The following is a 55,991-nucleotide window of genomic DNA, read 5'->3' as shown; positions in this document are numbered from 1 at the left end:
CAAGAACCCGATGTCGACGCGATCGGCGTTGCGTCAGTCTTCGGTGGCGACGTCGCTGCGCGAGCGCCAGCCCCTGCGCTTGGTGCCACTCTTGCTGGACGGCCGGCGGTTGCGCAGAGACGCACCCTCCGCCTTGTCGTCCTCGGTGGCCTCTTCGGACTCTTCGGCCTCTTCGGAAGCTTCGCCTTCTTCAGCCTTTTCGGACTCAGGCTCGGCCTCGGTCTCTTCGGCGTCTGCGTCAGCGTCGGTCTCGGCAGGCTTCTCGGTCTCATCGACCGCGGTCTCTTCGGTCTCTTCCGCGTCGGCCTTCTTACGTCCGCGGCGCTCGGCCTTCTCGCGGGTCTTGACCGGCCTCGGCGGCGGGGGCGGCAATTCGGCGACAAAGGCCAGGTAGAAGGCGAAGATGCCGAGCAGCGCGATCGCGGCGGCGGCGCCGTAGATCCCGAACAGCCACGGACCGAAGCTGTCCAGCGACAACCAGATCTCGGAGACCGCGGTGACGACGATCAGCACCGCTGCCAGCACATGCAGGAAAATCGAGGCGGTCCGCAACCGCAGCGCCAGCTCCGGGGTGGCCAGCTCGGGCCGCTTGGTCCGCTGCAGGGTGAACACCACCGGCAGGGCCGCGAGACCGATCAGCACACCGGTGACGATGCGCAGGATCAGCCCGAGCGTCGGCGAGGTCTGGCCCATGAGTTCGGGCCATCGCGGAAGAACGAAAAAGAAGAAGAGGCCGGCGGCCACGATCGAAAACGACACGTGCCAGATCACCGCGACGGTGCGGCCCATACTCCTCCTCGGGTACTTAATTGGGCCGGGGTGCGACCTGCTGATCAGGGTTGATTCAGCAGGTCGCACCCCGGACCCGAGCGCGGAGGATAGGGGATTTGAACCCCTGAGGGCTGTTAACCCAACCCGCGTTCCAGGCGAGCGCCATAGGCCACTAGGCGAATCCTCCGTCGGCAATCGTAGCCGACGCTCGAACCAGTCCCGTAAACGCCGGGGAAGGGGCGGGTATTACACTCGCTGTGGACCCCGCGCGGCGTCCATCCTGTGAACTCCCCCAGGGCCGGAAGGCAGCAAGGGTCAACGGGCTCTGGCGGGTGCGCGGGGTCCCCTTATGTTCAGCTCATTCACCATCTGTGAAAGGCGCGCGGTGTCGTTCCAGTCTCTCGGCCGCGACGATCTGCTCGCGCAGCACGAAGTCCAACAGCGCAACTACGCAGAGCTGCAGGCCAAGAAGCTGAGCCTGGACCTGACCCGGGGTAAGCCGGCTTCCGAGCAGTTGGATCTCTCCAACGCGCTGCTGTCGCTCCCCGGCTCCGAAAAAGACTCCTTCCGCGACCGCGAAGGCACCGACACCCGCAACTACGGCGGCCTGCACGGGCTGCCCGAACTGCGGGAGATCTTCGGCGAGCTGCTCGGCATCCCGGTGCAGAACCTGATCGCGGGCAACAACGCGAGCCTGGAGATGATGCACGACGTCCTCGTGTTCTCGCTGCTGCACGGCGGTGTGGACTCGGTGCGGCCCTGGGGCCAAGAGGAGAAAGTGAAGTTCCTCTGCCCCGCGCCCGGATATGACCGGCACTTCGCCATCACCGAGTCCTTCGGAATCGAGATGATCGCGGTGCCGATGCGCGAGGACGGGCCGGACGTCGACCTGATCGAGGAACTCGTCGCGGCCGATCCGGCGATCAAGGGCATGTGGTGCATTCCGGTGTACGGCAACCCGACCGGCGTCACCTACTCCTGGGAAGTGGTCCGGCGTCTCGTCCAGATGCGCACGGCCGCAAACGATTTCCGGTTGATGTGGGACAACGCCTATGCGGTTCACACCCTGACCGACGAGTTCATCCGCCAGGTCGACGTGCTGGGTCTGGCCGAGGCCGCCGGTAACCCGAACCGTCCGCTGGTGTTCGCCTCGACGTCCAAGATCACCTTCGCCGGGGCGGGGGTGAGCTTCTTGGGCGGCTCGCTGGGAAACATCGCCTGGTACCTGCAGCACGCGGGCAAGAAGACGATCGGGCCGGACAAGATCAACCAGCTGCGCCACAGTCGCTATTTCCGCGACGCCGATGGCGTGCGGCTGCAGATGCAGCGCCACCGGCAGCTGATCGCCCCCAAGTTCGCCTTGGTCGCCGAGATCCTCGAGGACCGGCTGGGGGAGTCGAAGATCGCGTCGTGGACCGATCCCAAGGGCGGCTACTTCGTCAGCCTCGACGTGTGGCCCGGCACCGCCAAGCGCACCGTTTCCCTGGCCAAGGACGCCGGGATCGCGGTGACCGAGGCGGGTGCGTCGTTCCCGTACCGCAAGGACCCCGAGGACAAGAACATCCGCATCGCGCCGACGTTCCCGTCGCTGTCGGATGTGCGTGAGGCGGTCGACGGCCTGGCCACCTGCGCCCTGCTCGCGGCGACCGAGTCCCTGCTGGGCGAGTAATTGTCCGCTGGTGCTCGCGCCGTCGGACCGGATCGGTAGCCTTCTTCCGTGGCTCTCTACCGCAAATACCGGCCGGCAAGCTTCGCGGAAGTCGTTGGCCAGGAACATGTCACCGAGCCGCTATCTACTGCGCTGACCGCGGGTCGGATCAACCACGCCTACCTGTTCTCCGGGCCGCGCGGCTGCGGCAAGACGTCCTCGGCGCGCATCCTGGCCCGCTCGCTCAACTGCGAGCAGGGGCCGACGCCCACACCCTGCGGCGTCTGCGATTCGTGCGTCGCGCTGGCCCCCAACGGTCCGGGCAACCTCGACGTCACCGAACTCGACGCGGCCAGCCACGGTGGCGTCGACGACACCCGAGAACTGCGCGACCGCGCGTTCTTCACCCCGGCGCAATCCCGCTACCGCATCTTCATCATCGACGAAGCGCACATGGTCACCACCGCCGGTTTCAACGCGCTCCTCAAGATCGTCGAGGAGCCGCCCGAGCACCTGATCTTCGTGTTCGCCACCACCGAACCCGAGAAGGTGCTCCCGACCATCCGGTCGCGTACCCACCACTACCCGTTCCGGCTGCTGGCCCCGCGCACCATGCGTCCGCTGCTCGAGCGCATCTGTGCCGAAGAGAACGTCAACGTCGACGACGCGGTGTACCCGCTGGTCATCCGGGCCGGCGGCGGCTCCCCCCGCGACACGCTCTCGGTGCTCGATCAGCTGCTGGCCGGCTCCGAGCAGGGTGCGGATGGCAACCACATCACCTATCAGCGGGCGCTGGCCCTACTCGGTGCCACGGACATGGCGCTCATCGACGATGCGGTCGAGGCACTGGCCGCCGGCGATGCTGCCGCATTGTTCGGCGCCGTGGAGGCGGTGATCGACGCCGGACACGATCCGCGGCGCTTTGCCACCGATCTGCTGGAACGCTTTCGCGATCTGATCGTGCTGCAGGCCGTGCCCGACGCGGTCACCCGCGGTGTCGTGGACGCACCGGCCGACGTGCTGGAGCGGATGCGGGAGCAGGCCGACAAAGTGGTGCGGCGACGCTGGCCCGCTATGCCGAGGTGGTGCACGCGGGCCTCGGGGAGATGCGTGGTGCGACCGCGCCGCGGCTGCTGCTGGAGGTGGTGTGTGCCCGGCTGCTGCTGCCCTCGGCGCATGACACCGAGTCGGCGCTGCTGCAGCGCATCGAACGCATCGAGACCCGGTTGGACCTGTCGATCCCGGCAGGCGAGGCCGCGGCATCGGCCGCCCGTCCCGCCGCCGAGCCCGCCAAGACCTTCACCCGGCGCAGCCAGGCGGCCCCGGTCGAGGCTCCTGCCGAGGCTCCCGCCCCGACGCCGCCGCCCGCTCCCGAACCGGTCGCCACCCCCGAACCGGTCGCCACCCCCGAACCGGTCGCCGCTCCGGAACCGGTCGCCGCCCCCGAACCCGTCTCGGCGCCGCCGCCACCGCCACCCGCTCCGGAACCCGAGCCCGAGCCGCCGCTCCCGCCGGAGCCCGACTTCGAGCCCGAGCCTGCTCCGGAACCCGAGCCTGAACCCCTGCCTGCGCCGGCAGCAGTGACCCCCGGTGGCGAGCCCAACGCAGCCGCCGTGCGCTCGATGTGGACGACGGTGCGGGAGAAGGTGCGCGAACGCAGCCGCACCACCGAGGTCATGCTGTCGGGGGCGATCGTGCGGGCGGTCGAGGACAAAACCCTTGTGCTGTCTCATGAATCACCGCCGCTGGCGAAGCGGCTCACCGAGTCGCGCAATGCCGATGTGATCCGGGATGCGCTCAAGGACGCGCTCGGGGTGGACTGGCAGATCCGCTGCGAGGTCGGGACCGCGGAGGCAGCGCCGCCACCTCCGCCGAAGGCCGCCAAACCCCCGCCGCGGGTCCCGACCCGGCCGGGCCGGGTCATTCCCGAACCCGAACCGGTGCCGGATCCCGAACCGCCGCCGTCCCCGGAGCAGGAAGAGGCAGAGATGCTCGCCGAGGCTTCGCAGAGCGAGGCCGGGCCGCGCCGCGACCCCGAAGAGGTCGCGCTGGAACTGCTTCAGAACGAACTGGGTGCGCGAAAGATCGAGAGCTAGCGCAACCTCAATCGGCGGCGACGCTTGTCTAGGCGGTCCACCACGGCCGCAACGGCAGGCCGCCGTCGTTGCCGCGGTCATCGAGCTTGACGGCCAGAACCTGGTGCAGCTGGACGACATTCGTCTCGAAGCCGAGCCTGGAGCCCGCCATGTACAGGCCCCACACCTTGGCAGTGGGCAGCCCGACCTCGGCGACGGCCTCGTCCCAGTGCTCGACGAGGTTGGCGCACCAGTCGCGCAGCGTCATCGCGTAGTGGTTGCGAAGGTTCTCCTCGTGCATGACCTCCAGGCCGACGTCCTGCATCTCGGTGATGATGCGTCCCGAGCCGGTCAGCTCGCCGTCCGGGAACACGTAGCGGTCGATGAAACCTCCGGCGGCCGCTCCGCTCCGGTTGTCGTGGCGGGTGATGCAGTGGTTGAGCAACAGCGCACCGGTACGCATCTTCGACTTCAGGAAACCGAAGTACGACGGATAGTTGTGCACGCCGATGTGCTCGGTCAGGCCGATCGAGGAGACGGCGTCGAACCCGGTCTCGGCGATGTCGCGGTAGTCGCCGTGGCGCACCTCGGCCAGATCCCCAAGACCCTCCCTGACGATGGCCTCCTGCGCCCACCGGGCCTGTTCCTTGGACAGTGTCACCCCGATCGCCTTGACCCCGTGGCGTGCGGCGTAACGCACCATGCCGCCCCAACCGCAGCCGACGTCGAGCAAGCGGTCACCGGGCTGGAGCCGTAGCTTCTCGAACACCAGGCGGTACTTGTTGTCCTGCGCCTCCTCCAGGCCGGCATCGGCATCCGGGTAGCACGCGCAGGTGTAGGTCATCGACGGCCCGAGGACCCACTCGTAGAACGTGTTCGATACGTCGTAGTGGTGGTGGATCGCCTCGGCGTCGCGAGTCTTGCTGTGTCGCAACCCCTCTACCACCCGGCGCCACCGCGGCAGCGCCTCCTGCGGCGGCGGCGCGATGGGCTTGAGGTGCTCGATGCCGATGGACCGCACGATGTTGGCCAGCACCCGGGCGGGCGGGCGCTTGAACGCCATCTTCTCGGCCAGCGCGCACAGCAGGGGGTACGGGTCGCCGGGATGGACCCCGTACAGTTCCAGGTCGCCGGACACGTAGGCGCGGGCCAGGCCAAGATCCCCGGGAGCTGTCGCGAGATAGGTGGTGCCGCGCGGAGTCTTGAGGTCCAGACCGAGCGTGGCGTCCGTGGGCCCCGAGGTGCTTCCGTCGTACGCGGTGAACTTCAGTGGCTGCGTCCCGGCCGCGAAGATCTCCAAGATCTCTGCAAGGCTGAGCTTGTGGTCGGTTGCGTGCGTCGAGTGTTCTTTGAAGGTGGTCATCGCTGTTCTCCGTTCATCGGCGCAACACGGCTTTCGAATACAGGTCAAACAGACGTGAATCGGGGTCGTAGGACTTCTTGACGGCCTTGTAGGTCTCACCGCCGTAGAGCTCGTCGAAATCCTCACGCGGATAGTAGGAATCGGAATACAGGGACTTGTGCCCGTCGAGCTCGCTGACCTTGGTCTCGATCAGCTTGTTGGTGTGGCCTTCCACCGGGCCGACCGGTACCGAGGACCAGAACCCGACGTTGACGTAGGTGTGGTGGGCGCGCAGGGGATACAGCGGCCAGCCCGCCGCATGGCGGTCGTCATCGCGTAACCGCAGTGGGCACAGCCAGATCGGTTCGATCGGCACGTTCTCCAGGAACCACGAGAGGAACCGTTCACAGTTCTCTATTGGCACCTCGATGTCCTGCACCACCCGCTCGCGGGGCGGGCGCCCGTTGCGCTTCTCGATCCGGTCGGCGATGTTGAACCGCTGGTCGTAGCCGACGAGTTTCCAGTAGAAGCTGCTGCGCCGCAGCCGACGCGGCCAGAACCGCCGGATGGTGGGGTTCTGCGCGCCGAATGCCCGTGAGCACCAGAACCAGTCGGTGTCCCACCGCCACAGATAGTCGTGGATCGTCAGCCGGTCGTGTTTCTCGCCTTGCGCGTGCTGGATCGAGCGGTAGTAGATGTCCTGGCCGGTGTAGTCGCTGACCGGGCCGGGCGTCGTCGTCTTGAAACCGACGCACAGGTAGCTCTCGTCGGCACTGAACACCACGCCGTCGAGGTAATCGACCGGCTCGCCGTCCAGCCCACCGGTCTCGATGATCCGGTCCATCGCCGCGACGAGGTCGGTCAGCGAGTGAAACCGAAGGTGGCGCAACGCGACAAAGGAGGTGACGGGTTCGAGCTCGATTCGGAGCCGGGTCGAATATCCGAGCGTGCCATATGAATTGGGGAACGTTCGAAACAGGTCGGGATGCTGTTCGGGTGATGCGGTGACGATTTCGCCTGCCCCGGTGAGAATGTCCATCTCCAGCACCGATTCGTGCGGCAGACCGTTGCGGAATGACGTCGACTCGATGCCGAGGCCGGTGACGGCGCCGCCCAGCGTGATGGTCTTGAGCTGCGGCACCACCAGCGGCGCCAGGCCGTGCGGGAGCGTCGCGGCCACCAGATCCTCGTAGGTGCACATGCCGGCGACGTCGGCGGTACGGGCTTCGGCGTCGACCGCGATCACATTGGTCAGCCCCGATACGTCCAGACCCTTGACATCGCTGCGATCTCGCGCACGGAAGAGGTTCGACGTGGGCTTGGCAAGCCGCACCGTCGAATTGGGCGGTATGGCGCGGTAACTGTCCAGGAGGCGCTGCACGCCTAGGGCATGGGCAGCTTGTGCGTCAGTCGTAACAACAGACACACATATACGCTAGTCGGAGGTTGCCGACGATGCACCCGCAGACACGAGCAAAAGGAGTTTCAGTCATGGGACAGGTCAGTGCGGTCAGCACGGTTCTGATCAACGCCGAGCCGGCCGCGGTGTTCGCCGCGATCGCGGACTACCAGACCGTGCGCCCGAAGATCCTCTCCTCGCACTACCGCGACTACCAGGTGCTCGAGGGTGGTCAGGGTGCGGGCACGGTGGCCAGCTGGAAGCTGCAGGCGACCGAGTCCCGGGTGCGTGACATCAAGGCGTCGGTGGACGTTGCCGGCCACACGGTGATCGAGAAGGACGCGAACTCCAGCCTGGTGACCAACTGGACCGTTGCCCCGGCGGGCGCCGGATCGTCGGTCAACCTCAAGACCAGCTGGACCGGTGCAGGCGGGGTCAAGGGCTTCTTCGAGAAGACTTTCGCACCGCTGGGCCTGCGCAAGATCCAGGACGAGGTGCTGGCCAACTTGAAGAAGGAAGTCGAAAGCTAGCGCGCCTGCGAACCCAGATACGCGGCGACACCCCGGGCGATTGCCTCGGCATACTTCTGCTGGCCGTCCGGGGTTTTCATCAGTGCTGAGTCGACAGGGTTCTTCATGTTGCCGCACTCGACGAGGATCGACGGGAACTGCGCCAGGTTGAGCCCGGCGATGTCGGAGCGGGCGTCCAGACCACCGGAACCGATGTAGGTCGCGGGCGGGATGCCCGACGCGGACAGCTGATCGCGCATGGTCTGGGCGAATTGCACAGACGGCCCGGCCTGCACATTGTTCAACGGCGGCGACGAGTAGAGCACGTGGAAGCCGCGGCCGTTGGGCGGGCCGCCGTCGGCGTGGATGGACACGATGGCGTTCGGCCGCAGTGCATTGGCCATCGAGGCCCGTTCGTCGACGCACGGTCCCAGCGCGTTGTCGTTGCCGCGTGACATCGCGGTGCGCACACCCATCTGGTTCAGGATGGCGCGCACCCGCAGCGTGGTGTCCCAGGTGAAGGTGTGCTCGGGGTAGCCGTCCGTGGTGGAGGTGCCGCTGGCCTGGCAGTCCTTGGTGCCGCCGCGGCCGGTGGGTACCTGGCGGCTGATCGATGCGTCGTTCGCACCGTTGTGGCCGGGATCGAGGAAAACGATCATGCCGGCGATGTTCGAGGGAGCGGCGTTGGCGTGGGGAGCGTCGATGACCGCCGGGACGGCCGCGGCGACAATGACGCTGCTGACCATCGCGGTGCCGACACGCACGCAGGCTGGGACTCGCACGGGCGCCACGCTAGCCCGCACGCCGACTAGGCTGAAAGTCCGAATCGCCGCCGACAGGCGAGAGCAACCAAGTCGAGACCAAGACGCAATCAACACGGCAAGGGGACCACGCATGCAACCCGGAGGCACGCCCGACATGTCGGCCCTGCTGGCGCAGGCGCAGCAGGTACAGCAGCAGCTCATGGAGGCGCAGGAGGCGCTGGCCAACTCCGAGGTGCACGGCCAGGCCGGCGGCGGGCTGGTGCAGGTCACGGTCAAGGGCAGCGGTGAGGTGATCGCGGTGGCGATCGATCCCAAGGTCGTCGACCCCGAGGACGTCGAGACCCTTCAGGACCTCATCGTCGGTGCCCTCGCCGATGCCTCCAATCAGGTGACCGCCCTGGCGCAGAGCCGCCTGGGCCCGCTGGCCGGCGGGCTGGGCGGATTCGGACTTCCGGGGCTGTAAGTGTTCGAAGGCCCAGTACAGGATCTGATCGACGAGCTGGGCAAGTTGCCCGGCATCGGCCCCAAGAGCGCGCAGCGGATCGCGTTTCACCTGCTGAGCGTCGAGCCGCCGGACATCGATCGGCTGACCGCGGTGCTGGGCCGCATCCGTGACGGCGTGACTTTCTGCGCGGTGTGCGGCAACGTCTCCGACGAGGAACGCTGCCGGATCTGCAAGGACCCCCGCCGCGACGCCTCGCTGGTGTGCGTGGTCGAGGAACCCAAGGACGTGCAGGCCGTCGAACGCACCCGCGAATTCCGCGGCCGCTACCACGTGCTGGGCGGGGCGCTGGATCCCTTGTCGGGCGTCGGGCCCGACCAGCTGCGCATCCGTGAGCTGCTCAACCGGATCGGTGAACGCGTCGACGGCGTCGACGTGGCCGAGGTGATCATCGCGACCGACCCCAACACCGAGGGTGAGGCCACGGCCACCTATCTGGTCCGGATGCTGCGCGACATCCCCGGGCTGACGGTCACCCGCATCGCCTCGGGGCTGCCAATGGGCGGCGACCTGGAGTTCGCCGACGAGCTCACCCTGGGCCGGGCACTGGCCGGCCGCCGCGCGATGGCTTAGCGCGTTCTCGCCGATACCGAAACGGTGGGCCCTCTCCGCAGAAAGGGCCCACCGCTTTCAGGATCGGTGGCTACTCGTGGTGCTTGCCGCCACTCTTGCGATCGGACTTACCTGCAGCACTCTTGGCACCGTCGGTGCTGGTGCTGTCGGCACTCTTGCCGGTCTTCCCGGCGATTCGCTGCGTGGCTTTCCTGAGGTTGTCACGAACCTGCTTCGCAGAGCCGGTGACCTTGTTGCTCGCTTTCGACGTCGCTTTGGGAGTCGCTTTCGAAGTTGAAGCCGAGGTCGAGTCGTCGGCCTGTGTAGCGGGTGCCGTGGCATCGGTGGAATCGGCAGATGTCGCGACGGCTTCTGGCGCCGCGGCGGTTTCGCCGGCCGGAACGCTGAGCGTGACGCTACGCGCGGACGTCCCGCTGCTGAGCGTGCTGACGGCCGAAGTGCTCAGCTTGGCGGAGGTGACCGCCGCCGAGGTGGTGGCCGGTGCCAACGGATTCGGGTCGAGCAGTCCGGCGATGGTCTTGGGGATATCGAGCAGGGATGCGATGGGTCCGCTACCCAGGGCACCCAGCGGGGAAGACGGCGACAGCAGTCCTGCGACGGGGATGATCCCCAGAATCGTGCCCTTGCCGTTGAGGAATGCGTCGGTGAGGTTCGCCGGCGCGTTGATGAGGGCGTTGGCGACGCCTTCGGTATCGCCGGCGTTGGCGGCCGTCGCCACTTCCTGCGCGGTTGCGGCGACTCCGTTCAGCACGGACAGGAGCGGGAAGACGGCCGGCAGCACCGCCGCGGTCGCGATGGTCGGCACCGCGGCGATCACGTTCGCGAGATTCTGCGTCGTCGTGGTGACCGCGGTCCAGCTGTTGTTCGACAGGTCGAGCAGGCCCAGGATCGCCGGGAGCAGGCTCAGGGTCAGCCCGTCCACGGCATCGGTGATCTGGCCCTGAGAGATCAGGTCGGAAGCCGTCTGCAATGCGGCGGGCAGGCCTTGCAGCGTGGAGGTGAGGTTGTCGGCATACGTCTGGACGGCGTTGCCCACGACCGTAGCGTTGCCGATCTGATTGCTGATGACGGTCCGCAGAATCGGGGCGTCACTGGCCAACAGCTGCTCTCCGAGGGTCTGCAGGTTGGCGCTCGCGTTCGACAGGGTCTGTGCCCAGGCATCCAGGGGGTTGGTCAGGGCGGACAGTTCAACCGCTGCAGACGATGCGTGTACTGCGGGCAGCTGGATGTCAGTCGGGGTCGGCATGACCGGGCTGACGGCGATGACGCCCGCGCCGGCCAGGGCAACCCCGGCGGTGAGATATGAGCGAACAGCGGTTTCCATCATTCATTCCTTTGCTTGCTTCCGCGAGGGAAGCTGATACTTACTTGAGAGTAATAAGAGATTCAACACATAACGCCATGTCAAATCCATAGTTAGTCCAAATAATGAGACAGCCCCTAGGGGCGTGGGCTGCGTAAAAAGTTTGCTCAAAAGAGCGGTCACGGCCTGATCTTGAACGGTCTGGCAAATGTTCAGCCGGTCGGGTTCTGACCGGTGAAACGGTCCGCGGGCTGGGCTGCGGGCAACGCGGCAGTGTCTGCCAGTAGTTAGCCCAACTCGGTATAAATGGTCTAGATGCTGGTCCATACTGGCCGGTAGCTTTGGCCGATCGTGACGCGCGACAGTTTGCGGCGGATATGTGATCTGTGTGACCCGGGTTGGTCGATCGGATATACATCACGGTGTTGCGGCCCCGCGGGCCGGCAACCACAGGATTTACACAGATGGCGAAATTGTCCGATTCGCGGACACACCAAGAAGGTCTGAGCCACTAGCGTCGAGTTATGCCCGACCTACTCCAGATGGCTGATTCGTTGTACCGGCTGCGCATCCCCGGTGAGCGGGCGCACCTGCTCAACAGTTACCTGTGGCTGGACGGTGAAGGTGTCACGCTCATCGACACCGGCTGGCCGGACAGCTCCGGCCTGATCGCCGAGGCACTGGCCGCGCTCGGAATGCGACGCCTGCACGTCAAGCGCGTCGTGCTCACGCATTTCCACGAGGACCATTGCGGCGCGGCCGCCGAGATCGCGGACTGGTCCGATGTGGAGGTCGTCGCAGGCAAGGGTGACGCCGAGTTCATCCGCGGCGACGAATCCGGGCCACTGCCCGTGCTGACCGACTCGGAGCGGACGCTGCGCCCCGACTTCGACGCCTCACCGCACGGCCCGGCCTGCCGGGTGGACCGGGTGGTCGGCGACGGTGACGTCCTGGACTTCGCCGGCGGGGCCCGGGTGATCGGCGTGCCCGGCCACACCCCGGGCGGCATCGCCCTCTATCTGCCGGCTGCCGACGCCGTGTTGACCGGCGACGTGGTCGCCGAGTCCAACGGCCAGGTGATCGTGGGTATCTTCAACACCGACCGCGCCGAGCTCGCCGACTCTGTGGCCAAGCTCGCGGCCACGGGCGCGCAGCGCGCCGGATTCGGGCACGGTGAGCCGATTCTCACCGATGCCGCAGCGCAGATCGCGGCAGCAGTCGACGTTTTCGCATCCTGACGTGCGGAGCGGAACTACCCTGACAAGCGTGACCGACCCGGTGTCTGTCGTTGAGTCGTACTTGTATGCGGTGATGCGGGACAAGGACTTCGACGTCGTCCGATCGCTCCTCGCCGACGACGTGGTCTATGAAAATGTTGGCTATCCCTCCATGCGCGGAGTCGACCGTATCGTCTCGGTGTTTCGACGTCTGGACACCCCGAAGGTGCGCTTCGATGTCGTGATTCACCGGATTGCCCGGGACGGGACCACCGTTCTGACCGAGCGAACGGACTCAGTGCTCATCGGCACGTTCGAGGCGCACTTCTGGGTGTGTGGTGTTTTCGAAGTTCGCGATGGCCGGATCACTCTGTGGCGCGACTATTTCGACCTATCCGACTTGATTAAGGGAGTTGCGCGAGGGATGGCGGGCGTCGTCCTCCCGGCACTTCGCCGAAAGTGACGCGAAGGTCGTTGCCTGCGCGGGAGAACGACCATGGCGTCACTCTCGGCGCAAAAGCAACCCGAGCTACACCCGGCGAGGGGCAGCCAGGCGCTCGCGGCGCAGGAGCTCGACTTCCGGAAGCTCCAGCGGCGGTAGCTCACCCACCACCTGCGTCAGCAGATGGTCGGCCAGCTCCGGATTGCGGGCCAGGCACGGGCCGTGCAGATAGGTCGCCACCACACTGCCCTGAACCGCACCGTCATAGCCGTCGCCCAGGCGGTTGCCCGCACCTTTGGTCACCTTCGCCAAGGGGCGTGCCGAAGGGCCCAGAACCGTTCCGCCACGGTGGTTCTCGAAACCCGTCAGCGGCTGGGTGAGCCCGTCGAGCAGGGGAGTGGACGCCACCTCACCGATGGTGCGGGCCTCCTGCGGCGACGTGGTGACGTCGAGCAGCCCGACGCCGTCCACCCGCTCACCGGCCGAGGTCTCGTACCAGTGGCCGAGGACCTGGATCGCCGCGCAGATCGCGAGCACCGGTGCGCCCCGCGAAACCGCTTGTTGCAGACCGGGGTACCGGATCAGGTGCTTGGTGGCCAGCCGCTGCGCGTAGTCCTCGGCGCCACCGAGGGTGTACAGGTCCAGCGAGTCGGGCACCGGGTCGGCCAGGGTGATCTCGACGATCTCGGCGTCGATACCGCGCAGCCGCAAGCGCTGTTGCAGCACAACCGCATTGCCGCTGTCTCCGTAGGTCCCCATCACGTCGGGCAGCACGAGCCCGATCCGCACCGCGCTCACGAGATCCGCCGATTCAGTTGCAGGAAGGCCGTGTAGTTGGCGATCACCTCGACATGCCCGGGCGGGCAGGAGTCGATCGCGGCGACGGTGTCGTGCACCAGCGAATGCTCGACGCCGGCGTAGCCGAGCCGCACCGCGAGGTCGGTGCCACGTTCGCCGGCGGCCACGACGACGGTGTCGTCGAAGTGCTCGAACCGGACGTCCCACAGCCAGGACAGATCCTCGCCGTCGGGCACCTGCCCGTTGACCGAGATGACGACGCCTGCGCCGTGCTTGTCGACCATGGACAGGGCCTCCTGCCATCCGGCCGGGTTCTTGGCCAGCAGGATCCGCGCTGTGTGAGTGCCGATCTGCACCGTGCGGTACCGCCCGGCGACCTCGTCGACGCCGGAGACCGCGGCCACCGCGGCAGCAGGGTCGGCGCCCAGCGCCACGGCGGCCGCGACGGCCTGGGTGGCGTTACCGCGGTTGACGGCGCCGGGCAGGGCCAGGGTCATCGGCAGCACCAGGCCGTCCGGACCGTAGATGTGGGTGTCGTCGAACCACCACTGCGGGCTGGGACGTTTGAAGTCGCTGCCGGTCGAGTACCAGTCGCGCCCGTTGCGCTCGATGATCTCGCCGGATCGCGGGCAGCTCACCGAGTCACCCGCCCAGCTGCCGCCGGCGGCCACCCACACCACATTGGGGCTGTCGTAGGCGGCCGAGGTCATCAAGACGTCGTCGCAGTTGGCCACGATCACCGCGTCGGGATGCCGGGCCAGCCCGCCTCGCAGCGTGCGTTCGATGTGGTTGATCTCACCGACCCGGTCCAGCTGGTCACGGGACAGATTCAGCAGGACGATGACCGACGGCGACACCGCATCGCTGACGTGCGGGACATGCATCTCGTCGACTTCCAGGGCCGCCAGCGTGGCATCGCGGGCCCCGGCCAGCGCCGCCACCAGGCCGGCGTCCATGTTGGCGCCCTCGGAGTTACTGGCCACCGGGCCGAGTGTGGCCAGGGCGGCCGCGGTCATCCGGGTGGTGGTCGACTTGCCATTGGTGCCGGTCACGACGACGCTGCGGCGGCCCTGGCCCAGTTGGCCCAGGATGGAGCGGTCCAGCGTCATCGCCACCAGGCCGCCGATCATCGCACCGGCGCCGCGGCCGGTGACCCGCGAGGCCCAGCGCGCGGTTGATCCGGCGGCCAGGGCGGCGCGCCCGCGAAGGGTCAGCATTCCGGCGATTTTAGGGGCACGACACGCTGCCGTGCCGCCCGAGGTTGTCGGACTCGCGTGCCATCCTGGCGAATATGAGCAGCGCGTGGGGCAGACCGGCGGATGAGCCGGGCGCGGGCTGGGCCGTGGTCGACGTGGAGACCACGGGGTTCCGGCCGGGGCAGGCACGCATCGTCAGCGTGGCCGCCCTCGCGGTCGGGGATGACGGAAATGTCGAGCGCAGTGTCGCGACCCTGCTGAACCCGGGTGTGGATCCCGGGCCCACCCATGTCCACGGGCTGACGACCGAGATGCTGGAAGGCCAGCCGACCTTCGGGGACGTCGTCGACGAATTGAGTGACATCCTGCGAGGACGCACGCTGGTCGCCCACAACGTGGGCTTCGACTACAGCTTCCTCACCGCCGAGGCCGAGTTGGTCGGCGCCGAGCTGCCGATCGACAGCGTCATGTGCACCGTCGAGCTGGCCCGCCGGCTGGCGCTGGGCACCGAGAACCTGCGCCTGGAGACGCTGGCAGCGCACTGGGGCGTGAGCCAGATGAAGCCACACGATGCTCTCGACGACGCGTTGGTGCTGGCCCAGATCCTGAAGCCGACCCTGGCCCGGGCCCGCGACCGCAAGGTCTGGCTGCCGCTGCGGGAGGTGAGCCGACGGCGCTGGCCCAACGGCCACATCACCCATGAAGAGCTGCGGCCGCTGAAGGTGCTGGCCTCGCGCCTGCCGTGCGAGTACGCCAACCCGGGTCTCTTCATGCCGGGACGGCCGTTGGTGCAGGGCATGCGGGTGGCGCTGTCGGCCGAGGTGGCGCGCACTCACGAAGAGCTCGTCGAGCGCATCCTGCACGCCGGGCTGGCCTACACCGACCTGGTGGACCAGCAGACCTCGTTGGTGATCTGCAACGAACCGGCGCCCGACCAGGGCAAGGGCTACCAGGCCGTCGAGGTGGGGGTGCCGCTGCTCGATGACGACACCTTCATGGGCCTGCTCACCCATGTCGTCGGTGGTGCCGACATCGAGCAGTTCTGCGACATCCCTGCCGAAAGTGATCAGTACACGCTGTTCTGATTCGCGGCTCGCCGCGGTCTTTTAGCTGAGCGCCTTCGCCTTCAACCCGTCGAACTCGGCCTGGCTGATCGTGCCGGCATCCAGCAGTGCCTTGGCGTCGGCGATCTCCTGTGCCGGGGAGCGGCCGGCCGCCTCGCGGATGTAGGCGTCGGTGTCCTGCTTGGCGGCCAGCGCGGCTGCCTGCGCGCGCTCGGACATGCCCTTACCCCGGGCGATCAGGTACACGATCGCGGTGAGCCACGGGAACACGATCAGGAAGACCACCCACACGGCCTTGATCCAGCCGGAGGTCTTGTGGTCACGCCAGAACAGGTCCGTGAGGATCTGGAACAGGACCAGCAGGTATGCGATCCAGGCGAAGATGATCAGGAAATGCCAGAGGAAATCCCATGTCGAGCCCCAGTCCATGGACCGCTCCTTGCCGTTGGCCTTTGCGTAGTGATCTACGCCAGCGTCAGCTAAGCACGCGCCGCGCGGTTGACGGCAGATACGACTGCGCGAAGTGATGCAGTTGTGATCGAAGTCGCGATACCGACGCCCCAGACGGTCCTGCCGCCGATCGACGCCTCGACGTAGGCCGCGGCCTGCGCCTCTTCACCCGATGACATGGCGTGCTCGGAGTAATCCAGCACGTTGATGTCGTAGCCGATGGCGCCCAACGCGTCGACGAACGCCGCCAGCGGGCCGTTGCCGGCACCGACGATCTCGCGTTCGACGCCGTCGATCTTCACGATCGCGGTGATGGTGTCGGTGCCACCGTCCACCTCGGAGGCCACCACCTTCTGGCGGATCCGCTCCAACGGGGTGATCGGGGCCAGGTACTCCTCGGAGAAGGCGCCCCAGATCTCCTTGGGCGAGACCTCGCCGCCCTCGCCGTCGGTGATCTGCTGGATGGCCTTGGAGAACTCCATCTGCAACCGGCGCGGCAGCACCAGACCGTGGTCGGCCTTCATGATGTAGGCCACGCCGCCCTTGCCGGACTGCGAGTTCACCCGGATCACGGCCTCGTAGGTGCGGCCGACGTCCTTGGGGTCGATCGGCAGGTAGGGCACCTGCCACAAGATGTCATCCATGTCGGCGTCGGCCTCGTCGGCGTCGACCTTCATCTGGTCCAGGCCCTTGTTGATGGCGTCCTGGTGGCTGCCGGAGAAGGCCGTGTAGACCAGGTCGCCGCCGTAGGGGTGGCGCTCGTGCACGGGCAGCTGGTTGCAGTACTCGACGGTGCGGCGGATCTCGTCGATGTTGGAGAAGTCGATCTGCGGATCGACACCGCGGCTGAACATGTTCAGGCCCAGGGTCACCAGGCAGACATTGCCGGTGCGCTCGCCGTTTCCGAACAGGCAGCCCTCGATGCGGTCGGCGCCGGCCTGGTAGCCCAATTCTGCTGCGGCAACGCCGGTTCCGCGATCGTTGTGCGGGTGCAGGCTCAGGATGATGGAGTCGCGCGGGGCCAGGTGCCTGCTCATCCACTCGATCGAATCGGCGTAGACGTTCGGGGTGGCCATCTCGACGGTGGCGGGCAGGTTCACGATCAACGGCCACTCGGGCGTGGGCTTGACGATGTCGGCGACCGCGTTGCACACCTCGACGGCGTACTCCAGCTCGGTGCCCGTGTACGACTCGGGCGAGTACTCGAAGCGCCACCGGGTCTGCGGGTACTTCTCGGCCTCCTCGACGCACATCTGGGCGCCGTCGGTGGCGATCTTCTTGACGGCGGCCCGGTCGGCGCGGAACACCACGCGGCGCTGCAGGATCGACGTCGAGTTGTAGAAGTGCACGATGGCCTGCGGGGCTCCGGCACAGGCCTCGAAGGTGCGCTCGATCAGCTCGGGGCGGCACTGCGTCAGCACCTGGATGGTGACGTCGTCCGGGATCGCGCCGTCCTCGATGATCTCGCGGACGAAGTCGTAGTCGGTCTGGCTCGCCGACGGGAAGCCGACCTCGATCTCCTTGTAACCCATCCGGACCAGCAGGTCGAACATGCGGCGCTTGCGCGCCGGGCTCATGGGGTCGATCAGGGCCTGGTTACCGTCGCGCAGGTCGACCGCACACCACTGGGGCGCGGTGTCGATGACGCGGTCCGGCCAGGTGCGGTCGAACGGGACGCCGGTGCCGAAGGCGGGGCTGCCGCCTGGGACCTCGTCGGCGAAGCTGCGATAGCGGCTGACCGGCATGGATGAGCCGCGCTGGGTGTTCCAGACGGGTTGTCCGGGGTTGAGGTTGCCGGCCGGCGTATTGATCGCGCGAACTGAACTGAAGGCATCTGCAGAGATGTCGGGGGTGGTCATGTTTTTGCTCCGGGGTTTGAAGGGGGACCCGACCGGCGCATCGCAAAAACCCGCGACAGGAAGCCGGTCTGATCAGACCCCGTCGCGGCGTCCGAGAAGGAGCACCCGCTGCACGCGCTCAACTGTACTCCGCGTCATTCCCAGGCCAAAACCTGAGGTTGACGTGCTCTTCCCCCGATCGGGGGAACGCATCTTCACCAGTCTCATCGCCTGATTGCCCGACAGACCTGGGGCCGTCCAGATCGCATTCTTGTATCAGCGGCCGAACGAACCGCTAAGGGAAACGAAAAGCCAACTGAGACAGAAGGATTCACGATCATGACCAAGTTCACCAAGGCCCTGGCACTGCCCATCCTGTCCGCAGGCGTCTTCGGCGCCGTCGCACTCGGCCTGGCCGGCACGGCCGGCGCGCAGACCCCGCAGGGCTCGGGCAACCTCTACAGCCCTGATACCTACGCCACACCGGCGCCCGGTATGAAGCCCGGCTGGCACAACCATCACGGCCCGCAGCGGATCACCAGCATCTACGAGTGATCGACGTGGTGACTCACACCTGCGAATCAGGGAAGGCGCTCACCGACAGGAACCGGATCGGCAGTTCGATCAGGTCAACCGGTCGGTGAGCGCCTTCCTCATCTCGTCAGCGCGCCCCGCCGGAGCGGCCGTTGCCAACTTTGACCTTGGGTGTGCCGACGCTGTGCCGGGATCCGCTCGTCCTGCTCGTACTCGTGTTCGTGTTCGTGGAGCCCTTGGGCGTCATAGAAGATCCGTCGTCGTTTCGACGCACGGTCTTATCCGGTTTGGCGGTGGCGTTTTCATTCGACTCGGCGGCCGATGCCGCGCCGGCGACCGCGCGCACGGCGACGCTCGGCGGCCGCGGCGCAATGAGCGGCGGCAGATTGACCGGAGCCACACCGGTGGCGTAGGCCTGCGCCCAGCCCAGCACGTTGGCGACGTAGGCCATCGAGTGGTTGTAACGCAGCACCGCGGCGGTCAGCTGCGACGGGTCGCGCAGGTCCGCACCCTCGCTGCAGAGGTAGCGAGCCGCGGCCAGGGTGGCATCAAAGAGGTTGTGCGGATCGGCCTGACCGTCGGCGTCGCCGTCGGCGCCGTGCAACAGCCACGTGCTCGGCAGGAACTGCATGGGCCCCAGTGCGCGGGCGTAGATGGTGCCGCCGCCAAAGCTGCCGGCGACGATGATCTCGTTGCCCGGCAGTGAGCCGTCGAGGGCTGGGCCGTACACGGGACTCACGGCATGCGTGGACTCGACGTACCCGATCCCGGCGAGCAGGTTCCACGTCACACCGCAGTCGGGTTGGCGCTGCGCCATCATGGCGTCCGCGTTCTGGTAGGCCGCGAGTGCGATCGCGGGGACGTGCACCCCACCCGGTGCCTGAATCTCCGGGGGCGGGGGTGGCCCCGTCGTACCCGGCGCGGCGGCATTTGGACGCGCCGGCGGCGCCGCCGCCCAGGGCTGGCCGGCGAGGTTGGGCAACGGCGGGACCGCCGACGGCGGTCGTACCCGGTTCTCCTGGACCAGGCCGACCAGGCTGGGCGCGACGGCGACCGCGCTGGTCAACGCCACCCGAACGATCACGGCGAAGCACTTGGAGGCGTCGCGGACCGCTCGACGGGCACGGTGGCGCATAGGACAACAGTGACACAAACGCCGATCAGTGACTCACACCTGCGAATCAGGGAAGGCGATCACCGACAGGAACCGGATCGGCAGTTCGATCAGGTCAACCGGTCCGTGAGCGCCTTCCCCGTCTATCTGTAGGGAGTCGCCAGGCTGCAGCCGGTACACCGAGCGGCTGTGGCTGTAGTCCATGACGCCCTCGAGCATGTAGATGAACTCGGTGCCGGGATGCTGGAACAGCGGGTAGGTCTGGCTCTTCTCGGTCAGCGTGACGTGCAGGCATTCCAGCCGCTTGTGTTCCCCGCGCAGGGAGCTGAGCAATTGATACTCATGGCCCTGTTTGGTGCCGTTGCGCACGATCTCCGGACCCGTGCCCGCCTTGACGAATGCCGCCGGACGCTCGACGTCGGCCCCGCGGAACAGACTGGTGACCGGAACATCGAGGCCCTTCGCGAGCAGGGCCAGGGTCGACAGGCTGCACGAGGTCTGGGCGTTCTCGATCTTGGACAGCATCGCCTTGGAAATACCCACCCGGGCGGCCATCTCGGCCACGGTCAGCCCGTGCTGCTGACGCAGCTGACGCACATTGCGCCCGATCGCCGCCTCGAATTCCAGTTCCTCGACCGGTTCGTTCGGATCACGGTCGCGAGCTGTGCCGGTGTTGCGGAGCAGCGGGACGTCGCTCATGCAGTCCGCCCCCGTCTATCGCATCTCCCCGGCACCGACGTACGGGTACCGGCTCTTGAGCAAATTGTCCTCTGCGAACCGGGCCAATCGGAAATCCGTCTCGGGTATCCGCGGGTCGGAACTGCGGCCCTCGGCCACCAGGTCGGCGACCAGCTTGCCGACCGCCGGCGCGATCTTGAAGCCGTGCCCGCTGAATCCGGCCGCCACGATCAGGCCGTCGATCCCGGTCGTGGAGATCACGGGATTCCAGTCCGGCGTGACGTCGTAGCAACCGGCGTAGCTGCCGGTGATCGCGGCGTCGGGGAAGCCGGGAAATCGGGTGCCCACCTTGTCGACGGTCAGGTCGATGAAGCCGTCGGTGGCCCGGTTCAGGTAGTCGTCGGGGTCGGCAGGCTCGCAGTGCGCCAGGTCGCTGTTGCCGAACAGGATCTCCCCACCCAGCTCGGGGCGCACGTACTGCAGCGACACCAGGTCGGAGAACACCGGGACCGCTCCGACCGGGACACCGGGAGAGATGGTGACGATCTGCTCCCGAACCACCCTGATCGGCACGTCGATGCCGTAGGGGGCCAGGAACGGCCGGGTCCACGCGCCGGTCGCCACGACAACGGTGCCCGCCGAAACCCTTGTGCCGTCGGCCAGCTCGACGCCGGTGGCCCGACCCCCGTCGAGTACCAGTCCGGTCACGTTGGCGCCCTGTCGGATTCGCACTCCGGCGGCCCTCGCCGACACCGCGAACGCCTGCGCGGTCTGGTAGGCGTCGCCGTATCCGCCGCGCGCCTCCCAGCCGAAGGCCGCGAACGGTTCCAGATCGGCCCACGGCCACAGCTTGGCCACCTCGGAGGCGTCGATCTCCTCGGTCTGCACCCCGACCTCGCGCTGGGCGGCCAGGCTCTTGCGCAGATTGTCGACGTTGGGCTCGCCGACTCCGACGACATAGCCGGTCTGCCGGAAACCGATGTCGGTCCCGAAATACTGCTCGGCCTTCTCGAACACCTCGAGGCCGACCGTGGCCATGGCGGCCAGCGAGCTGACCCCGTAGTGGCAGCGCACGATCCCGCTGGATTTCCCGGTCATCCCGGAGCCGACGGTATTGCGCTCCAGGACAACAACGTCGTTGGCACCCTTTTCACTTAACGCCCAGGCCGCCGCCGCGCCCTCCAGTCCGCCGCCGACGATGACGACATCGGCTGTTTCGCTCATGTCCCAGGAATCCAGTTCGTGCCGGCCAGCGGAACTCGCGCCATCGCCGCGGCCTCGATGGTCACTGCCACCAGATCCTCGGGCTCCAGGTGGCACACATGGGCCTTGCCGCACGCCCGGGCGATGGTCTGGGCTTCCATGGTCAGCACGCGCAGGTAGTTGGCCAACCGTCGGCCGCCCTCGACCGGGTCGAACCGGGCGGCCAGCTCCGGGTCCTGGGTGGTGATGCCGGCCGGATCGCGTCCGTCCTGGAAGTCGTCGTAGAAACCGGCTGCGCTGCCGAGCTTCTCGTACTCGGCGGCGTAGCGGGGGTGGTTGTCGCCCAGCGCGATCAGTGCGGCGGTGCCGATCGCGACCGCGTCGGCGCCCAGCGCCAGCGCCTTGGCCACGTCGGCGCCCGAGCGGATGCCGCCGCTCACGATCAACTGAACTTGTCGATGGACTCCTAACTCCTGCAGGGCCTGCACCGCCTGCGGCACCGCGGCCAGGGTCGGGATGCCGACGTGCTCGATGAACACCTCCTGCGTGGCGGCCGTGCCGCCCTGCATGCCGTCGACCACGACCACGTCGGCCCCGGCGTGCACGGCCAGCTTCACGTCGTAATAGGTGCGGGTGGCCCCGACCTTGACATAGATGGGTTTCTCCCAGTCGGTGATCTCCCGCAGCTCGTTGATCTTGATGGTGAGATCGTCCGGGCCGGTCCAATCCGGGTGCCGGCACGCGCTGCGTTGGTCGATGCCCTCGGGCAGCGTGCGCATCTGGGCCACCCGCGGGGAGATCTTCTGTCCCAACAGCATTCCGCCGCCGCCGGGCTTGGCGCCCTGGCCGAGCACCACCTCGATGGCGTCGGCCTTGCGCAGGTCGTCGGGATTCATCCCGTAGCGCGATGGCAGGTACTGGTACACCAGGTGCTTGCTCTGCCCCCGCTCCTCGGGCGTCATGCCGCCGTCGCCGGTGGTGGTCGACGTGCCGGCCTCGCTGGCCCCGCGGCCCAGGGCCTCCTTGGCAGGCCCGGACAGCGCGCCGAAGCTCATGCCCGCGATGGTGACCGGGATATCCAGGTGCAGAGGATGTTTGGCGTGCCGGTCACCGAGGATCACGTCGGTGCCGCAGCGTTCCCGGTAGCCCTCCAAGGGGTAGCGGGACATCGACGCACCCAGGAACAGCAGGTCGTCAAAGTGCGGCAGCCGGCGTTTGGCGCCCCAACCGCGGATGTCGTAGATGCCGGTGTCTGCGGCGCGCTGGATGTCGGCGATCGTGGATCGATCGAAGGTGGCGGATTCGCGCATCAGTACTCACTCGCGTTGTCGACGTGGAAGTGGTAGAGGTTTCGGGCCGAGCCGTAGCGGGTGTAATCGGAGGTGTCGTCGTCGCAGAAACCACTGGCTGTCAACAACTCCGCGAGTTCGGCACGGTGCTCGGCACGCATCGGTTTGGCGACGCAGTCCGCACCCAGCGAGGTCACCTCGCCGCGCACGTAGATGCGGGCCTCATAGATCGAATCGCCCAGCGCCTCGCCGGCGTCGCCGCGCACCACCAGCCGTCCGGCCTGGGCCATGAATGCGCTCATGTGGCCGATGCTGCCGCCCACCACGATGTCAACGCCCTTCATCGAGATGCCGCAGCGTGCCGCGGCGTCCCCCTCGATGACCAGCAGTCCGCCGTGTGCGGTGGCACCCGCTGACTGCGAGGCATTCCCGGTGACCCGCACCGTGCCGCTCATCATGTTCTCGGCCACCCCGGTGCCGGCATTGCCGCTGATGGTCACCTCGGCGAGCTGGTTCATCCCGGCCGCGTAGTAGCCGACGTGGCCTTCCACCGTCACGCGTACCGGCGCGTTGAGGCCGACGGCCACATTGTGCGCACCGTCAGGGTGCGCGATGACGTAGTCACCCTCCACGCCCGGCTGATGCAGCGCCGCGTTGACCTCACGCAATGGTGTTGTGCGCAGGTCGAATCCAATTAGCGTGTCCATGCGTAGACCACCTCCGGTTCCGGTTCCCAAATGCGTGCCTGCTCGACCCCGGGTAGCCCGGCCAGGGCGCGGTACTCGCTGGCCATCGCCACCCAGTCGGTGGTTTCGGCGATCACCGCCGGCTTGCAGGCGATGGCGTCACGCACCACCGCGAACGAGTCGTGATCGGAGACCAGCAGTGTGTAGAAGCCGTCGAACGTGGCGCACAGCTCCTTGAGCGCGGTCGCCACATCACGGCCGGCGGCCAGCTGTTCGGCCACGAACCGGGCGCCCACCTCGGTGTCGTTCTCGCTGTCGAACGCCACGCCGGCGCGGCGCAGTTCGCGGCGGATGGTGGCGTGGTTGGCGAAAGACCCGTTGTGCACCAGGCACTGTCCGGGGCCGACGGTGTACGGATGGCAGCCCGCCGGCGTCACCGCGGACTCGGTGGCCATCCGGGTGTGCCCGACACCCTGCCAGCCCCGGGCCTTGGCCAGGCCCCAGGCCTCGGTGAGGGCGCGCGGATGGCTGACCCCTTTGAGCACTGCCAGATCAGGGCCGAACCCGGAGATCAAAGCGGTCGGGTAAGCCGCCCGGGCCAGGCTCAGCAGCTCCTCGGAGTCCATGTCGGCCGACAGCAGGTAGGTCGAATCCACCTGCACCACATCCACATCCGGTCCCAGCTCGGGTGTCTCGGCGACATCCGTTAGCGAGACACAGCCCTGCCCGTACGGCGACCACTCCGGGTCTCCGTAGATCGCGATCCCCGCCGAGTCGGCGCCGCGATCGGACATCTCGCCCAGCATCGCGGCGAGCAGTTCGCCGAGCCGCGGGTACAGCTCCGGTGTGCGCAGGTGTAGCCCCACGATCCCGCACATATGTTGTCTCCCTTCCGTGAAAGCCGTTCGGCTAGAACGCCGTCAGGTACTGGTCGATCTCCCACGGCGTGACGGTGCCGTGGTAGGCGAAGAACTCGTCGCGTTTGACGTCGGCGAAGTAGGAGGCGACACCGTCGCCCGCGACGTCGAGCACGCCGGTGACGATCGGATCGGTCTCCAGGGATTCGATCGCGTGCAGCAGCGTGGGCGGCAGAGCCGCCGGTCCCTGGGCGCCCACGGCTCCCGGGTCGAGGCTGCGCTTGACGCCGTCGAGGCCGGCACCCAACGCGGCGGCGATCGCGAGATACGGATTGGCCGAGCCGTCGCCGCCGCGCAACTCGATGCGTTGACTGTCGGGCACCCGGATGTAGTGGGTGCGATCGTTGCCGCCGTAACTGGGCTTGCGAGGGGCCCACGAGGCGCCCGATGCGGTCGAGGTGGCACCGGTTCGCTTGTAGGAGTTGACGGTCGGCGCGACGACGGACTGCAGCGCGCAGGCGTGGTCGAGGATGCCGCCGATGAACGCGTATGCCGTCTCGGACAGGCCCAGGCCCCGCTCGTCGGCGTCGGCCGGGAAGACCGGCGTCCCGGCACTGGTCAGTGACAGGTGCAGGTGCAGGCCGCTGCCGGTGCGGTCGGAGAACGGCTTGGGCATGAAGGTGGCCACCATGTCCCGTTCGGCGGCGATCATCGACAGCAGGTAGCGCAGGGTAATCACCCGGTCGGCGGTGGTCAGTGCGTCGGAGAACTCGAAGTTCTGCTCGAACTGCCCGTTGCCGTCCTCGTGGTCGTTGGCGTAGTTGGACCAGCCGAGTGAGTTCATCGCGGTGGAGATCGCGGTGAGGTGTTCGTACATCCGGGTGACGCCGCGCGCGTCGTAACAGGGTTGGGCGGCAGTGTCCGCCGCGTCGGCGGTGGCCAGCGTGCCGTCGGCGCCGCGGCGTAGCAGGAAGTACTCGACCTCGGCGCCGACCCAGGGTTCGAATCCCGCGTCGGCGGCGCGCTGGATCAGACCCCTGAGGATGACCCGCGGCGCGTACGGCCACGGCGCGCCCCCGACGTGAGGGTCGCAGTGCACCAGGGCCAGGCCCTCTTTGATGAACGGGATCGGGGTGAACGAGGCGGGGTCGGGGATGGCGATCAGGTCGGGGTCTTTGGGTTCCTGGCCCATCGCGCCGACGGCGTAGCCGGCGAAGCCGACGCCCTCGGTGGCCAGCAGCTCGACCGATTCGACGGGAACCAGTTTGGCGCAAGGCTTTCCGCGCAGGTCGACGAACAGCGCGAGGATGAATTTGGTGCCGGATTGTTCGGCGAGGGCGGCGAGATCGGAGGGCATAGCACCAGCACTTTCGTCTCTTGTTATGAATCAAGGTATCACAGTAGGAAACTTCAGCAAGCCGAGGAAACCCCGGTCACCGGCTGCCGTGAGAGCGGCCCACGGCAGCCGGGCCGGGGAATCAGACTTACTGTCAGGCGAATTCGAGCTCGTAGGCCGAATCCCGGTGGAACTTGGCGTCGATCCCCTTCTCCTCCTCGTCGGAGGAGATGCGGATACCCATCGTCTTCTTGAGGACGTAGGCGATGGCGAAGGCGACCGCGAACGAGTAGACGGCCACCGCGCCCGCGGCGATCGCCTGCTTCCACAGCTGTTCGAGACCGCCGCCGTAGAACAGACCGCTGACCTTGCTGGGCATGGCCTCGGAGGCCAGCAGGCCGATCAGCAGGGTGCCGATCACGCCACCGACCAGGTGGACACCCACCACGTCCAGGGAGTCGTCGTAGCCGAGCTTCTCCTTGAGGCCGACGGCGAGCACGCAGACCGCGCCGGCGATGGCACCCAGGACGATGGCGCCGACGGGGGTGACAGCGCCGCAGGCCGGGGTGATGGCGACCAGGCCGGCAATCGCACCCGACGCCGCGCCCACGCCGGTGACGTGGCCGGTCTTCAGCTTCTCGACCGCGATCCAGGCCAGGGTGGCGGCACAGGTGGCGACAAACGTGGTGACCATGACGATCGCCGCGGAATTGCCTGCGGCCAGGGCGGATCCGCCGTTGAAGGCGTACCAGCCGGCCCACAGCATGCCCGCACCCAGCAGGGTCAGTGGAACGTTGTGCGGCTTGCGCAGCTGGCCGAACAGTGCGGACTTGCCCAGCACGATGGCCAGCGCCAGGGCGGCGGCGCCGGCGTTGATGTGCACCGCGGTGCCACCGGCGAAGTCGACCGCGTGCAGCTTGTTGGCGATCCAGCCGCCGACGGAGTCCTCCGAGAACGTCCCGTCAAAGGCGAACACCCAGTGTGCGACAGGGAAGTACACCAGCACAGCCCAGACGCCGGCGAAGATCATCCAGGCGCCGAACTTCATCCGGTCGGCGACCGCGCCGGAGATCAGCGCCACGGTGATGGCCGCGAAAAGTGCCTGGAAAAGGGAGAATAGGCTTACTGGTAGGCCATTGACGGACGTCATCGGCTCAACCAGATTCTTCATGCCTGCGAACTCGGTGATGCTGCCGAGCAGTCCGAGGTCGCCGTAGGACGTCCCGAACGCCATCGAGAAGCCGAACAGCACCCACAGCACGCCCACCAGGGCGACTGCGCCGAACGTCATCATCATCATGTTCGTCGAGCTCTTGACCGAGACCATGCCGCCGTAGAACAGGGCAAGGCCCGGGATCATCAGCGTGAGGCCGATGATGCAACACAGCATGAATGCCGTGGTTCCTGTATCCATCAACATCTCCTGGGGGTGGCGGCCCGGACGGGCCGATCACTGGGAGTTGACGACGTTTCTGTTACGTGGACCGGCTCGTTGTGTTGCGGTGACGTAAACCTCGGCGCCGCCCGGCGGTGAGGACCCCGTTACGGAACGTTCATCGACAGAAACGCTCGGGAAATCCGTATACCGCACCGTATACAGCCATGGATACAGCGCACGCCGAACATCATTCGGCGCTTGGTGAGGAGTACGAGAACCAGCCCGTCCCGGCGTCCGCCCGCAAATCGCTGTTCGCGGTGTCGGCGGTGTGGGTCGGATTCCCGATGATCATGACGTCGGCGGTGTTCGCCGGCATCGTCGTCTACAACCTCGGCTTCGTCGCCGGAATGGCGGCGATCGTCGTCGGTGACCTCATCCTCATGGGCTACGTGGGCACGCTGAGCTACCTGGCCGGGCGCTCTGGCAAGAACTTCGCGCTCACTGCGGCGGACACCTTCGGAACCAAAGGTTTTCGCATCGTGTCGGCGTTTCTGTCCGCGCTGGTGATCGGCTGGTTCGCCTTCCAGACCGGCATGGTGGGCTCGACGCTGAACTTGTCCATGGGGTGGAGTGCACCGTGGATCACGCTGCTGGCCGGGGTGCTGTTCGTGGCGCTGACCTTCGTCGGGATCCGGGCGATCTCGTGGATCGGGGTGGTGGCCTCGGTGCTGTTCATCCCGCTCGGTGTGGTCGCCGTGGTGTTGGCGGCGGCCGATGACGGCATCGGATCGGCCCTGTCCTACGGCGGCGGAGCCGGGGCGAGTGCGTTCAGTTTCGGTGTCGCCGTGACGATGGTCTTCGCGTGCTTCGCCGACTCGGGCACCATGACCGCCGATTTCACGCGGTGGGCCCGCAACGGTAGGGAAGGTGCGCTGGCGGCGTTCGCCGCATTCCCGGTCGCCTACTTCATCGCTCAGCTGGTCGGCGCGCTCGTGGTCGCGCTCGGCGCCGCCGCCGCGGCCGACACCGCGGGCGGCGACTTCCTGCATGTCCTGGTCAGCGCCGGGGGAGTCCTGGTGCCCCTGGCGATCGTGTTCGTCTTCGTCAACCTGGGCAGCGTGTGCGCGCACTGCCTGTACAACGGGGCCGTCGGATTCGGGAACATCACCGGAAAGACCATGCGCCAGTTGACGATCGTGCTCGGCATCGTCGGAACCGTTGCCGCGGTGGCCGGTATCTGGTCGTACTTCGCGACCTGGCTGAACATCCTCGGGGTGCTGGTACCCCCGATCGGCATCGTTCTCATCCTCGACCAGCTGGTGTTCTCCGCCAGACGCACGTCATCGGTGGCCGGGCTCTACTGGAAGCCGTTCGCCGCATGGGCGATCGGAGCCGGGGGAGCGCTGCTGACGCACTACTACGCGCCCCAGCTGTCCGATGCGGTCGTGGCGATGGTCGTCGGCGGCCTGGCCTTCACCGCCCTGGCGTACCTGCCGGTGCGCACCGAGCAACCCGTTCTCGTGGGAGAGACCGTATGACCGTCACCATTGCCGCCAACCCCTACGTGTGGCCCTACGACGGTGACATCCCCACCGCGCGAACGGCGTTGATCAACATCGACTGGCAGGTCGACTTCTGCGGCGAGGGCGGATACGTCGACACCATGGGCTACGACCTGTCCCTGGTGCGTACCCCGCTCGGCCCCGCACAGGAAGTGCTCGCCGCAGCCCGCGCCGCCGGCCTGTTCATCGTCCACACCCGTGAGGGCCACCGGCCCGATCTGTCGGACCTGCCGGCCAACAAGCGCTGGCGCTCGGCCCAGATCGGTGCCGAGATCGGCTCGGCCGGGCCGTGCGGACGGATCCTCACCCAGGGCGAGCCGGGCTGGCAGTTGGTACCCGAGATGGCCGCTCTACCAGGCGAACCCGTCATCGACAAGCCGGGCAAGGGCAGCTTCTACGCGACGGATCTGGAACTGGTGCTGCGCAACCGCGGCATCACGCACATCATCTTCACCGGGATCACCACCGACGTCTGCGTGCACACCACCATGCGTGACGCCAACGACCGCGGATACGAATGCCTCGTCGTCTCCGACGCCACCGGTGCCACCGACTACGCCAACCACGTTGCGGCGCTGAACATGATCACCATGCAGGGCGGGGTGTTCGGGGCGCATGCCACCAGCTCCGATGTGGTGGCCGCGCTCAAGGAACTGCAATGACCACGACCCACGTGGAGGAACCGGTCTCCCTGCGCGACCGCGTCTATCTCGACCTCGGCAAGAAGCTCATGGTCGGCGAGATCGACCATCGCACCCGGTTGGTCGAGTCCCAGCTGTGCGAGACGCTCAACGTCAGCCGGACCCCGCTGAGAGAGGCACTGGTCCGGCTGCACGCCGACGGCATGCTCGAGCGCAGGCCCGACGGGTACTACCCGGTCGCGCTGGACATCCCGGGCGTCCGCGACCTCTACGAGCTGCGCATCACCATCGAACTGCGCGGCATCACCCGGATCCTGGAAACCGATGAGCTGCACTACGACAAGGACCGGCTCGCGGCATTGCGCGCGGAGTGGCTGGACCTGAAGGCCAGCCCGCCCGCACCGGACGGTGACATGGTGCTGCGCGACGAGTCGTTCCACCTCGAGCTGTGCGCGGCATCCGGGAACAAGGCGATGGTGGCCACGCTCGACAACCTCAACCGGCGGATCCGGCTGATCCGGATGTACGACTTCGTCACCGAAGAACGGGTGATCGCCACCATCGACGAGCACCTCCAGATCGCCGACCTCCTGCTCGATGATCAGCTCGACGCCGGCCGCACCGCCTTGCATGAGCATGTCGGGGCGAGTTTCGACGTGGTCGAGCGGCGTGCACTGCGAGCGCTGAGCGCCCGAGCGCTCGGCCAGTCCGTCACCTCGCTGGAGGCACTCTGGAAGTAGCGGTTGGCTAGTTCCCGTCCGATCCGGGCAGGGGGCGTTCTCGCACAGTCGGGGTACCGAGCCGCCAGGCCAGCCAGGGCAGCGCCGCATCGAATGCCGTACTGGCCGCCTGGAAATCGTGCCCGCCCTTGTAGCCCACCACGGAGCATTCGACGTTGTAACCGCTCAGCAGGGCGCACAGCTTGTTGGCGTTGGAGGCGTGCTCCTCGGAGAACGTGTCCCACCCGGCGATCGCCTCCTCCGACGGAGGAGTGGTCGTGGGGTCACGGTGGATGGTCGGCGTGCTTTCGCCGACGCCGAGCCACGCCGCCATGGTGTCGTACGGGCCGTGCCGGGTGATCACCGTCTTGGGGTCGAACGCTTCCCAGGCTGCCTGGTCGCCGCCGAAGAGTCGTGCGATGGTCTGGTCTTTGGTACCCGCATTGGGGCCGAGGGTGCCGTCCAGCCAGACGAATGCGCTGAACATCTCGGGATTGCGGACCGCGGTGTTCAGGGCGCACGTCGCACCCGAAGACCATCCCGCCAGTCCCCAGTTCTCGGCTTTCGGGCTGACCCCGAAGCGTGAAATCAGGTAGGGCACGAGGTCTTTGGTCAGGTGGGACGCGGCGTTGCCGCGGGTCCCGTCGACGCATTCGGTGTCATTGCTGAACTTGCCTGCGATGTCGGGGAATACGATGACCGGCGCATTGCCGTGATGCAGTCCGGCGAAGTCGTCGAGCGTCTGCAGGGCGCCGGTCGATTGCAGCCAGTCGTTGGGGTGGTTGAACTCGCCGCCCATCAAGATGACCGCGGGTAGTTGTGGTGGCGGGTTGCTGGCGAACCAGGCCGGCGGAAGGTAGACCACCTCGGTCCGGTGCTCGAAACCCGATGCGTCGGCAGGGATGTTGACCCGCACCACCGTGCCGCGGGTCGGTATCTCACCGGACTGCTGAAGCGCGGCGAGCTGGGATTCATCGATCCACTGTTCCGGCTCGGTTTGGGTCACCCGGAGCCAGAAGGCCCGGACCGTGGGGAAGTAGCCGGTCGCGGTGTTGAGCGCGGCAAGACCGCACACCACCATCATCACCACGGACAGCACGGACACCAACCGCCGCCACCACGCGGTGCCATGCCAGCCGCCGATCAGAACCGTGACGGCGAATCCGAACATCGCCGTCCAGAAGATCGTGCCGAACGAGATGGCGTCGGCGGACCAGCCCTGCTCCCGGACGAACAGTCGCGCGGCCGCCGCGAGGCCGACGCCGACGAGCACCGCGGCGAGCAGCCAGCGCCTCATCCACTCCCGAGACCGGCCGCGGCCGACCGCGACCACGATGGCGATCAATGCCAGCAGTTGTAGCGTGATCGGGATCAGACCGTTGGTCAGGGACAAGTTCATGTGGGTGGGCCCTCCCCGATCTCACGCGAAAGCTTGTGTAGCAGCAGGTCTGGCTGGTCGGCCAACTGCCGTAGCGCGGCACCGTATTCGGGATGGGCCAACGCGAAGGCGAACTGCGCGACCAGATAGTCGGCCGGATTGCCGGTGTCATACCAGTGCCCCTGGATCACCTGGCCGTAGACGGCGTGGTCCCTGGCATGGGCGTTGATCGCGTCGGTCAGGTAGATCTCGCCGGGCTGGGTCTGGGTGTACCAGCGCTTCGTCTGCTCACGAAGCTCGTCGATGATCCCCGGTGTGACGACATAGCCACCGATCGCGGCGTACTCGGAGCGCGCCTCGTGGGGTTGTGGCTTCTCGACGATCCCGGTGATCCGCAGCAGCCCGCCGTCCAGATCCTCGTCGATGATCGGCACGCCGTACCGGCGGGAATTCTCGGGAGCCATCGGCATCAACGCCAGCACCGGGGACGAGGTCTGTTCATAGGCCCGGATCAGTTGTTGGGCGCGCGGCACCTCGGCGACGAAGACGTCGTCGGGCCACAGCACCAGGACCGGCTCGTCACCGAAGGAGCGTGAGGCATTGAGCACCGGTGTGCCGTTGCCGTACGGACCGTGCTGATGGAGGTAGGTGATGTGGCCGCGCGCAGAGAGCTCGCCGACCTCCTCGACCGCGTCGGCGTACGCGTCCTTGCCGTCCGCGCGAAGCTGGTCGACCAGGGTCGTATTCGGGCGAAAATGCTCCTCTATCAAGGTCTTTCCGCCGGACACCACGATCGTGATGTCGGTGATGCCGGAATTGACCAGCTCGCGCACGGTGTGTTCGATGACAGGCTTGTCGCCGACCGGCAGCATTTCCTTGGGGATGGCCTTGGTCAGCGGCAGGAGACGCGAACCGATCCCCGCGGCGGGGATGACGGCTTTGCGAATGGCCTGTCCTGCCATGTGTTCCTTTCCCGGTGCTTCACCAAAACTAGCCGGTGCGCCGGTCAGCCGAGCGGAATTCCCCAGCGCCCACCGAAGGCAATCTGCTCCAGCGGTAGCCGTTCGCGGGGCCGGCCGTCGCGTTCGGCGATGGCCTCGTCGACGTGGGAGTAGTCGCCGAGCGTGCCGACGGCGATGACGGCCAACGGCTGCACACCGTCGGGAATCTCGAACGCTGCCCGGGCACCGTCGATGTCGAAACCCGCCATCGGATGGACGATCAACCCGCGGGACACCGCCTCGACGGTCAGCTGCGCGATCGCCGCCCCGGCGTCGACCGCCGAGTACAAGGCCGTCCTCTCATCTTCTCCCTGGTCGGCACACACCAGGATCAGCGCGGAGGCCGCGTGCGCGTAGCTGTTGCCGCGTTTGAGCAGGCCGGCCAATGTAACGAAGGTCTCATCCCCTCGCCGGCCCACGACAAACCGCACCGGCTGCCGGTGACCCCAACTGGCGGCCCACCGCGCCGCCTCGAGCAGCGCGGTGACCTGGTCAGCGGTAATGGTGGCATCGGGATCGAACGCCCGGGGACTCCAGCGGGCCGCGAGATCGGGATGGATCGGCACAGAGGTGGCGGCCGACCGACCGCTCGGCGTGTCAGGCACGTCAGCCAAGCTACCGGCGGAGAAAATCGCGTGCGCGTCTCCCTTATCCTGTTTGGGACTCATTCCCGAAGCTCGAAGGGTTAGATAGTGGCGCTCGTCGTACAGAAGTACGGCGGATCCTCGGTATCGGATGCCGATCGGATCCGTCGGGTGGCCGAGCGCATCGTCGAGACGAAGAAGGCAGGCAACGACGTCGTCGTCGTGGTCTCGGCGATGGGCGATACCACCGACGACCTGCTTGACCTGGCCCGTCAGGTTTCCCCGGCCCCGCCTGCGCGCGAGATGGACATGCTGCTGACCGCCGGTGAGCGCATCTCCAACGCCCTCGTCGCGATGGCCATCGAGTCCCTGGGTGCACAGGCGCGCTCGTTCACCGGCTCGCAGGCCGGCATCGTCACCACCGGCACCCACGGCAACGCCAAGATCATCGACGTCACCCCTGGTCGCCTTCGCGATGCGCTGGACGAGGGCGTCATCGTGCTGGTCGCCGGGTTCCAGGGCGTCAGCCAGGACAGCAAGGACGTCACCACGATGGGCCGCGGCGGCTCGGACACCACCGCCGTCGCCCTGGCCGCCGCGCTCAAGGCTGACGTCTGCGAGATCTACACCGACGTCGACGGCATCTTCACCGCCGACCCGCGCATCGTGCCCAATGCCCGCCACCTCGACACCGTCTCTTTCGAGGAGATGCTCGAGATGGCCGCGTGCGGCGCCAAGGTGCTGATGCTGCGCTGCGTCGAATACGCCCGCCGGTACAACGTGCCGATTCACGTTCGTTCGTCGTACACGGACAAGCCCGGCACCATCGTCAAAGGATCGATCGAGGACATCCCCATGGAAGACGCCCTTCTGACCGGAGTAGCCCACGACCGCGGGGAGGCCAAGGTCACCGTCGTCGGCCTGCCCGACGTGCCGGGTTACGCCGCCCAGGTGTTCCGCGCCGTCGCCGACGCCGACGTGAACATCGACATGGTGCTGCAGAACATCTCGAAGGTCGAGGACGGCAAGACCGACATCACCTTCACCTGCCCGATGGACAACGGCCCGACGGCCGTGGAGAAGCTGACCGCGCTCAAGGATGAGATCGGGTTCAGCCAGGTGCTCTACGACGACCACATCGGCAAGGTGTCGCTGGTCGGTGCGGGCATGCGCAGCCATCCCGGCGTCACCGCCAAGTTCTGCGAGGCGCTGGCCGAGGTCGGCGTCAACATCGACCTGATCTCCACCTCCGAGATCCGGATCTCGGTTCTGGTCAAGGACACCGAGCTGGACACGGCCGTCCGCGCGCTGCACGAGGCTTTCGACCTCGGCGGCGAGGACGAGGCCGTCGTCTACGGCGGAACGGGGCGCTGACATGGTCAACATCGGTGTCGTCGGTGCGACCGGCCAGGTCGGCCAGGTCATGCGCACCCTGTTGGAGCAGCGGAACTTCCCGGCCAGCTCGGTCCGGTTCTTCGCCTCGGCACGGTCCGAGGGCAAGAAGCTGACGTTCCGCGGCCAGGAGATCGAGGTCGAGAACAGCGAGACGGCCGATCCGTCCGGTCTGGACATCGCGTTGTTCTCCGCCGGAGCGACGATGTCGCGCGTGCAGGCCCCGCGGTTCGCCGCGGCCGGCGCGGTCGTCGTCGACAACTCGTCGGCCTGGCGCAAGGACCCGGAGGTTCCGCTGGTCGTCTCGGAAGTCAACTTCGCCCGCGATGGTCGGGTTCGTCCCAAGGGCATCATCGCCAACCCGAACTGCACCACCATGGCCGCCATGCCGGTGCTCAAGCCGCTGCACGAGGAAGCCGGGCTGACCCGCTTGGTCGTGTCGAGCTACCAGGCGGTGTCGGGCAGTGGCCTGGCCGGTGTCGAGGAGCTCGCATCGCAGACACGCGCGGTGGTCGACGCAGCCGAGCAGCTGGTGCACGACGGCTCGGCGCTGACGTTCCCGGCGCCGGTGAAATACGTTGCACCCATTGCCTTCAACGTGATCCCGCTGGCCGGATCACTGGTCGACGACGGCTCCGGTGAGACCGACGAGGACCAGAAGCTGCGCAACGAGAGCCGCAAGATCCTCGGTATCCCGGACCTTCTGGTCTCGGGCACCTGTGTTCGCGTTCCGGTGTTCACCGGGCACTCGCTGTCGATCAATGCCGAGTTCGCCCAGCCGCTTTCGGTTGAGCGGGCCAAGGAACTGCTGGCCGGTGCCGCGGGTGTGAAACTGGTCGACGTGCCGACCCCGCTGGCCGCCGCCGGCGCCGACGAGTCTCTCGTCGGCCGGATCCGCCAGGATCCGGGTGCGCCCGACGGACGTGGTCTCGCTCTGTTCGTGTCCGGCGACAACCTGCGAAAAGGTGCCGCGCTGAACACGATTCAAATCGCTGAACTGCTGGCCGCCGAGCTCTGATCCGCGGGTGAACCCGGCCCGCAGGTTCGCCGTTGTCGCGATGCTTGCTGCGGCGGTGTGGCAGGCCCCTTTCGCCCGGGCCACTCCGGGCTTCGGCGATCCGGTGGTGCCTCCGCTGGCCCCCGGCCAGGTGTTGCGAATCGGGCCGAGCGCAGGAACCGGTACGCCCACGGCTGATTACGGCATCGGCGCGACGGACCTCTGTGAGTTCATGGAGTTTCCCAGCCGGGTGCTCCAGGTCTGCGGTGACAGCTTCGCCGGCCAGGCCGTCGGCTTCGGCGGCTGGCACTCGCCGGTGGCCCTGCACGTCGATGCCGACTCGATCGAGGACGCGGGCGGGGTGCGCTACCGGGGTGTCACCGGGGTCGACAAGCCGTTGCTGGCCGACCCGACGCCGCCGGGCGGATCCCAGTTGCCGGCCGGCGTGGTGGCGATCAACCGTGAGAACTACATGATGGTGACCACCACCTACAACCTCAAGCCGTACAGCTCCCGGTTGGTGAAAGCCGATGCGGCCCAGCCTAATTGGCCGACGGTGCCCGGTTCGGTACGTGACGCCAAGTTTCTGGGTGGAGCGCAGTCGCAGATCACGGGCTACTACGACCCGGTCCCGGCACAGGATTCTCCGAGTGGGTGGGTCTACATCCTGGCCAACAATTTCGACCGCAGCAGCCCGCCGTTCCTGTACCGGGCGAACCCGAAGACCTTCACCGACCGGGCCGGCTGGCAGGGCTGGTCGTCGGCGGGTGGCTGGGGCAAGCCGCCGACGCCGTTGTTCGCCGACCGTACGGGGGAGATGAGCATCCGGCAGATCGACGGCAAGCCCGTGCTGTCGTACTTCAACGCCACCAACGGAAACATGGAGATGCGGGTCGCCTACGACCCCACCGGGCTGGGTACGGCGCCCGTGACCACGGTGGTGTTCGCCAGTGCCTGGCCCGACCCGGTCGACTCGTTGCCTCCGCCGGAGGTCAACCAGTTGGCCCAGCCCTACGGCGGCTACATCTCGCCGGGATCGACGCTGGATCAGGTCCGGGTTTTCATCAGCCAGTGGAACACCATGGCCCGCGGCGGCTCGCCGTACCGCGTGATCCAGTACGCCGTGAACCCGATCAAGCCGTGGGAGCAATAGTCCCGGGTCTTTCAAAGCTGATTCACAGCCAATTCTTGATCAGCACCTCACCAGCCCTCGCATGCTCGTGTCATGACTGAAACACCCCCCGATCCTGCGACCGAACCAGTGGCCACGACCGAGCCTGTCGCGGCAGCGCCGGCGACCGTGGTCGCCACTCCCGCCCCGACTGTCGAGAACAAGCCGAGTCGTCTGCTTCAGGCGCTCGCCTGGGTGGGTATCGCGGCCGGCACCGTCTTCATCGTCGCCGTGGTCTTCGGCACCGGGTTCTTCCTCGGCGCGCATTCCGGTGGCGGCGACGGCCATCACCACCGCGGCGGCCACGACCGCGGCGGCATGATGATGTTCCATCGCGGTGGACCGGACGGCGGACCGGGGCGGATGGGACCGCCGCACGGCATGATGCCGCCGTGGGGTCCCGGTGGGCCCGGCTCGTTCGGCCCGGGTGGTCCCGGTTGGGGACCCGGTGGCCCCGGCGGTCCGGGCAGCGGCCCGGAGCGTCCTGAGACGCCGCCGACACCCGCACAGCCTGCGCGACCATAATCACAGTCCGCTCTTTTGGACTGACTCCAAAGAGCGCGCATACTGGAGCCGTGACCACGGTGCATGAACACGACCCCAAGGCCCTGTTGCGGGCTGCCGGGCTGCGTGTGACCGCACCGCGGGTCGCGGTTCTCCAGGCGCTGGCCGACCATCCGCATTCGACTGCAGACGATGTGGCCGGTCTGGCCCGCGAAAACCTCGGCTCGGTGTCGACCCAGGCGGTCTACGACGTGCTGCGGGCCTGCGTCAATGCGGGTCTGGTCCGTCGTATTGAACCCGCCGGCTCCTCGGCGCGCTACGAGACCCGCGCCGGCGACAACCACCATCACCTGGTCTGCCGGGTGTGTGGCGCGGTCGCCGACGTCGATTGCGCGGTCGGGCAGACCCCGTGCCTGGAGCCCTCTGAACTGGCCGGATTCGCGGTTGACGAAGCCGAAGTCGTGTTCTGGGGAGTCTGCGCGGATTGCCAGACACCCGCACCCAACTAGACCACTCTGCAGCCCAACGGACGCCCCGGCCACTTCCCCTTGGTGGCCGGGGCGCCTGTCTTTTCACCCAAGCACTGGGTGGGGTCCGGGGAATCGTGAGATTCTCGCTAACCATGACGCGCAATCGGCTCCTGGTTGCGGCACTGATCGCGGTGCCGCTGCTGGCCGCCGGCTGCGGCGCGGGGACCGAACCCGAGCGCGGCGCGGCGATGGTCTTCGCCGTCGGCGATTGCGTGAGCGTCCCGGCCACCACGCCCGTTGCTCCCGAAGTGACCCGCGCCGGCAAGGTGTCCTGCAACGTCGATCCCAGCTACACGGTCGGGGCCATCGCCGACGGTGCCGGGAACTGCCCGAGCGCCGAATACCAGCACCTGCCCGCCAAGCTGGCCGATCCGTCGACCGCGCGCCTGTGCCTGGTTCCCAATCTGGTCGCCGATCACTGCTACGAACTCGGCATGCCCGCGGGCATGGTGGAGCTGACCGACTGCACCGCACGCACCGAACGCGGTCCGGGCGTGATGGTTCAGGTGACCCAACGGCTGGACGTACGGGACGGGTCGGCCTGCCCCGCCGAAACAGGGCACTACGCCTGGCCTTACCCGTCGCCGGCGCGAACCTATTGCACGCGGACGGTTCACTAACTGGCATGATCGAGGCCATGCGTGCCCTGACTGTCGGTTTCGGGCTGGCCGGTCTCGCGCTGGCATTGGCTGCACCTGCTGGTGCGCGTCCCTCGGATCCTGGTGTCGTGTCCTATGCCGTCATGCCCAAAGGCTCGGTGGGCAACATCATCGGCGCTCCGATGACGTGGGAGTCCCAGTTCACCGTCCCGTTCCAGGCTTTCTCGGTCGAGAACCCGGTGTGCAACAACTGGGCCGACATCGGCCTGCCCGAGGTGTTCAACGACCCGGACCTCGCCTCGTTCAACGGCGCCACCACCCAGACGTCGGCCGGCGACGACAACCATTACGTCAAGCAGGCGATCGGGGTGTTCGCGACGCCGGAGGCCGCCGACCGTGCCTTTCACCGTGTGGTGGACCGCACCAACGGCTGCTCGGGCCAGACCACCGCGATGCACCTGGACAACTTCGTGACCCAGGTGTGGACGTTCACCGGCGGCCCGGCGAGCGCCACCGACGCGGATTGGGTGAAACAGGAGGCCGGCACGGACCGGCGCTGTTTCAACACCACCCGCAAACGGGAAAACGTCCTGCTACAAGCCAAGGTGTGCCAGTCCGGCAACGCCGGCCCCGCGGTCAACGTGCTGGCCGGCGCCATGCAGAACACGCTCGGGCAGTAGAACGTGTCGGTCCGATCTGGATGATGGAACAGAACCGAGCCGTTTGAATCCGGTGAGGACCGGGAGGGGTGGTTGCCATGGCAGTACCCGTCAGGGCTGATGCGGCCCGTCTGACTCCCGTCGAGTTCACCAGCGCCGAACATGCCGCGGCGTTCATCGGGGCGCACTGCCTCGATGACGGGCCGGTCGGGCAGGTCGGTCTGGAGATCGAGGCGCACTGTTTCGACCTCGACGATCCACTGCGGCGTCCGGGGTGGGAGGAGCTCTCCGAGGTCATCGCGGCGGTGCCCGCGCTGCCCGGTGGCAGCCGTATCACCGTCGAACCCGGGGGCGCGGTCGAACTGTCCGGTCCGCCGGCCGACGGACCGTCGGCCGCGATCGCCGCACTGCTGGCCGACCGGGCCGTGCTGCGCGCGGAGTTCGAACGCCGCGGTCTGGGCCTGGTGCTGCTGGGTGCCGATCCGGTCCGGCCCACTCAGCGGGTCAACCCGGGCCCGCGCTATCAGGCCATGGAGCAGTTCTTCGCGGCCAGCGGATCGGCCGAACCCGGCGCAGCCATGATGACGTCGACCGCCTCCGTTCAGGTCAATCTCGACGCCGGTCCGCGGGACGGCTGGGCGGAGCGGGTACGGCTGGCGCACGCGCTCGGCCCGACGATGATCGCCATCACCGCGAATTCGCCGATGCTCGGCGGGCAGTTCACCGGCTGGCAGTCGTCACGGCAGCGGGTGTGGGGGCAGCTGGATTCCGCGCGCTGTGGCCCGATCCCGGGCGCCGACGGCGATGATCCGGCCAGTGACTGGGCGCGCTATGCGTTGCGGGCGCCGGTGATGCTCGTCAACACCCCGGATGCCGTTCCAGTGACCAACTGGGTCCCGTTCGCCGACTGGGCCGACGGACGCGCGGTACTCGGCGGCCGCCGCCCCACCGAAGCCGATCTCGAGTACCACCTGACCACACTGTTCCCCCCGGTCCGGCCGCGGCGCTGGCTGGAGATCCGTTATCTCGACAGCGTTCCGGACGCCCTGTGGCCCGCCGTGGTGTTCATGACGACGACTCTCCTGGATGATCCGGGGGCCGCCGCGATCGCCACCGAGGCGACCGCGCCGGTGGCCACCGCTTGGGACCGGGCCGCCCGGATCGGGCTGGCCGATCGCCGCCTGCAGGAAGCGGCCGTCGCGTGCGTCTCGGCCGCGGCGGAGCGGGCCCCGGCGGAGTTGACGGAATCGATGGCGCAGTTGACGCGTTCGGTCCAGGAGGGGCGCTGCCCGGCCGACGATTTCGCCGACCAGGTGGTGACTCACGGAATCGCTTCTGCGATGAGCCAACTGGTGAAGGGCGAGCTTTGACCACACGCGAGACGCTGGCACAGCAGCTCACCAGGGCGCGGGAACGCACCTTGGGCCTGGTCGACTTCGACGATGCCGAACTGCATCGCCAGTACAGCCCGTTGATGAGCCCGCTGGTCTGGGATCTCGCCCACATCGGCCAGCAAGAGGAGCTGTGGCTGCTACGCGGCGGCAACCCGGACCGTCCGGGCATGCTGACCCCCGAGGTGGACCGGCTCTACGACGCCTTCGTGCACACACGGGCCAGTCGCGTCGACCTGCCCCTGCTGCCGCCCACCGATGCGCGCACATACTGCGCGACGGTGCGGTCCCGCGCGCTCGATGCCCTCGAATCCCTTGACGCCGACGACTCGGGGTTCAACTTCGGGTTGGTGATCAGCCACGAGAACCAGCACGACGAGACCATGCTGCAGGCGCTGAACCTGCGGGCCGGACCGCCGTTGTTCGACACCGGCAGCGCGCTGCCGGCCGGTCGGGCCGGAGCGGCAGGCACTTCCGTGCTGATCCCGGGTGGCCCGTTCGTGCTCGGGGTGGACGAATTCACCGAACCGCACTCGCTGGACAACGAGCGTCCGCCGCATACCGTCGAGCTGCCTGCCTTCTCCATCGGGCGGGTGCCGGTCACCAATGCCGAGTGGCGCGAGTTCATCGACGACGGCGGCTATCAACAGCGGCGATGGTGGTCCGAGCCCGGTTGGGCGCATCGTCAGGAGGCGGGGCTGACGGCACCCGAGTTCTGGGGGCACGATGGCACCCGCACCCGGTTCGGCCACATCGAGACGATCCCGGCCGACGAACCGGTCCAGCACGTGACGTTCTTCGAGGCCGAGGCGTACGCCGCCTGGGCGGGAGCCCGGCTGCCCACCGAAATCGAATGGGAGAAGGCCTGCGCCTGGGACCCGGTGGCGGGGAGCCGACGCCGATTCCCATGGGGCACTTCCGAACCCACCGATGCGCTGGCCAACCTCGGCGGCGACGCGCGCCGGCCCGCCCCGGTGGGTGCGTATCCGGCCGGTGCATCGGCCTACGGCGTCGAGCAGATGCTGGGTGACGTCTGGGAATGGACCACGTCCGCGCTGCGGCCGTGGCCCGGCTTCACGCCGATGGTGTACGACCGCTACACAGAACCTTTCTTCGACGGGGACTACCGCATCCTGCGCGGCGGTTCGTGGGCGGTGTCCGCCGACATCCTGCGGCCGAGCTTCCGCAACTGGGACCATCCGATCCGGCGCCAGATCTTCTCCGGCGTGCGGCTGGCCTGGGACGTCTGATGTGCCGGCATATCGGATGGCTGGGCGCACCGCGATCGGTGGCCTCACTGGTGCTGGACCCGCCGCAGGGCCTGCTGGTGCAGTCGTATGCGCCGCGTCGCCAGAAACACGGACTGATGAATGCCGATGGTTGGGGTGCAGGGTTTTTCGATGAGGGCGTGCCCCGGCGGTGGCGCAGCGACAAGCCGCTGTGGGGCGACGCCTCCTTCGCCTCGGTCGCACCGGCGTTGAGCAGTGGGTGCGTGGTGGCCGCGGTGCGCTCGGCGACCATCGGCATGCCGATCGAACCCTCGGCCTCGGCGCCGTTCACCGACGGACACTGGCTGCTCTCGCACAACGGGGTGGTCGACCGGGCGGTGCTGCCGTTGACCGGGGAGGCCGAATCCGTCGTGGACAGTGCGGTGCTGGCCGCGCTGATCTTCCAGCGGGGTCTGGACGCACTGGGGCAGACGATTGCCGAAGTCGGCGCGCTGGATCCGAATGCCCGGCTGAACATCCTGGCTGCCAACGGTTCTCGTATGGTGGCCACCACCTGGGGCGACACCTTGTCGATGCTGCGACTGCCGGATGGCGTCGTGCTCGCGAGTGAACCCTACGACGACGATCCCGGCTGGTCCGACATCCCGGACCGCCATCTGGTGCACGTCTCTGACTCGCATGTCGAGCTCACCCCACTGAAAGGTTCGGTATGACGCTCACCCTGTCCAACTATCTGGCGGCCGATTCCGCTGCCACCGCGCTTCGTCGCGATGTGCGCGAGGGGCTGGCCCAGTCGCCGAAGATGCTGCCGCCCAAGTGGTTCTACGATTCGGTTGGTAGCGATCTGTTCGACCAGATCACCCGGCTGCCCGAGTACTACCCGACGCGCACCGAGGCGCAGATCCTGCGGGACCGCTCGCCGGAGATCACCGAGGCCGCCGGGGCCGACACCCTCGTCGAGCTGGGCAGCGGCACTTCCGAGAAGACCAGGATGTTGCTCGACGCCATGCGCGACGGCGGGCAGCTGCGCCGGTTCATCCCGTTCGACGTCGACGCCAGCGTGCTGCGTGCTGCCGGTGACGCCATCGGCCAGGAGTATCCCGGCATCGAGATCGACGCGGTATGTGGTGATTTCGAAGAACACCTGGGCAAGATCCCGTCGGTGGGGCGTCGCCTGGTCGCGTTCCTCGGTTCGACGATCGGCAACCTGACACCCGGTCCGCGCGCGGATTTCCTGACGTCCCTGGCCGAGACCCTGCAGCCCGGGGACAGCGTGTTGCTGGGCACCGACCTGGTCAAGGACACCGACCGGCTGGTCCGCGCCTACGACGACAGTGCCGGCGTCACCGCGGCGTTCAACCGCAATGTGTTGTCGGTGGTGAACCGTGAGCTCGACGCAGATTTCGACCTCGACGCCTTCGAGCACGTGGCGAAATGGAATGCCGACGAGGAGCGGATCGAGATGTGGCTGCGGGCGGACGCGCCGCAGCAGGTCAGGATTGCCGGTCTGGATCTCGATGTCGCATTCGGTGCCGGTGAGGAGATGCTGACCGAGGTGTCCTGCAAGTTCCGCGCCGACGGGGTGGCCGATGAACTGGCGAGAGCCGGCCTCCGGCAGACCCATTGGTGGACCGATGATGCCGGTGACTTCGGACTGTCGCTGGCGGTGAAGTGAGCCTCGCGCAGCAGTGGGCGGACGCTCGCCCCAAGGTCGCCGGACTGCACCTCGACAGTGGCGCCTGCTCGCGGCAGAGCCTCGCGGTGATCGATGCCGTCGCCGCACATGCCCGCCATGAGGCCGAGGTCGGCGGCTACGTGGCTGCGGAGGCGGCAGTGCCTGTGCTCGCTGCGGGCCGGGCCGCGGTGGCGGCACTGACCGGGCTCGATGCCGCTGACGTGGTCTACACGACGGGCTCCAACCACTCCCTGGACCTGCTGCTCGGCAGCTGGGCGGGGGAGCGCACGCTGGCCTGCCTGCCCGGCGAGTTCGGGCCGAACCTCGCGGTCATGGCCGCCAACGGTTTTCAGGTGCGTGCCTTGCCTGTTGACGGGGATGGCCGGGTTGATCTCGACGAGGCGGCCCGCGTGCTGGCCTCCGATCCGCCGGCACTGGTGCATTTCACGGCGCTGGCCAGCCACCGCGGCGTGGCTCAGCCCCTGGCTGAGATGGTCGCGGTGTGCCGCGAGGCAGGGGTCCCGATCTCGGTGGACGCCGCGCAGGCATTCGGGCATCTGGACTGCAGCGTCGGTGCTGACGCGATCTACTCGTCATCGCGCAAATGGCTGGCCGGGCCGCGTGGGGTGGGTTTCCTGGCCGTGCGGCCGGAACTTGTTGGGCGGCTACAACGACGCGTGCCTCCGGCGTCGTGGGATGTTCCGGTGAGCGTGCTGGCGAGCTTCGAGCACGGTGAGCACAATGCCGCGACCCGCGTCGGATACTCGGTTGCGCTCGGTGAACATCTGGCCGCCGGACCGGATAGCGTGCGCGGCCGGCTCGCCGAGGTGGGCCGCACAGCCCGGGAGGTTCTGGCCGCGGTGCCCGGATGGCGGGTGGTGGAAGCCGTCGATGAACCAACCGCGATCACCACGCTCGAACCGACCGACGGTGCCGATCCGGTTGCGGTGCGGGCCTGGCTGATCGCCGAGCGCGGAATCGTCACCACCGCATGTGAACTCGCGCGGGCTCCGTTCGAGATGGCCAAGCCGGTGCTGCGGGTTTCGCCGCATGTCGACACGACTGCCGAGGATCTGGAGCAGTTCGCCGAGGTGTTGCGGGACGTGCCTTAGCCAGTTTTCCAGCAATTGTCAGTGGCGCGGACTACACTCGAACGTATGTTCGATATCGAGTTCGATCCGGCGGCACCGGGTCGGCTCGTGGACGCGCTAACTGACAGTGCGCGTGCCGAGGCGCGGTTGATCGCGACCCGGATGGCGGCGGTGGCGGACTTGTTGGCGCAGCGCACCGCCGAACTGAATGTCGAAGGTGTGCACCCGAACTACATGATCCTGACTGGGTTCGCCCGCGCGAGCGCTGAGGTGGGGGCGGCGTTGAACCTGACGTCGGGCGCCGCCAGCCGGCTTGTCGGGCAGGCCGAGGCATTGCGCGACCGGCTGCCCCGATTGGCCGCACTATTGAGTGACGGTCAGACCGATTGGCGCACTGTCGAAATCGTCATCACCCGGACCCGGTTCGTCTCGCCGAGGGTGATGGAGCAGCTGGACGAGGACCTGGCGCAGCGGATTACCGGGTGGCAGTGCTGGTCGGACGGGCGCATCACCACCACCGTGGATGCCAAGGTGCAGACCTTGGACCCGGCCGCGATCTGTGAACGCGAACACGCGACCAAGCGCCGCAGGGTCAAGGTCAGCGCACGCGGGGATGGCACAGCCAAGATCGACGCCATCGTCACGACTCGTGCCGGATTGACCTTTGACTCAAAGCTTTCGGAAATGTCAGCCAGGCTGTGCCCGAAAGATCCGCGTAGCAACGACCAGCGCCGCTCTGATGCGATCGAGGCCCTGGCCGAGGGACGAGAGCTGTCATGCGAGTGCGGCCGCGCGGAGTGCCCGGTCCGGTCGACGAACGAGCCTTCAGAACCGGTCAAGGTGGTGGTCAACGTGATCGCCGAACGTGACACGGTCCTCGGAGCCGGGACGGCGGCCGGGTATGTGTGTGGCTTCGGGGTGGTCGACGCCGAGCAGGTGCGGGAGCTCGCTGCCGAAGCCACAACGAGGCTGGTGACCGAGCCGGACGTGGATGCTGCGGCCGCGCTGCGTTATCAGCCGACGGTGTCGGTCCAGCGCTGGGTCCGTTGCCGCGACCTGACGTGTCGCTTCCCGGGCTGCGAGCACCCGGCCGAGGACTGCGACATCGACCACACGGTGCCGTTCGACCACAGCGATCCATCTCGCGGTGGGCTGACTGTCCCGGCCAACCTGAAATGCCTCTGCCGTTTTCATCACCGGCTCAAGACTTTTGGCGGGTGGAGCGATGAGCAGTACCCGGACGGCACCGTGGTGTGGACGTCGCCGAGCGGCAAGACGTATCGCACGACGCCGGGCGGAGCGGATCTGTTCAACAGCTTCAGCCCCGCGCCGTGCGGCCAGCCCAGCCCGCAGCGGCCCCGGACTCTCAGCCGCGCGGCGCGTATCGAACAGACCCGCGCCAAGAACCGGCGGCTCCGCCCGGTCAACAAGGCCTACCGCCGTACCCAAGCGGCCCGCCGACAGGAATTGGATCGGCGGCGCAACCGCAACCGGATGCGGGCCACCCTGAAATTCTTCAAAGGCGATGAGCCCAGCACCAGTCCGTACTGCGCCTGGATCAACGACCCATTCGAACCCGAGGAACTACCCCCGGACTGGGAGCCGCCTCCGCCACCGCCGCCGGCCCCGGAGGACCCACCGTTCTGAGCGGGTGGGTCAGGCCTTGTGCGCGGTCAGCAGGAACGCCGGGAACTTGATGCGGCCCTTCTCGTCGAGCGCGTGCTGCGGCAGTTCGACGGGGGCGTCCACGGGCAATCCAGCCGCATTCGCATGGATGAACGCCGGCCGGATGTCGTCGACCTCCCAGTACTTGGACACTGCCGCCCGCAGCTCGTCCTCGTCGACCTCGTTGGGCTTGGTCTCCAACTCGGCCGGGAACGCGCCCTTGGCGAACACCAGCACGTAGTAGTGCGCACCCGGTGCCGAGGCCCGGTGGATGGATTTCAGGTAGCCGTCGCGACCTTCGACCGGCAGGGAATGGAACAGGGTCGAGTCGATCACGGTGTTGAACCGGCCGTCGTAACCGGTGAACGAGGTGATGTCGGCTTGGGCGAAGCTCGCCGCCGACAGCCCACGCACCTGTGCGGCATTGTTGGCCGCGGCGATCGCCGTCGGGCTCAGATCCAGGCCTACGACGGTGTAGCCGTCCGAGGCCAGCGCGAGCGACAACTCGGCATGCCCGCAGCCGGCGTCGAGCACATCGCTTTCGAACTTCCCGGCCCGGTGCAGCGCTGCAAGCTCGGGCTGCGGCTCACCGATATTCCACGGTGGCGGGCCCTCGAAACCTGCTTCCCCCTTGTACGCGCCATCCCAGTCCAAGACCTGTCCAGATGTCATGGCTCCAACGTACGCGCCTCAATCCCAGGTATGGACGGGCTCATTACTGTGCATCCGCTGGACATACTCCCGCAACATTTCGGCCAGCGCTTTGGGCCTGGTCAACCCCTGTGATTGCAGCTTCTTCACCGTCGCGACCTGCCAGGTCGATCCGGTCTGCCCGGTCTTGGCGCGGCCCTCGATGACCCCCAGATACCGGTCGCACACTTCCCCTGCCACACCCCAGCGGCGCAGCCCGTCGTGCGCCATCGGGAGCAGCCTGCGCAGCACCAACTCATCGGGCGTCACCTCGCCCAGACCGGGCCAGTACAGCCGGGCGTCCAGACCGTGTTGGGCGCCTTCGACGAAGTTGTGGTGGGCCGCGGCGAAGCTCATCTTGGTCCACAGGGGCCGGTCCTCTTCGGACAGCGTCCGCAGCAGGCCGTAATAGAACGCCGCGTTGGCGAGCATGTCCACCACGGTCGGGCCGGCAGGCAGCACGCGGTTCTCCACACGCAGATGGGGAACGCCGTCCACCACGTCGTACACCGGGCGGTTCCACCGGTAGATGGTCCCGTTGTGCAGCCGCAGCTCGGCGAGCTGAGGTGCCCGGCCCGCCGCGAGCTCGGCGGCCGGATCCTCGTCGGTCAGCTCTGGCAGCAACGACGGGAAGTACCGCACGTTCTCCTCGAACAGATCGAAGATCGAGGTGATCCACCGCTCGCCGAACCAGACGCGTGGGCGCACCCCCTGAGCCTTGAGCTCATCGGGACGGGTGTCGGTGGACTGCGTGAACAGCTCGATGCGGGTCTCGGCCCACAGTTGATGGCCGAAGAAGTACGGCGAGTTGGCGCCGACCGCCAGCTGAGGTCCGGCCAGCACCTGGGCGGCGTTCCAGTTCCGGGCGAAATCGGCGGGGGAGACCTGCAGGTGCAGCTGCATGCTGGTGCATGCGGATTCCGGCGCGATGGACGCCGACTGCAGACTCAGCCGCTCCGGCCCGGAGATGTCGATGGGCATGTCCTCGCCGCGGGCGGTGAAGATCGAGTCGTTGAGCGCCTGATACCGCGTCGACTGGCTCATCCAACCGTCCGACAGATGCTCGGGCATCAGCGTCGGCAGAATGCCGACCATCACGATGTGCGCGCCGTCCTCGCTGGCTTTGACCTCGGCGGCATTGAGGCTGCGCCGCACCTCGTCCTCCAGCTCCAGCGCGGCCCGGCCGGGCAGCGGTCGTGGTGGGACGTTGAATTCGATGTTGTAGGCGCCCAATTCGGTCTGATAGGCCGGATCGGCGATCGAGGCCAGCACCTCTTGGTTGGTCATCGCGGGCTGGTATTCGTTGTCGACGAGGTTGCACTCGATCTCCATGCCGGTGAGCGGGCGCTCGAACTCGAAACTCGACCGGGCCAGCATGGTTTCGAACACGTCGAGGCACAGCTGCACCTTGCGCCGGTACTCCTGCCGGTGCGCGCGGCTGAACTCGGTGTTCTTGACCTCTTCACCCACACCGCGATGCAACAACGCGAACGGCCGCGCGCGCAGCAGAATGGCCAAATGACCTCACCGGTTGAGGACGACCAGGGCGGGCTCGAGCAGGTCTCGCACGCCGATCGCGTCGCGTCGCTGACCGGAGTGCGCGCGGTGGCCGCGCTGACGGTGATGGGAACCCACGCGGCGTACGGCACCGGCCTGCTGTCCCAGGGGTACCTGGGTTTGATGAGCGCCCGCCTCGAGGTGGGGGTGGCGATCTTCTTCGTGCTCTCGGGTCTGTTGCTGTTCCGGCCCTGGGTGCAGGCGGCTGCCTCGGGGGCCGACGCGCCGAGCACCCTGCGCTACGCGCGAAATCGGTTCCGCCGCATCATGCCCGCCTATGTCGTCACGGTCCTCATCGTCTACGGCGTCTACGAACTGCGGCCCGTACAGCCGAATCCCGGGCACACCTGGGCGGGCCTGCTCCGCAACCTGACGCTGACCCAGATCTACAGCGACAACTACTTCACGGACTACCTGCACCAGGGGTTGAGCCAGATGTGGAGCCTGGCGGTGGAGGTCGCGTTCTACGCGGTGCTGCCGCTCATGGCCTACCTGCTGTTGGTGGTGTTGTGTCGCAGACGTTTTCGACCCGCACTGCTGCTCGCCGGGTTGACTGCACTGACCGCGATCAGCCCGCTGTGGTTGGTGCTGCTGCACAACACCGAATGGATGCCGGTCGGCGGTGGGGCATGGCTGCCGCACTATCTGGTCTGGTTCATCGGCGGGATGATGCTCGCCGTGCTGAGCGCGATCGGCGTGCGCTGCTATGCGATGGCGGCGCTGCCCCTGGCACTGGCCTGCTATCTGGTGGTCTCGACCCCGATCGCCGGGATCACCACCGCGGTATCCCTCGACCTGACCGAGGACCTGGCCAAGACGATGTTCTACGCGATCATCGCGGCCCTCGTGGTGGCCCCGCTGGCGCTGGATGGGGACGGCCTCTATGCGCGACTGATGGGCAGCAGGCCGATGGTGTGGCTGGGCGAGATCTCCTACGAGGTCTTCCTGCTGCACGTGGTCGCCATGGACCTGGTGATGGAGTTCGTGCTGGGCTGGAACGTCTACACCGGTTCGGCCACCGTGCTGTTCATCGTGACGTTGGTGGCCACGGTGCCTGCGGCGTGGCTGCTCCATCGGCTGACTCGGCCGCGCGGCTAGTGGCCGGACCGGCACCCGCGCGTCCCGGTGGGGCCACCGCGGCGCCGGACTGGGCGGGTGCAGCGGCAGCGGTCCGGCCGTAATCCTGTTGCGGCGACAGTAGATCGGCGTAGTCGCCGTACTGGGGTGCTTGCTGAGTGGCTTGAGACTGGGCATATGCCTGGCCGTAACCGCTGCGCTGCGACGCATCCGGTTGTGCCACCGCGCCCTGCTGGTAGTACTGCTGCACGGCCTGGTTGTAGTAGTCGAGGTAGGCCTCGTACCCACCGGCGGCATTGGCCGTCGGCGTCTCCGGCGCCAGCCACAGTGCCGCGACGGCCGCCACGGTCTGCAATCCGTTGAGTACCGCGATCGTGGTCAGCACCCACCCCGAGGAGGTCAGGACGTTCGACAAGGCATCGAGAAAACCCGCCGCGGCCAGGATGGCGGTGAGCCATGGGATGGCAGTCTGCTTGGGCAGCAAGCCGATTGCGGCCGCCAGGCCGGCCAGTACGGCGAACCTGACGTGCCAGTCGTTGCCTCCGCCGTCGGCCGACGGTCCGAAACTCACGCAGTAGCCGGCAAGACCCAGCACCACCACCGCGATCGACAGGTTGCGGCTCGGTGAATTGACCACGATCACTCCTTCACATCAGTCGATGCTGTTCGCGGATGCTCTCAGATAACGCATCTCGTCATCGGTGGCGACCATCGTGACCACCGCCGAGCCGGCCTGGGTGCTCACCTTGACCGTGTCGTGTTCGAGCGAGATCAGGTCGAGGACCACGTCGGCCTGATCGGAAGGCCGGGTGTTCGGCGGGGCGAGCGCCATGGTCGTCACCCCGATCCGGACCGATTGCTCTGGTACACCGTCGAACATCTCGACGGTGTAGTTGCGCTCCGCACCGGCCTGGATGGCGCGCCGGTTGAAGTCGGCAACCCACAGCAGGTCATGGCGCCCGACGACCTCGACCATGTCGCGCCAGAACGCGGGCCGCCGGCTGTGCACCAGCACCCGGGCACCCAGGGCCAGCGAGCGCAACACCACCTGCTGGGCCAGATGCAGAGTGCCGACGATCTCGACCCGGCGGATCTGCGGCCCGAACACCGGCAGCGCCACCGCGCGGCCCTCCTGGTCGGCGCCGATCACCTGACCGCAGCCCGAAGCGGGCAGGGCCAGATCACTCAGCGCGTCGCCGCGGAGACCGGACGCCCAGTGCTCGATGTGGCGGGCGCCGGGAACCTCCGGGATCGGAAGCGTCGCAGCGAGCGCGGAAAACTGCTGACCGTGCAGCGGGACGAGCCCGCGCAACTGGGTGGGGACGCGCACGTCGCTGTCGAAGCGGACGAGTCCACGGACCTGGACCAGATCGTCGTCGGCGCCGTGATCGGGGGCCTCACGCAGCGACAGGCACACCGTGGTGGAGTAGCTGGGCACGGTCCACAACAGCCCGAGCCCGGCCGTGGTCAGCATGTTCGGCTGCACGGCGAAGCTGGACAGGCGGAAGTGGCCTTCTCTGCAGTCCTCCCAGGTCTCCTCGACGGTGCCGAGGTTGACGCCGTCGCTGAGCTGGTTGGTGGCCGCCGCGATGCCGCTCGCCGACAGGAACTGGGGCTGCAGGCCCGCCTCGGCCAGCCGATTGGCGACGCGCCGGGTCGCGGTGGTGGCGGCGCGCAGGATGCCGTCGCGGTCGCCGCCACGGCGCCGCACCGCCTCCGCGCAGCGCGACGGGTTGAACCGCACGGCAATCCACACGGTGCGCTGGGCGATCGCGGGCAGTGGGCCCAGCACGGAGTCGTAGACGGCGGCGACGTCGGTGTGACCGGCCGAGCGGGCGCCCTGGCTGATGATGTCGATGGACTCGAGCGTGATGTCGAACTGGCGCAGGCAGTCCAGCAGGGCCTGCACCGGAACCATCTCGCCGGAAACGGTGACCCCCGGCTCCAAAACCGTCAGAGCCCTGGGGTTTTCGTCGATCTTGAGCAACGACAGCAAAGTCGAACCGTTCCAACGGAATCCGATCTGCAGTCCGTCGGGTGTCGGTACGTCGAACGGCTCGGTCGGCAGGGAAGCCGGCGCGGACTTGCCGGTGCGTCGCCGCCGATGGCGCAGAAACCTCCCGCGCAGCGCCAGCGCCCGCGGTGCCGTCGTACCCCGGACGACCGGAGCAACCAGCAGCAACGCCACCACCAGACCCGCCACCGCACCCTGCCAGCCGGGCCGGTCCAGTAGCTGGGCGCCGACGATGCCGACGACGACGACAATTTGCAGGACGATCAGGTCGACCAGGGGAAAGAGCCGCTGCGGGCCAGTATCACCGGCGGTGACGAGCTTTGCTGCGAAAGTCAATGGACGCATCGCTTTTCGGATAGGCGCTCGGACTTCATCTCGAGGTGGTGCGGACGTGCTAAACACTACGCATGCCAGCGCAAGTTACCACTCGCGCACAGGTGAACGGCTACCGTTTCCTGATCCGCCGCCTTGAGCACGCGCTCATCCGGGGCGATTCGCGGATGATCCACGATCCGATGCGCGGCCAGATGCGGGCACTGATCGTGGGGGCGGTGATCGCCGTCCTGATCACGGGCGCCGCGGCTGTCATGGCGTTCTTCAAGCCCGCGCCCAACATCGGCGACGCGCAGATCGTGCTGAGCAAGTCCAGCGGTGCGCCGTTCGTCCGGATCGGGGACCAGATCCACCCCGTGCTGAACCTGGCGTCGGCCCGGCTGATCGTCGGCAAGAACGACAGCCCCAAGCAGGTCGACGACAAGTTCCTCGACGTCGTACCGCGCGGACCCATGGTCGGCATCGTCGGTGCACCGGCCAGTATCAACCGCGGCGACGACTTGGCGTTGTCGTCGTGGACCGTCTGCGACAACCTGCTGATGCCGGCCGTCACCGAAACCACCGGCACGCCCAGCCTGCAGACCACGGTGCTGGCCAACGATCCGGTGCTCGACGGCGGTATCCGGCCGGTCGATTCCGCAGAGGCCGTCCTCACCGAGACCGGCGGGACGACGTACCTGGTCTACCGGGGCGTACGCGCCCCGATCGATGTGTCGGATCCGGTTCTGGTCAACGGACTTCACCTGCAGGGTGCGGCCACCCGGCCGATGTCGTTGGCCCTGCTCAACACCTTCCCACTGGTCGACCCGATCACTCCGGTGCAGATCCAGGGGTCGGGGGAGCCCGGTCCGTTGGGGCCGGACCATCCGGTCGGCGCCATCGTCAAATCCGTCGACTCCCGCGGTGAACAGCTCTACGTCGTGTTGCGCGAAGGTCTGCAGCCTGTCTCGCAGGCCACCGCCGACATCATCCGCTACAGCGCGTCCGGCGAGGTGGCCACCGGAGAGATCGATGACATCGCGCCCGCGACGCTGGCCGAGGTGCCGACCGTGCACAAGTTGGCGATCGACCACTACCCACTGGTTTCGCCCCGGATCGTGCCGCCGAATCCGGACCGGGTGGTGTGCATGGGCTGGCAGCGGTCCAACACCGACGCCGGTGCGAATGTGCGGCTGCTGGTCGGTCACCGGCTGCCGACCGCCGAAGGCGCGCAGATGGTTCGGCTGGCCAGTGCCGACGGCAGCGGGCCCGGGGCGGACTCGGTGTACCTGACCCCGGGTGCCGGCGAGTATGTGCAGGCCACCGGCAGTGATCCGGACAGCCGCTCGACGGGGCAGCTGTTCTACGTCTCGGATACCGGAGTGCGGTACCACATCAAGGATTTGCCGACCGCCGAGGTGCTCGGGGTCAGCGGCGTCAAGATTCCCGACGGTCCGGCCAACGCACCGCAGTGGGCACCGTGGCCGGTGTTGTCGTTGTTGCCGGCCGGGCCGGAGCTGTCCCAGGAGGCGGCCCTGGTCGCCCATGACGGCATGGCCGCCGACCCGGACAGCAGCAAGGTGTCGACCCGCTAAAGGCGCATCTCGCGGAAGAACGCGTAGACGCGAATGATCCAGAAGCACAGCGGGAAAAGCGATCCCACGGCGATGTATTCGAGTATCTCGACCTGACGCCGCATCACCGGGGAGAACTCGCGCAGCGGTGCGACCAGCCCGCACGCCAGGATCAGGACCATCAGGGCGAGCAGCACGACCACGGCGCGGGCCTCCCAGCCCTCGACGTTCACCGCGGTCTTGAGGACCACGGCGACGGCGATGGTCAGCCCGCTGCCGATCAGTGTCGCCGACTGCACCAGGTCGTGGTGGCCACGGCCGCGCAGACACAGCACCGTCGCCACCATCATGGCGAAAACGGTGCCCTGCCAGTAGAACCCGTTGCTGATGTCTGCCGCCAGATAACAGCCGACCAGGGCCGCGACGGCGGCGGCGACGAGAATGCCGGTGAGGTGCTGATTGGCCCGCCGGACGCGGCTGATCAGATCTTCCTCGGTCGGGATGATCTGTTTGCCGATGGCATTGACGCCTTCGACAGTTGTGCCGCCCTGGGTCTCGATGTCATCGAGCGGCTCGCCTGCCGTCGGCACCCGGGGGATCGGCAGTTTCGACAGCCCGATCGTCACCCGCGGAGCGAGGTAGACGACGATAACGGCCGCGGTCGCGAGCAAAGCCCCCACCGTCCGGATGGGCGGCTGCCACAGCAACATTGCCGTGGAACTGACGCCACCGAAAGTGCACGCCGCGATGATCGCGGTGTACACGGCGGATCCGCTTCCGGAGATCAGGAGCACGAGCAGTGCGCCGAACGCGGTCAGGGCGAACGACATCGGCAGGGAGGTGGTGCCGGATCCGTCGGGCACCAGGTACAGCGAGCCGGCGAAGACCAGCGGCGTCGACACCGCGGCGATCCAGGCCGACGTGCCGGTGGCGGCCGGCCGGTGCGCCACCAGGCAGGCCAGCAGCACCCCCATCGCGCCGAGGGCGAGCACTGCCGCGGGCACCGCGGGTTGGGCGGCCCAATGGGCCAGCACGCCCGCCAGCGTGACCGCGGCGGCCGCGGTGACACCGAAGCCGGCCAACACGTTGGCGTTGTCCGTGAACCAGCTCCGCACGGCCCCGGCCCCTGGGCTCTGGGTGTCGTCGACGTCGTCGAACAGCAACGGGCTGACCGGCTGGCCCGCCGCGCAGATCATCAACAGGTCGCCGTCGTAGACCCCTGCTTCGCCGAGCGACAGGTGCGGGGCGATCGGTTCGCCGCCGAGCGGGGCCAATGTCCACTGCCCGTCAGCGGCGGCGAACTCGACGATCGCCTCATTCGCGGTGATCTGTTCATTCGCGATATCGATGACATCGGGGATGTATTGGGCGATGCTGACGTGTGCAGGCAGCCCGACGTCGATGTTCAGTTCGCCGACCACCAGGGTCAGTCGGCTCAGTTCCGGTTCGGCTTCGAGGTCTGGCTCAAGTAGGGTCACAATCCAGTCGGCCTCCTGCGCAATGGGATTGCTCGACACGAACAATACCCAGCATCCGGCTCCAGCAGCTTCCGGGGAGGGAAGGTTGAGTACGCAGGGGTTCGTCCGCCGCCTTCGGGTGGCACCGCCGCGGATGCCCGGCGGCGAGGTCAACCTGGCGCCACCGCCCGAGGTGCCGCGCGCGATCCCGGGAAACCTGATGATGCGGCTGATGCCGTTCGTGATGCTGGTCGCGGTGATCGGCATGATCGCGCTGATGATCACGGTCGGTGGCCGCGACATGGCCAGAAGCCCGATGTTCCTGCTCTTCCCGATGATGATGATCATGTCGATGGTCGGCATGTTCATGGGCGGCGGGAACCGCAATGGCAAAGCCGCCGCCGAGCTCAACGAGGAACGCAAGGACTACTTCAGTTATCTCGCCAATCTTCGCGAGGAAGCCGACACCACCGGAGCCGAACAACGCACCGCGCTGGAATGGAGCCATCCCGACCCGCGGGCGCTGACCGATGTCGTCGGTACCCGGCGCATGTGGGAGCGGCGGCCCAGCGATGCGGATTACTGCCACATCCGGGTCGGTATCGGGACCCACCGGCTGGCGACGCGGTTGATGGCGCCCGAGACCGGCCCGCCCGAGGACCTGGAACCGGTGTCGACGGTGGCGCTGCGCCGGTTCGTCAAGACCCATTCGGTGGTGCACGCGCTGCCGACCGCGGTGTCGCTGCGCGCGTTCCCCACCATCACCTTCGAAGGCGAGCGCAGGCTCGCGCAGCAGCTGGTGCGGTCGATGGTGTTGGAACTGTGCACCTTTCACGGGCCCGACCACGTGCAGGTGGCCATTGTCACCGCCAACCCGGACGGTGAGAACTGGAGCTGGGTCAAATGGCTGCCGCACGCGCAGCACGCGGTGACCCGCGACGGCATGGGTTCGATGCGGTTGCTGTTCCCCACGCTCGAGCTGATGGAGACGGCACTGTCTTCGGAGTTGGCCGAACGCGGTCGCTTCACGCGTAACTCGCAGCCGACGCAGGGGCTCAAGCAGCTGGTCGTCGTGCTGGACGACGGATTCGTGACCGGCGACGAGCAGTTGATCACCGATGCCGGGCTGGACAGCGTGACGCTGCTCGACCTGAACGGCCTGCGTGCCGGGGCGTCTGCCCGGCGCAGCCTCCAACTGGTCGTCGAGGGTGACGACGTGGCCGCGCGGACCGCCGTCGGTGTGGAACGGTTCGCGACCCCGGACACCATCACCATTCCCGAGGCCGAGACCACGGCGCGGCGGATCGGTCGCTACCGGCCGGCGAACGCCGCGCACATCGTCAGCCTGGAGGCCGATTCGAGGGCTGTCGACCCAGGACTGATGGCACTGCTGAAGATTCCCGACGCCGCCGGCATCGTGCCCGAACAGATTTGGCGGCAGCGGTCCCCGCGGGAGCGGCTGCGGGTGCCGATCGGTATCACCCCCAACGGGCAGCCCATCGAACTCGACATCAAGGAGGCCGCCGAGGGCGGCATGGGCCCGCACGGGCTGTGCA

The 55,991-nt window shown here is 67.5% G+C and carries 52 protein-coding genes, 1 tRNA gene, 1 other RNA gene and 2 pseudogenes (1 of these 56 cut by a window edge); 29 read left to right on the top strand and 27 right to left on the bottom strand.

Annotated features, from left to right (window positions below):
* Positions 1-33 precede the first annotated feature (33 nt).
* Both TX88_RS26850 and TX88_RS26845 read right to left on the bottom strand, forming a co-directional pair.
* Positions 34-789 (bottom strand): lipid uptake coordinator LucA, encoded by a 756-nt coding sequence (locus TX88_RS26850; protein WP_044521391.1) that lies wholly within the window; start codon positions 787-789, stop codon positions 34-36.
* Positions 790-872: 83 nt separating this feature from the next.
* Positions 873-958, bottom strand: a tRNA-Ser gene (locus tag TX88_RS26845).
* Positions 959-1,027: 69 nt separating this feature from the next.
* Between TX88_RS26845 and ffs the strand changes: the two genes are divergently transcribed.
* The 3 genes and pseudogenes from ffs to TX88_RS26835 all read left to right on the top strand — a co-directional run bounded on the left by ffs (position 1,028) and on the right by TX88_RS26835 (position 4,515).
* An RNA gene (gene ffs / locus TX88_RS33555) (signal recognition particle sRNA small type) lies at positions 1,028-1,122 on the top strand.
* A 34-nt stretch (positions 1,123-1,156) separates the two neighbouring features.
* A complete protein-coding gene (locus TX88_RS26840; RefSeq protein WP_044522070.1) occupies positions 1,157-2,440 on the top strand; it encodes an aspartate aminotransferase type Ic in 1,284 nt (427 codons plus the stop codon).
* A gap of 48 nt (positions 2,441-2,488) precedes the next feature.
* Positions 2,489-4,515: pseudogene (locus tag TX88_RS26835) on the top strand (DNA polymerase III subunits gamma/tau).
* Between the two features lie 28 nt (positions 4,516-4,543).
* Here the strand turns inward: TX88_RS26835 and TX88_RS26830 are convergent.
* Both TX88_RS26830 and TX88_RS26825 read right to left on the bottom strand, forming a co-directional pair.
* Positions 4,544-5,857, bottom strand: coding sequence for a class I SAM-dependent methyltransferase (locus TX88_RS26830; RefSeq protein WP_044521385.1), 1,314 nt, complete (start codon positions 5,855-5,857; stop codon positions 4,544-4,546).
* A 13-nt stretch (positions 5,858-5,870) separates the two neighbouring features.
* Entirely contained in the window at positions 5,871-7,262 is a 1,392-nt protein-coding gene (locus tag TX88_RS26825; RefSeq protein ID WP_044521379.1) for an FAD-binding oxidoreductase, read from the bottom strand.
* Between the two features lie 65 nt (positions 7,263-7,327).
* Between TX88_RS26825 and TX88_RS26820 the strand changes: the two genes are divergently transcribed.
* Positions 7,328-7,765, top strand: a complete 438-nt coding sequence (locus TX88_RS26820; protein WP_044521372.1) for an SRPBCC family protein — start codon at positions 7,328-7,330, stop codon at positions 7,763-7,765.
* On the opposite strand, the gene TX88_RS26815 is transcribed toward TX88_RS26820, so the two are convergent.
* The gene (locus tag TX88_RS26815; RefSeq protein ID WP_044521370.1) at positions 7,762-8,490 is read right to left on the bottom strand and encodes an Rv3717 family N-acetylmuramoyl-L-alanine amidase; all 729 of its coding nucleotides are present in this window, start codon (positions 8,488-8,490) and stop codon (positions 7,762-7,764) included. The two genes, TX88_RS26820 and TX88_RS26815, sit on opposite strands and share 4 nt — an antisense overlap.
* A gap of 148 nt (positions 8,491-8,638) precedes the next feature.
* Here TX88_RS26815 and TX88_RS26810 point away from each other — a divergent pair, with 148 nt between their 5' ends.
* Both TX88_RS26810 and recR read left to right on the top strand, forming a co-directional pair.
* Positions 8,639-8,971, top strand: a complete 333-nt coding sequence (locus tag TX88_RS26810; RefSeq protein WP_044521368.1) for a YbaB/EbfC family nucleoid-associated protein — start codon at positions 8,639-8,641, stop codon at positions 8,969-8,971.
* A complete protein-coding gene (gene recR, locus TX88_RS26805; protein WP_003883644.1) occupies positions 8,972-9,583 on the top strand; it encodes a recombination mediator RecR in 612 nt (203 codons plus the stop codon).
* 70 nt (positions 9,584-9,653) lie between these two features.
* Here the strand turns inward: recR and TX88_RS26800 are convergent, their stop codons facing one another.
* Positions 9,654-10,907, bottom strand: a complete 1,254-nt coding sequence (locus tag TX88_RS26800) for a hypothetical protein (protein WP_044521367.1) — start codon at positions 10,905-10,907, stop codon at positions 9,654-9,656.
* Between the two features lie 503 nt (positions 10,908-11,410).
* Between TX88_RS26800 and TX88_RS26795 the strand changes: the two genes are divergently transcribed.
* Positions 11,411-12,124, top strand: a complete 714-nt coding sequence (locus tag TX88_RS26795) for an MBL fold metallo-hydrolase (protein WP_044521364.1) — start codon at positions 11,411-11,413, stop codon at positions 12,122-12,124.
* A 28-nt stretch (positions 12,125-12,152) separates the two neighbouring features.
* Entirely contained in the window at positions 12,153-12,566 is a 414-nt protein-coding gene (locus TX88_RS26790; RefSeq protein WP_280113239.1) for a limonene-1,2-epoxide hydrolase family protein, read from the top strand.
* Between the two features lie 66 nt (positions 12,567-12,632).
* Here TX88_RS26790 and TX88_RS26785 read toward each other — a convergent pair whose 3' ends face one another.
* On the bottom strand, positions 12,633-13,334 hold the full coding sequence (locus TX88_RS26785) for a type 1 glutamine amidotransferase (protein ID WP_084622183.1): 702 nt from the start codon (positions 13,332-13,334) through the stop codon (positions 12,633-12,635).
* 5 nt (positions 13,335-13,339) lie between these two features.
* Entirely contained in the window at positions 13,340-14,560 is a 1,221-nt protein-coding gene (locus TX88_RS26780; protein ID WP_044521359.1) for a Mur ligase family protein, read from the bottom strand.
* 74 nt (positions 14,561-14,634) lie between these two features.
* On the opposite strand from TX88_RS26780, the gene TX88_RS26775 reads away from it, so the two are divergent.
* Positions 14,635-15,624, top strand: a complete 990-nt coding sequence (locus tag TX88_RS26775) for a DEDDh family exonuclease (protein WP_044521357.1) — start codon at positions 14,635-14,637, stop codon at positions 15,622-15,624.
* A gap of 21 nt (positions 15,625-15,645) precedes the next feature.
* Here TX88_RS26775 and TX88_RS26770 read toward each other — a convergent pair whose 3' ends face one another.
* Complete coding sequence (locus tag TX88_RS26770; protein WP_044521353.1) at positions 15,646-16,032, bottom strand: SHOCT domain-containing protein; 387 nt, start codon at positions 16,030-16,032, stop codon at positions 15,646-15,648.
* A gap of 50 nt (positions 16,033-16,082) precedes the next feature.
* Positions 16,083-17,912, bottom strand: coding sequence for a 2-isopropylmalate synthase (gene leuA, locus TX88_RS26765; RefSeq protein WP_044521351.1), 1,830 nt, complete (start codon positions 17,910-17,912; stop codon positions 16,083-16,085).
* Positions 17,913-18,230: 318 nt separating this feature from the next.
* Between leuA and TX88_RS26760 the strand changes: the two genes are divergently transcribed.
* A complete protein-coding gene (locus tag TX88_RS26760) occupies positions 18,231-18,446 on the top strand; it encodes a hypothetical protein (protein WP_044521346.1) in 216 nt (71 codons plus the stop codon).
* Between the two features lie 13 nt (positions 18,447-18,459).
* On the opposite strand, the pseudogene TX88_RS35400 reads toward TX88_RS26760, so the two are convergent.
* The 9 genes and pseudogenes from TX88_RS35400 to TX88_RS26720 all read right to left on the bottom strand — a co-directional run.
* A pseudogene (locus TX88_RS35400) lies at positions 18,460-18,549 on the bottom strand (helix-turn-helix domain-containing protein); the annotation flags it as partial.
* A gap of 3 nt (positions 18,550-18,552) precedes the next feature.
* Positions 18,553-19,560, bottom strand: a complete 1,008-nt coding sequence (locus tag TX88_RS35665) for a lytic transglycosylase domain-containing protein (protein WP_049925406.1) — start codon at positions 19,558-19,560, stop codon at positions 18,553-18,555.
* A gap of 33 nt (positions 19,561-19,593) precedes the next feature.
* Positions 19,594-20,238 carry a type II toxin-antitoxin system RelB family anti-toxin gene (locus tag TX88_RS26750; protein WP_044521341.1) on the bottom strand — a complete coding sequence of 215 codons (645 nt, stop codon included), beginning with the start codon at positions 20,236-20,238 and terminating at the stop codon, positions 19,594-19,596.
* Between the two features lie 15 nt (positions 20,239-20,253).
* Positions 20,254-21,441 (bottom strand): NAD(P)/FAD-dependent oxidoreductase, encoded by a 1,188-nt coding sequence (locus TX88_RS26745; protein ID WP_044521336.1) that lies wholly within the window; start codon positions 21,439-21,441, stop codon positions 20,254-20,256.
* Positions 21,438-22,730 (bottom strand): FMN-binding glutamate synthase family protein, encoded by a 1,293-nt coding sequence (locus TX88_RS26740; protein ID WP_044521328.1) that lies wholly within the window; start codon positions 22,728-22,730, stop codon positions 21,438-21,440. The genes TX88_RS26745 and TX88_RS26740 overlap by 4 nt, the downstream gene beginning before the upstream one ends.
* Positions 22,730-23,416: a GltB/FmdC/FwdC-like GXGXG domain-containing protein gene (locus tag TX88_RS26735; protein WP_044521319.1), complete on the bottom strand. Its 687-nt coding sequence runs from the start codon at positions 23,414-23,416 to the stop codon at positions 22,730-22,732. Before TX88_RS26735 ends, TX88_RS26740 begins: the two co-directional genes overlap by 1 nt.
* Positions 23,404-24,273 carry a class II glutamine amidotransferase domain-containing protein gene (locus TX88_RS26730; RefSeq protein ID WP_044521312.1) on the bottom strand — a complete coding sequence of 290 codons (870 nt, stop codon included), beginning with the start codon at positions 24,271-24,273 and terminating at the stop codon, positions 23,404-23,406. The genes TX88_RS26735 and TX88_RS26730 overlap by 13 nt, the downstream gene beginning before the upstream one ends.
* Before the next feature lie 31 nt (positions 24,274-24,304).
* Entirely contained in the window at positions 24,305-25,609 is a 1,305-nt protein-coding gene (gene glnT, locus TX88_RS26725; RefSeq protein WP_044521304.1) for a type III glutamate--ammonia ligase, read from the bottom strand.
* Between the two features lie 133 nt (positions 25,610-25,742).
* On the bottom strand, positions 25,743-27,002 hold the full coding sequence (locus TX88_RS26720) for an ammonium transporter (protein ID WP_044522060.1): 1,260 nt from the start codon (positions 27,000-27,002) through the stop codon (positions 25,743-25,745).
* Positions 27,003-27,190: 188 nt separating this feature from the next.
* Between TX88_RS26720 and TX88_RS26715 the strand changes: the two genes are divergently transcribed.
* From TX88_RS26715 to TX88_RS26705, 3 genes are read left to right on the top strand one after another with little or no spacing between them, the layout of a single operon-like run.
* Positions 27,191-28,504, top strand: coding sequence for a cytosine permease (locus tag TX88_RS26715; RefSeq protein ID WP_044521302.1), 1,314 nt, complete (start codon positions 27,191-27,193; stop codon positions 28,502-28,504).
* On the top strand, positions 28,501-29,190 hold the full coding sequence (gene biuH / locus TX88_RS26710; RefSeq protein ID WP_044521299.1) for a biuret amidohydrolase: 690 nt from the start codon (positions 28,501-28,503) through the stop codon (positions 29,188-29,190). Before TX88_RS26715 ends, biuH begins: the two co-directional genes overlap by 4 nt.
* Positions 29,187-29,909: a GntR family transcriptional regulator gene (locus TX88_RS26705; protein WP_044521297.1), complete on the top strand. Its 723-nt coding sequence runs from the start codon at positions 29,187-29,189 to the stop codon at positions 29,907-29,909. The genes biuH and TX88_RS26705 overlap by 4 nt, the downstream gene beginning before the upstream one ends.
* 7 nt (positions 29,910-29,916) lie before the next feature.
* On the opposite strand, the gene TX88_RS26700 is transcribed toward TX88_RS26705, so the two are convergent.
* From TX88_RS26700 to TX88_RS26690, 3 genes are read right to left on the bottom strand one after another with little or no spacing between them, the layout of a single operon-like run.
* Positions 29,917-31,287, bottom strand: a complete 1,371-nt coding sequence (locus TX88_RS26700) for an alpha/beta hydrolase (protein WP_044521293.1) — start codon at positions 31,285-31,287, stop codon at positions 29,917-29,919.
* Positions 31,284-32,228, bottom strand: coding sequence for a UTP--glucose-1-phosphate uridylyltransferase (locus TX88_RS26695; RefSeq protein WP_044521285.1), 945 nt, complete (start codon positions 32,226-32,228; stop codon positions 31,284-31,286). Before TX88_RS26695 ends, TX88_RS26700 begins: the two co-directional genes overlap by 4 nt.
* A gap of 44 nt (positions 32,229-32,272) precedes the next feature.
* Positions 32,273-32,872, bottom strand: a complete 600-nt coding sequence (locus TX88_RS26690) for a nitroreductase family protein (protein WP_044521278.1) — start codon at positions 32,870-32,872, stop codon at positions 32,273-32,275.
* Between the two features lie 87 nt (positions 32,873-32,959).
* On the opposite strand from TX88_RS26690, the gene TX88_RS26685 reads away from it, so the two are divergent.
* From TX88_RS26685 to TX88_RS26625, 13 genes are all read left to right on the top strand, one after another.
* A complete protein-coding gene (locus TX88_RS26685; protein ID WP_044521271.1) occupies positions 32,960-34,225 on the top strand; it encodes an aspartate kinase in 1,266 nt (421 codons plus the stop codon).
* 1 nt (position 34,226) lies between these two features.
* Positions 34,227-35,261: an aspartate-semialdehyde dehydrogenase gene (locus TX88_RS26680; RefSeq protein WP_044521263.1), complete on the top strand. Its 1,035-nt coding sequence runs from the start codon at positions 34,227-34,229 to the stop codon at positions 35,259-35,261.
* 40 nt (positions 35,262-35,301) lie between these two features.
* Entirely contained in the window at positions 35,302-36,393 is a 1,092-nt protein-coding gene (locus TX88_RS26675; RefSeq protein WP_209447111.1) for a DUF4185 domain-containing protein, read from the top strand.
* 72 nt (positions 36,394-36,465) lie between these two features.
* Positions 36,466-36,936, top strand: a complete 471-nt coding sequence (locus tag TX88_RS26670; protein WP_044521250.1) for a hypothetical protein — start codon at positions 36,466-36,468, stop codon at positions 36,934-36,936.
* Between the two features lie 50 nt (positions 36,937-36,986).
* Complete coding sequence (locus tag TX88_RS26665) at positions 36,987-37,424, top strand: Fur family transcriptional regulator (RefSeq protein WP_044521244.1); 438 nt, start codon at positions 36,987-36,989, stop codon at positions 37,422-37,424.
* A 113-nt stretch (positions 37,425-37,537) separates the two neighbouring features.
* Positions 37,538-38,065, top strand: coding sequence for a hypothetical protein (locus TX88_RS26660; protein WP_044521241.1), 528 nt, complete (start codon positions 37,538-37,540; stop codon positions 38,063-38,065).
* A gap of 17 nt (positions 38,066-38,082) precedes the next feature.
* The gene (locus TX88_RS26655; protein WP_044522055.1) at positions 38,083-38,724 is read left to right on the top strand and encodes a sensor domain-containing protein; all 642 of its coding nucleotides are present in this window, start codon (positions 38,083-38,085) and stop codon (positions 38,722-38,724) included.
* Positions 38,725-38,801: 77 nt separating this feature from the next.
* Entirely contained in the window at positions 38,802-40,073 is a 1,272-nt protein-coding gene (gene egtA, locus TX88_RS26650) for an ergothioneine biosynthesis glutamate--cysteine ligase EgtA (RefSeq protein ID WP_044521240.1), read from the top strand.
* Positions 40,070-41,344 (top strand): ergothioneine biosynthesis protein EgtB, encoded by a 1,275-nt coding sequence (egtB, locus tag TX88_RS26645; protein WP_044521239.1) that lies wholly within the window; start codon positions 40,070-40,072, stop codon positions 41,342-41,344. Before egtA ends, egtB begins: the two co-directional genes overlap by 4 nt.
* Positions 41,344-42,036 (top strand): ergothioneine biosynthesis protein EgtC, encoded by a 693-nt coding sequence (gene egtC / locus TX88_RS26640; protein ID WP_044521238.1) that lies wholly within the window; start codon positions 41,344-41,346, stop codon positions 42,034-42,036. The genes egtB and egtC overlap by 1 nt, the downstream gene beginning before the upstream one ends.
* Positions 42,033-42,998: an L-histidine N(alpha)-methyltransferase gene (egtD, locus tag TX88_RS26635; RefSeq protein ID WP_044521237.1), complete on the top strand. Its 966-nt coding sequence runs from the start codon at positions 42,033-42,035 to the stop codon at positions 42,996-42,998. The genes egtC and egtD overlap by 4 nt, the downstream gene beginning before the upstream one ends.
* On the top strand, positions 42,995-44,110 hold the full coding sequence (egtE, locus tag TX88_RS26630) for an ergothioneine biosynthesis PLP-dependent enzyme EgtE (protein ID WP_044521236.1): 1,116 nt from the start codon (positions 42,995-42,997) through the stop codon (positions 44,108-44,110). The genes egtD and egtE overlap by 4 nt, the downstream gene beginning before the upstream one ends.
* 45 nt (positions 44,111-44,155) lie before the next feature.
* The gene (locus tag TX88_RS26625; protein ID WP_044521235.1) at positions 44,156-45,736 is read left to right on the top strand and encodes an HNH endonuclease signature motif containing protein; all 1,581 of its coding nucleotides are present in this window, start codon (positions 44,156-44,158) and stop codon (positions 45,734-45,736) included.
* Positions 45,737-45,745: 9 nt separating this feature from the next.
* Here TX88_RS26625 and TX88_RS26620 read toward each other — a convergent pair whose 3' ends face one another.
* Positions 45,746-46,426, bottom strand: a complete 681-nt coding sequence (locus TX88_RS26620) for a class I SAM-dependent methyltransferase (protein WP_044521229.1) — start codon at positions 46,424-46,426, stop codon at positions 45,746-45,748.
* Between the two features lie 18 nt (positions 46,427-46,444).
* Positions 46,445-47,914 carry a glutamate-cysteine ligase family protein gene (locus tag TX88_RS26615; protein ID WP_044522054.1) on the bottom strand — a complete coding sequence of 490 codons (1,470 nt, stop codon included), beginning with the start codon at positions 47,912-47,914 and terminating at the stop codon, positions 46,445-46,447.
* Positions 47,915-47,962: 48 nt separating this feature from the next.
* Here TX88_RS26615 and TX88_RS26610 point away from each other — a divergent pair, with 48 nt between their 5' ends.
* Positions 47,963-49,099, top strand: coding sequence for an acyltransferase family protein (locus TX88_RS26610; protein WP_044521228.1), 1,137 nt, complete (start codon positions 47,963-47,965; stop codon positions 49,097-49,099).
* On the opposite strand, the gene TX88_RS26605 is transcribed toward TX88_RS26610, so the two are convergent.
* Positions 49,029-49,715 (bottom strand): DUF5336 domain-containing protein, encoded by a 687-nt coding sequence (locus TX88_RS26605; RefSeq protein ID WP_162563212.1) that lies wholly within the window; start codon positions 49,713-49,715, stop codon positions 49,029-49,031. The genes TX88_RS26610 and TX88_RS26605 overlap by 71 nt on opposite strands.
* 15 nt (positions 49,716-49,730) lie before the next feature.
* Positions 49,731-51,437: a type VII secretion protein EccE gene (gene eccE, locus TX88_RS26600; protein ID WP_044521220.1), complete on the bottom strand. Its 1,707-nt coding sequence runs from the start codon at positions 51,435-51,437 to the stop codon at positions 49,731-49,733.
* A gap of 62 nt (positions 51,438-51,499) precedes the next feature.
* Here eccE and eccB point away from each other — a divergent pair, with 62 nt between their 5' ends.
* A complete protein-coding gene (gene eccB, locus TX88_RS26595) occupies positions 51,500-52,999 on the top strand; it encodes a type VII secretion protein EccB (protein WP_044521219.1) in 1,500 nt (499 codons plus the stop codon).
* On the opposite strand, the gene eccD is transcribed toward eccB, so the two are convergent.
* Positions 52,996-54,456, bottom strand: coding sequence for a type VII secretion integral membrane protein EccD (gene eccD, locus TX88_RS26590; protein WP_044522053.1), 1,461 nt, complete (start codon positions 54,454-54,456; stop codon positions 52,996-52,998). The two genes, eccB and eccD, sit on opposite strands and share 4 nt — an antisense overlap.
* Before the next feature lie 85 nt (positions 54,457-54,541).
* Here eccD and TX88_RS26585 point away from each other — a divergent pair, with 85 nt between their 5' ends.
* A protein-coding gene (locus TX88_RS26585; RefSeq protein ID WP_044521217.1) for a type VII secretion protein EccC crosses the window boundary here: on the top strand, positions 54,542-55,991 show its 5' end (the start). It continues 2,549 nt past the right edge of the window; only the first 1,450 of its 3,999 coding nucleotides appear in the window; its start codon is at positions 54,542-54,544; its stop codon lies beyond the right edge, outside the window.

This window comes from Mycolicibacterium septicum DSM 44393 (assembly GCF_000455325.1).
Classification (GTDB): Bacteria; Actinomycetota; Actinomycetes; order Mycobacteriales; family Mycobacteriaceae; genus Mycobacterium; species Mycobacterium septicum.
Note: the sequence above shows the minus strand (reverse complement) of the source record. Positions and strands in the feature narration are given on the sequence as shown.

What these genes read in the sequence shown, in the direction of transcription:
- TX88_RS26800 (WP_044521367.1), bottom strand. Translation starts at nt 10,907, where the DNA reads ATGGAAACCGCTGTTCGCTCATATCTCACCGCCGGGGTTGCCCTGGCC.
- TX88_RS26830 (WP_044521385.1), bottom strand. Translation starts at nt 5,857, where the DNA reads ATGACCACCTTCAAAGAACACTCGACGCACGCAACCGACCACAAGCTC.
- TX88_RS26695 (WP_044521285.1), bottom strand. Translation starts at nt 32,228, where the DNA reads ATGGCAGGACAGGCCATTCGCAAAGCCGTCATCCCCGCCGCGGGGATC.
- TX88_RS26815 (WP_044521370.1), bottom strand. Translation starts at nt 8,490, where the DNA reads ATGGTCAGCAGCGTCATTGTCGCCGCGGCCGTCCCGGCGGTCATCGAC.
- TX88_RS26670 (WP_044521250.1), top strand. Translation starts at nt 36,466, where the DNA reads ATGACTGAAACACCCCCCGATCCTGCGACCGAACCAGTGGCCACGACC.
- TX88_RS26715 (WP_044521302.1), top strand. Translation starts at nt 27,191, where the DNA reads ATGGATACAGCGCACGCCGAACATCATTCGGCGCTTGGTGAGGAGTAC.
- TX88_RS26625 (WP_044521235.1), top strand. Translation starts at nt 44,156, where the DNA reads ATGTTCGATATCGAGTTCGATCCGGCGGCACCGGGTCGGCTCGTGGAC.
- TX88_RS26770 (WP_044521353.1), bottom strand. Translation starts at nt 16,032, where the DNA reads ATGGACTGGGGCTCGACATGGGATTTCCTCTGGCATTTCCTGATCATC.
- TX88_RS26775 (WP_044521357.1), top strand. Translation starts at nt 14,635, where the DNA reads ATGAGCAGCGCGTGGGGCAGACCGGCGGATGAGCCGGGCGCGGGCTGG.
- eccE (WP_044521220.1), bottom strand. Translation starts at nt 51,437, where the DNA reads ATGCGTCCATTGACTTTCGCAGCAAAGCTCGTCACCGCCGGTGATACT.
- TX88_RS26820 (WP_044521372.1), top strand. Translation starts at nt 7,328, where the DNA reads ATGGGACAGGTCAGTGCGGTCAGCACGGTTCTGATCAACGCCGAGCCG.
- TX88_RS26680 (WP_044521263.1), top strand. Translation starts at nt 34,227, where the DNA reads ATGGTCAACATCGGTGTCGTCGGTGCGACCGGCCAGGTCGGCCAGGTC.
- TX88_RS26750 (WP_044521341.1), bottom strand. Translation starts at nt 20,238, where the DNA reads ATGAGCGACGTCCCGCTGCTCCGCAACACCGGCACAGCTCGCGACCGT.
- eccB (WP_044521219.1), top strand. Translation starts at nt 51,500, where the DNA reads ATGCCAGCGCAAGTTACCACTCGCGCACAGGTGAACGGCTACCGTTTC.
- egtA (WP_044521240.1), top strand. Translation starts at nt 38,802, where the DNA reads ATGGCAGTACCCGTCAGGGCTGATGCGGCCCGTCTGACTCCCGTCGAG.
- TX88_RS26705 (WP_044521297.1), top strand. Translation starts at nt 29,187, where the DNA reads ATGACCACGACCCACGTGGAGGAACCGGTCTCCCTGCGCGACCGCGTC.
- TX88_RS26655 (WP_044522055.1), top strand. Translation starts at nt 38,083, where the DNA reads ATGCGTGCCCTGACTGTCGGTTTCGGGCTGGCCGGTCTCGCGCTGGCA.
- TX88_RS26795 (WP_044521364.1), top strand. Translation starts at nt 11,411, where the DNA reads ATGCCCGACCTACTCCAGATGGCTGATTCGTTGTACCGGCTGCGCATC.
- biuH (WP_044521299.1), top strand. Translation starts at nt 28,501, where the DNA reads ATGACCGTCACCATTGCCGCCAACCCCTACGTGTGGCCCTACGACGGT.
- TX88_RS26620 (WP_044521229.1), bottom strand. Translation starts at nt 46,426, where the DNA reads ATGACATCTGGACAGGTCTTGGACTGGGATGGCGCGTACAAGGGGGAA.
- TX88_RS26740 (WP_044521328.1), bottom strand. Translation starts at nt 22,730, where the DNA reads ATGCGCGAATCCGCCACCTTCGATCGATCCACGATCGCCGACATCCAG.
- TX88_RS26660 (WP_044521241.1), top strand. Translation starts at nt 37,538, where the DNA reads ATGACGCGCAATCGGCTCCTGGTTGCGGCACTGATCGCGGTGCCGCTG.
- TX88_RS26780 (WP_044521359.1), bottom strand. Translation starts at nt 14,560, where the DNA reads ATGCTGACCCTTCGCGGGCGCGCCGCCCTGGCCGCCGGATCAACCGCG.
- egtC (WP_044521238.1), top strand. Translation starts at nt 41,344, where the DNA reads ATGTGCCGGCATATCGGATGGCTGGGCGCACCGCGATCGGTGGCCTCA.
- TX88_RS26810 (WP_044521368.1), top strand. Translation starts at nt 8,639, where the DNA reads ATGCAACCCGGAGGCACGCCCGACATGTCGGCCCTGCTGGCGCAGGCG.
- glnT (WP_044521304.1), bottom strand. Translation starts at nt 25,609, where the DNA reads ATGCCCTCCGATCTCGCCGCCCTCGCCGAACAATCCGGCACCAAATTC.
- TX88_RS26720 (WP_044522060.1), bottom strand. Translation starts at nt 27,002, where the DNA reads ATGGATACAGGAACCACGGCATTCATGCTGTGTTGCATCATCGGCCTC.
- TX88_RS26700 (WP_044521293.1), bottom strand. Translation starts at nt 31,287, where the DNA reads ATGAACTTGTCCCTGACCAACGGTCTGATCCCGATCACGCTACAACTG.
- TX88_RS26675 (WP_209447111.1), top strand. Translation starts at nt 35,302, where the DNA reads ATGCTTGCTGCGGCGGTGTGGCAGGCCCCTTTCGCCCGGGCCACTCCG.
- leuA (WP_044521351.1), bottom strand. Translation starts at nt 17,912, where the DNA reads ATGACCACCCCCGACATCTCTGCAGATGCCTTCAGTTCAGTTCGCGCG.
- TX88_RS26850 (WP_044521391.1), bottom strand. Translation starts at nt 789, where the DNA reads ATGGGCCGCACCGTCGCGGTGATCTGGCACGTGTCGTTTTCGATCGTG.
- TX88_RS26735 (WP_044521319.1), bottom strand. Translation starts at nt 23,416, where the DNA reads ATGGACACGCTAATTGGATTCGACCTGCGCACAACACCATTGCGTGAG.
- TX88_RS26745 (WP_044521336.1), bottom strand. Translation starts at nt 21,441, where the DNA reads ATGAGCGAAACAGCCGATGTCGTCATCGTCGGCGGCGGACTGGAGGGC.
- TX88_RS26610 (WP_044521228.1), top strand. Translation starts at nt 47,963, where the DNA reads ATGACCTCACCGGTTGAGGACGACCAGGGCGGGCTCGAGCAGGTCTCG.
- egtD (WP_044521237.1), top strand. Translation starts at nt 42,033, where the DNA reads ATGACGCTCACCCTGTCCAACTATCTGGCGGCCGATTCCGCTGCCACC.
- TX88_RS35665 (WP_049925406.1), bottom strand. Translation starts at nt 19,560, where the DNA reads ATGCGCCACCGTGCCCGTCGAGCGGTCCGCGACGCCTCCAAGTGCTTC.
- TX88_RS26730 (WP_044521312.1), bottom strand. Translation starts at nt 24,273, where the DNA reads ATGTGCGGGATCGTGGGGCTACACCTGCGCACACCGGAGCTGTACCCG.
- TX88_RS26760 (WP_044521346.1), top strand. Translation starts at nt 18,231, where the DNA reads ATGACCAAGTTCACCAAGGCCCTGGCACTGCCCATCCTGTCCGCAGGC.